The organism is Halorubrum wangae, assembly GCF_051194135.1.
Lineage (GTDB): Archaea > Halobacteriota > Halobacteria > Halobacteriales > Haloferacaceae > Halorubrum.
On sequence record NZ_JBLZNH010000001.1, the window covers coordinates 219,942 to 273,829 of the forward strand.

A 53,888-nucleotide genomic window follows, 5' to 3' on the forward strand; every position below is an offset into this window, starting at 1 on the left:
CGCCGATCTTCCGGTTGGAGACCCCGGCGGATCCGCCCGCGAGACCGCCGCCGATGATCCCCGAGATGATGATGTTGTTGAACGAGATTGGGATCCCGAGCCCGATGGCCAACTGCGCGATGATGAACCCCGGCACCAGGGCGGCGATCGACCGCCTGACCCCGAGCTGTGCGTACTCGCGGGAGGTCGCCTGGAGGAGTCGCGGCGCGCCCATCCACGCCCCGGCGAGGATGCCGGTCGCCCCGAGCACAAGCAGCACGATTCCCGGCAACCCGAGTTCGGTGGTATACAGATTCTCCAGCGGGCCGGTCGCGAGCCCGACCTGACTCCCTCCGCTGGAGAAGGCGACGACGCTCCCGAGGATCACCAGAAACGTCCGGATCCCCGTCTCGATTGACTCCTCGACCCGACGCCTGATGAACCAGAAACTCGCCGCCGCGGCGAGCGCCGTCACGACGACCACCACAGCGTTGACTCCTCCGACGACGGGAGCCGTGACGAAGCCGGCCGCGAAGCCGGCGACGGAGTTCTGGCTCGCACCGGGCGGCGACGGGATGACGCCGAGCCGGATGTTGGCGACGATGGCACCGACGGTCGCCGCGAGCAGCGGCACGCCCACCGTTTCGGGGATATCGTCGTGTCGTAGCATCGTCGCGGTGAGATACGCCAGTCCGCCGGAGGCGGGCGGGACCAGTACCCAGAACGTCGCGATACGGCGATACGTGTCGATAGCGGGGTCCCCGCCGAGCGAGAGTCCAACGCCGATCATGGCGCCGGTGGTCGCGAACGCCGCGGGCACCGGATAGCCGGAGTAAATGCCGAACGCCATGAATCCCGTCGCGGTCAGCAACCCCGCCGTCGCCGCCAGCGACGTGATGGCGACGCCGTCGATGAGTCCCGCGCCGACCGTTTCGGAGATGCTGCCGCCTTGCGTGAGCGCGCCGAACGCAGCGAGGATGCCGATGAGAAACGCCGCGCGCATCGTTGAGACCGCGTTGGCGCCGATGGCCGGAGCAAAGGGAGGAGAGTTGCTGTTCGCTCCGAGCGTCCAGGCCGTCCCCACACTGGTAACTGTCGCCACGCCGACGAGTACCCAGAAGACGGCATCGATCATGGATACTCCGTTCTTGAGGGTACTGGATAAACGTTCCCGCCGAGCCTCGCCCGACACGAACTATGCGAGCGAGATTCTATCCTATCCGTACACGGCGAGTTTCGTCGTGTATCGTGTGACTACTCATATGGGCTCGTCCAGTGGCTCAGTATACCTCGATGGTCGCTCGCAGACGTCTCCACGAGTTCGCCACTCCACAGCAGATCGGATTCGTTCTGGGGCCCGCGCTGTTCGCCGGAGTTCTTGTCCGTCCTCCGTTCGACATTTCCCCGTCCGCAAACGCGGCACTCGCGGGCACCCTCTGGATCGCCGTCTGGTGGGTGACAGAAGCGATTCCGATTCCAGCGACGAGTCTGCTCCCCGTCGTATTATTCCCTCTCACGGGCGTCGTCGACGTCCAGTCAGCCACGGCCCCGTACGCTGATCCCGTCGTGTTCCTCCTCTTGGGTGGCTTCCTCCTCGCGGTCGGGATCGAACGCTGGGGCCTCCACCGGCGAATGGCCCTCACCGTTGTGAGCCTCGTCGGAAGTCGAGGAGACAGGCTCCTCCTCGGGCTCATGGCTGCGACTGCCGGCCTTTCGATGTGGATCTCGAACTCGGCGGCCGCGATGCTGATGGTTCCGATTGGGACCGCGATCATCGTCTCTGTCGGCACCGCTACCGAGCACGAACGAGATCGGTCGGCAGACGATGCGGCGTCCAGTGTCACGGGAGTTCACTCGGAATCGGACGAGCGCCCGTCGAACGGATTTGCCCTCGCGCTGATGCTCGGGATCGCGTACAGCGCATCGATTGGCGGTGCGGCGACCCTGATCGGAAGCCCACCGAACGCCGTCTTCGCCGGGGTTGCAGAGTCACGGCTGAACGTTCAGATCAGCTTTCTCGACTGGCTCGTGTTCGCGGGACCGCTCTCCGTCGTGCTGCTGATCGTCACGTGGCTGTTGCTCGTGACGCTTCTCCGACCGGATATCTCCCTCGAAGGGAGTGCCGAGACCGCGATTCAGGCCCAACGCGATGCGCTCGGCCCGGTGTCCCGTGGCGAGCGACGGGTGTTGGCGGTGTTTCTTCTCGTCGCAATCGGGTGGATCTCTCGGCCGTTCGTCCTCCAGCCGCGATTTCCCGCGATCACCGACACTACCGTCGCCATCGTCGGAGGAGTACTCCTGTTCGTCGTTCCCGTCGATTACAAAAACCGCGAGTTCCTCCTCGACTGGCGTGACGCCACCCGCGTGCCGTGGGGCGTCCTCCTGCTCCTCGGATCGGGGTTTTCCTTGGCGAATGCCTTCCGAGAGAGCGGGCTGGACGCCGCCGTCGCGGAGCGTTTCGCCGGGATTGCAGGTGTTCCGGCAGTCGTTCTCGTCCTTGCAATCGCCGTGGTCGTCGTGTTTCTGACGGAGGTCACGTCGAACACGGCAACGGCCACGGTGTTCATGCCCATCGTGGTCTCTCTCGGACTGACCGCGGGAACGCCTCCGCTCACGCTGATGGCAGTCGTGTCGCTGAGTGCGTCGATGGCATTCATGCTCCCGGTCGCCACACCGCCGAACGCCATCGTCTTCGGGAGCGGGTACGTGACTATTCCGGAAATGTCGCGTATCGGTCTTTGGTTGAATCTGCTTGGAATCGTCGCAATCGTCGTCCTCACGTACGCGTGGCTGCCGATCGCCCTCGGGGCATAGTGTTCGCGCGTAACTCTGGGGGCGCGATCGAACCACACAGAGAGCGATTCACGGACGCAAGTCGCCGAAGCGGTCGATGATCAGGTTCTCGATCCCTCGACGCAGTCGCTGTGAGGCGGCCGTGTCCGAAATGTTCAACCGGGTCGAGATTCCCTCGAGCGAGGTTTCCCGCGGGACCGCGAAGTACCCGGTCTCCAGGGCGACTCGAAGCGCTTCGCGTTGCCGATCTGTGAGCTTCGACACGCGGTCGGTTCGACAGCCCGGACCAGTCTGGATCTGCCGAATCGTGACGGACTCTCCGGACCGCGGACACGTCCGATACCACTCCGAGACGCTCGCGGTGGACGGGAACCGAAGTGTCAGGTTCCACACCCCTCGGTCTCTGAATCCCGCGAGACAGATCGCCTCGCTCGCGGCGATAGCGCCGAACACGTCGGGGCGCTCGGGCGGCCACCGCGCGCGGACCAGGTGTTCGCCGTCAACCTCCCCGACCAGGTCGACGCCTGCCAGTTCAGTCGCTTCACCGACGTACCGCGAGTCGTCGGCGCCTGAGAGCCACAGGTACGGGGACAGTTCGGCGTCGAAGGGGACGCACCGCTCAAGTTCGATCCGGACCTCTTCCGGGAGCGACTCGAAGGCGAAGTGTTCGGCCGGCACCGTGATGTTCACGTGGACAGACATTACAGGCGAATTCGCTCGTTGATCTTTTGACAGGGCGTTACCCGGACTCGGCGGTGTGTTACCGGTATCTCATCGTCACCGTCCTCAACGCTCGCCGCTGCTGGCGAGTGCGACCACGCGGGCATCGGCGTCAGCGCGACGCACAATTTGCACAGTATATACATCGAAAAGATAGCACATAAATGTACGTATCTGCTATCTTATACTATTTGGAAGCCACATAAACGACTTCGGTGACCACGGTGATCGCTTATGCTCTACGATATCGAAAACCAAGTGTGGAGTCGTGAGGACAAGCTCACGAGTTCCACGGTGACCCCAAATGGTACGAAATTTCACATCCGAAGACAAAGGAAAGCCCGTGATGACCAAAGACGGTGAGACCGTCGGCACGGTCGTGAAAGCGACAAAGACGGAGCTTCACGTGGAACCCAACTCCGGGCTATCGAAGAGCATCCGACGACGGCTCGGCTGGGCAGAACAAGATCAAGACACGTTCTCCATCCAGAAGTCGAACGTCCAGGATATCGACGATGACGGGATCAGACTCAAAGAATAACGAGTTCAAAGAATAACGAGTCTGCGACGGCCTGGTGATTATTTTTCGTTCACGGCGGACAGCGGCGCTCGTCTCGGCTCCACGACGACGGCTTCGTCGTCCACGTCGACGATAGTACCGCGATCGAGCGGAAACGCCTCCTCACAGCACTCTGGGCCGCAAATCCACGAACTCCACCCCTCCATCAGCCCCGGCTTCGGTCGCACGTACGCGGTTCCGTCCTCCTCGACGACTGTGATCCAGCCGATGACCGAGCCGTCCGCGCTCATGATCTGTTTGCCCTCATCCTCGATTCCGACGGATCGGGGCATCGCTATCGCCTCACCGTAGGCAATCGGTTCGGATGCTGATAGGTCGGTCTCATGGTGCGCTCCTCAATCACCCTACGTATTCATGATTAATAGTTATGGACTGCCGATCGGGTCGGCTCCGCCCGTTGAACGCGCCGTATTACCGAGCTGTTCCGACAGCTCCTCGAGATGTTCGATCCCGACGACTGCGACGACATCGCCCGTCGAGCGCAGTTCCGTCAGCCGCACCGCCATGCTTTCCTCGCGCACCGCATCGATCAGGGACGTGGCCCGGGGCAACTCCACGACGCGGAGAAAGGATTGTCGCTCTGTGACGTGACTTTGCTCGTGTCTCGCCTGGGCCGACGGCGTGTCGAACGACGCGCTGTCGTACGCGATGTGCGTGTACAGCTTCGGAACGCACGACGTTAGTCGACCTATCGAGGCACCGAAACGGCACGCGAGCGCGTGTCCCACCCCTTTCAGGGAGTCGCCGACGATATCGGAGACGTCGCTCACCGAGACTCGGTCCGCGATCACTCGTCGCACGAGAAGTTTGATATACGCCGCGTTCGGACCGTCAATACCGACAATTCGAGCGTCCCCGGCCCTCTGTATCGCGGTACTCATTTCGCCGCCCAATCGAGGCGGGACGTACTCGTCGGCGGCGTACAATCGGAAGAGCGGGATCGCAAGCGGGGGCAGCTCAAGCGCGAGAACGTCCGGCGCGACGGCGTCGAGGAGATGTGCGACCCGAGCGACGCTCGACGGGTGATCATGTGCGACCCCGACCAGAAACACTGCGTTGCGGCCGTTTTCGCCCGGATGATACAGTATGAACTTCTCCAGCCGGGGATCCACCGCTTCGCCCTCACCCGCAACCTCGCCATCGTACCAATCAGACATGAGATCTGTTACCAACCATTCGATAGGGTGAACATTGACGCTATCGGTGTCGGCATGCTGTAATACGATCGTAACATATCCAATTTAAATATATTATTGAATATTTATGTATTAGATACCTCGATTCGGAGACGTGCGCCTCACCGTCCGCTCGTCGCTCGGTACTGGGAGCGCTCAGACGCCGTCGGGCGACGTGGCCGCGGACCGCGCTTCGAACCGTCTCGCCGACGTTGTCTCGCCACGTGTTTCGTCGGGGAGCAATCGAGACGATCCCCGTAATCGAGACGATGTCCGTCGATCAGCGGGCGCACGTCTCACGCAATCCGCCCACGAACGGACGCTGACCTATTATCCACCTAACAAAGAGGCAGTACCGCGACTACACCTCTGTATGACACGTGAACTCACTCGTACGCTACTGTGTTCTGATTCCACGTCTGGCGAGCGGGAAGGTGATCGGCTATGACGAGCCGAGAGAATGTCTTCGCGGAGTTAGAACGGTTCTTCGAACGGATGAGCCGGCAGTTCGACGACGCGTCTCACACGTGGGAGTCGCAGGGGCCGTTCGCCCCGTGGGCGTCGAGCGGCGAGTCGATGGCGCTCGACCTCGTCGATCGAGACGACGAGTTCGTCGTGACCGCCGACCTTCCGGGATTCAAACGCGAGGACATCGATATTCGAATTACGGATCACACGCTGCGGATCGAAGCCGAACACGACGAAGTCCTCGACGAAGAAGCGGAGCAATACCTCCGACACGAACGCCGGCACGAGTCGACCCAACGGTCACTACGGCTCCCGGAAGACGTCGACAAAACGGCGGTCACGGCGAAAATGAACAACGGCGTCCTGACGGTTACGCTCCCGAAACTCGACGTCGAAGAAGCCCGCACGATCGAAATCGAAGGAGAGTAGCCGGACCAGTGTACCGGTCTCTCGAATAGGCGAACTGAACTCGCCCGGACGGACCGCAGTTCCATGTTTAAAACTAGAACCGACGCCGGCCGACGGCTCGCAGACCTGATCGACGATCACGACCTCCGCGCGGACGTCGTCGTCGCAGTCCCGAGAGGGGGACTCCCCGTCGGACGGGTCGTCGCGGACAGCCTCGGCGTACCGCTCGGTATCGTGGTTGCTCGAAAGCTCGGAGCGCCACGAAACCCGGAGCTGGCCATCGGTGCCGTCGCGTCTGACGGCACCGTCTGGCTCAACGACCGGCTGATCACCGAACTCGCGGTCGAAGACGCGTGGCTGGCCGAACGGATCGATGCCGAGCGCCGAACGGCTGCGGAGACGGTCGAACGGTATCTCGGTGACCGCTCGCCGACGGACTACGAGGGCAAAACGGTCGTCGTTGTCGATGACGGCGTCGCGACGGGTGCGACCACGATTGCCTGTCTCAAACAGGTCACAGGTGCGGGTGCGGAGCGCGTTATCCTCGCCGTGCCGGTCGGCCCGCCCGACACGATCGAACGACTGCGGGGGGAAGCCGACGAGGTGATCTGCGTCGAAACGCCGCCGCACTTCCAGGCGGTCGGACAGTTCTACGAGTCGTTCGACCAGGTCTCGGACGAGCAGGCGAAAGGCTACCTGTCCCGCGACGGCGTGCGGGGCGAGTGAGCTCAGTCGCCCTCGTCGTCGTCGACTCGTCCGTGCCGTTTATCGATCTCGTCGAGCACGTCCAGCGTCTTCCGGATCGAGGCACGGATCGCGTCGCTTCGGTTGACGAACTTTCCGTCGTCACCGACGTGTTCGTCGAGATCGGCGAGCAGCTCCCCCGGAATCTCGACACTGACTTTCGGCATACGCTGATCTTCGCAACGGCGTCTCATCAGCGTACCGCCGACCGGGCCGACCTCGCCCGGCACGCCCGCGTGTCAATTCGGCGACCGGCACGGGGCGGCGCCCGATGCAGAGGCCGTATCTCACCCGCCGTTCAGCGAGAAGTCGGGTCGTTCCGCGTACTCGATCGGGTCCCGCGAACCGGCGTTCCGAAACGCCTCGAGTCGGAACGCGCACGCGTCGCACGTCCCGCACGCCGGTTCGTCGTCTCGGTAGCACGACCAGGTACTCTCGTACGGCACGCCCAGTTCCAGGCCGCGTTCGGCGATCTGTGTCTTCGACCACTCGACGAACGGCGCTTTCAGTTCGATGTCGGTCTCCGGCTTCGTGCCGACGTCGATCACCTGCTGAAACGCGTCGAAAAAGGCCGGACGGCAGTCAGGGTATCCGGAGAAGTCCTCCGAGTGCGCGCCGATGAACAGCGCGTCGGAGTCGGTCGCTTCCGCATACGAGGTCGCCATCGACAGCAGGTTCGCGTTCCGGAACGGGACGTACGACGTCGGAATTTCGTCGCTCTCGAGGTCGGCCTCGGCCACGTCCATCCCCTCGTCGGTCAGGCTCGACGCGCCGATCTGCGCGAGGTGCCCGGTTTCGACGTGGAGGAAGTCGGCCGCGCCCACCTCGTCGGCGAGGGCCCGCGCGCACTCGAACTCCTTGTCTTCGGTGCGCTGCCCGTACGACGTGTGCAGGAAGTACGGTTCGTACCCCTGCTCCATCGCCTCGTACACGGCCGTCGCACTGTCCATCCCGCCCGATACCAGAACCACCGCGCTGTGACTACTCATGTGTTGTCGCTCTCCTCGGATCGGTCGTCTCCTGTCTGTTGCGCCGAGCGCGGCGCCGCCACCGCGCCCGCGACACTCTCCCGTCTCCGCCAACCTGTCGGACCATCGCGGTCACGTCCCCGGCGCGTCGTTCCACAGGTCGACGTGGAGCCGCGGCGTGTACCGGAACCCGTGCTCCATCGCCAGCTCCGCGACGCGGCCGCGCGTCCCGTCGAGCTGCTCTCGCGTCATGCCTTCCGGCATCAACAACACGTCGTCGTTCGCGACCGTTGCGTCCGTCGCCGACCGCACTCGTGCAACCAGGTCGGTGATCTCCGGTAGGTCCGTCTCGTCGGTGACGACGAACTTGAGCTGCGTCTCGTACGCGTCGACCAGGCGGGACAGCGCGCCCATGTCGATCCGGTTCTGCTCGTGTTTCTCCTCCCACTCGCCGTCGCCTTTCGGGTCCCGATCCGGTGTCGGCGTGCTGCTCGCCAGCTTCGGGCTGATACTCGCCAGATCGATCGGCGCGTCCCTGTATATCGTCCCGTTCGTCTCCACCGTCGTGTGATACCCGGCGGCGGCCAGTCGTTCGAGGAGTTCGACCGACTCCTCGTGAATCAGGGGTTCTCCACCCGTGAGCACGACGTGATTCGCCTGCTCGTGGGAGCGAACCTCCTCGACGATCGAATCGACGTCGCGCCACGCGCCGGTCGGCTCCCACGACGTGTGGTACGAATCGCAGAACCAACACCGCAGGTTACACCCAGAGGTCCGCACGAACACGGAGGGAACGCCTGCGAGGATCCCTTCCCCCTGTAACGAGTAGAACACCTCGTTGATCGGGAGCCCCTCGCCGGCCGCGTCAGCGTCCGCCGAGGGCTCTTCGATATCGCTAGCGACCGGCATCAGTAACTCGCACAGAGCTCGCCGGTCTCGCGCACCGACACCGACACGTCCGACACGGTGTCCGGGAACGCGTCGAGCATTCGTTCTTCGAGCAGGACGCTCATCACCTCCGCCGTCGGTGGATGATCGAGGACGACGAGCGCGTCGCCGTCACCCGACGCCTCGAACGCGTCGACGAGCGGATCGCCCGCCTCGACGAGGAATCGGTGGTCCCACGCGTCGATGACGCTCGTGACGTCTCCTTTATCGACGACCCACCCCTCGTCAGTGAGTTCGCCGGTCACCTCGACCGTGATCCTGTAATTGTGGCCGTGCGGGCGCGAGCACTTCCCGTCGTGATGGAGGATTCGGTGGCCCGAACTGATCCGGATCGGTGACTCCTCCCCGATGCGGAGCGTTCGTTGCCCCGCGTCGCGGAGCACGTCCGACTCGGATTCGCCTCGCGATACACTTCGAGTCATACTTGAAGAATCCCCGAGGAATAGATAAGCGTTGAGTTTCGTTGCGACGCGGACGGCACCGTTGGCTCCCTCAGGCTCGCGAACGCGGCACCGAGGTATTCCGAATACGTGCGGTAACGTCGGTCCGCACTGCTCCGGCAGACAGACGCTGTGCGTACCAGTCTGCGGTGATCGTCTCTGTCCGCAAATCGCGCTGAGACGAGCGGAATCAGAGCTCTTCGCTAACGTGTTCCCACACCGTACACCAGTCCTCGACGGCGATGTACCCTTCCACCTTCGCACAGGCGCCCCACGTGTCACCGTTCTTATCGGGGATAAACTCGGCACAGTTCCCACACGACTGTCCGGGTGCTGCTGGTCCCTCGGCGATGGCTTCGACAGACTCCGTTAGGCTCACCTGCCGTTGGGTGAAGAGGTCGTCCGGGGTCCGCGCTTCATTCCCCTGGGAAGTCGCCGTACGATACTCGTCCGGGACCTCGGCCGTCGCCAGTTCGTCCGCGGTTAGTCCCTCTGGCACCTCCGGTTCGGGGAGGCTCTCGTAGACCGTACACCAGTCCGCGCCGTCGATGTAGCCTTCAACTTCCGCACAGGCCCCGAACGTGTCTCCGTTCTTGTCCGGAATGAAATCGGCACAGTTCGCACAGCAGTAGCCCGGTCGATGACCGGGCTGTTGCAGGGCGTCGTCGTACTCGGAAAACCCGACATCGGCTTTCGCGAAGAGGTTTCCCGTGTTTCGCTGTTCGCCCCCGAGCGACGTGGCCGACAAGTACACCGCCGGGACGGGGCCCCGCTCGAACTCCTCCTGTGTGACGCCCTCTGGGCGTCTTTCCTCGTCGTGCCCCTCACTGTCGCCGTCATCCTCTCCCTCGTCTTCGTCCTCGTCACCGGCGTCATCCCCACCGTCAGGTGACTCCGCGTCGGTACCGTCGTCTTCCGGCCCGCCAGTGCAGCCACTGAGCGCCGCAAGCCCACCTGTTGCGACCAAATAGCGGCGACGACTCCACATGTGGTAGTCGCTCTCTCGACGCAGCATCTGTCTCACCCTGTCAGAATTCTTCATTATTAATAATTAATAATACGGTGTTTAGTTATTGACATCGATCATCTCTCGGAGATTTCCGGTGTACCGGAGACTGTCTCCCTGCTGAGGAAGTGCCACCAGAGAGCGATGCCACAGTCGATGAACCGAGAGGAGACGGCGCCGACTGCTCCCGTGGTGAGTTCGTGGTGAGTTCGTGGCGGGTTCGTGGCGGGTTCGTGGCGATCGCGAGAACGGGATACACCAGTTCGCGTTCAGAGCCGGGAACCGCAAAAACCCGTGATAGATCGTGTTCTTTGGCCGAGTTTCCGGCGACGCGTTCCGGTCGTTTTAAGTTCGGTTCCGCCCTCTACCGGGTAAGATCGCTCTCGGTCCGTGTTCAGTTACCGAGAGGGGGTTTAGCCATGAGTGAACGACTACACACCCGGGGGAGTCGCTCCCGAACGGAGACGGACGAGGAAGAATCGGAACGAACCGACGAGACACTTAGCTGTCCCGAGTGCGACGGGAACGTCATCAACGACGAGGAGCACGGCGAGAGCGTCTGCGCCGACTGCGGACTCGTCGTCGAGGCCGACTCGGTCGACCGCGGGCCGGAGTGGCGCGCCTTCGACTCCCGAGAGAAGGACGAGAAGAGCCGCGTCGGTGCCCCGACTACCAACACGATGCACGACAAGGGGCTCTCGACGAACATCGACTGGCGCGACAAGGACGCGTACGGCCGGTCCCTCGGCGCGCGCCAGCGCCAGAAGATGCAGCGGCTCCGCAAATGGAACGAGCGGTTCCGCACCCGCGACTCCAAAGAGCGCAACCTGAAGCAGGCGCTCGGCGAAATCGACCGCATGGCCAGCGCGCAGGGCCTCCCGGACAACGTCCGCGAGACCGCCTCGGTCATCTACCGCCGCGCGCTCGACGAGGACCTGCTCCCCGGCCGCTCCATCGAGGGCGTCTCCACCTCCTGCGTGTACGCCGCCGCGCGGATGGCCGGCGTCCCCCGCTCGCTCGACGAGATCGCGGACGTCTCCCGCGTTGAGAAGGCCGAGATCGCCCGGACCTACCGCTACGTCGTCCGCGAGCTCAAGCTCGAAGTGAAGCCGGCCGACCCCGAGCAGTACGTTCCCCGGTTCGCCTCCGACCTTGAGCTCTCCGAGGAGTCCGAGATGCGCGCGAAGAGCCTCCTCCGCAACGCCAAGGAGAAGGGCGTTCACTCCGGCAAGTCGCCGGTCGGCCTCGCCGCGGCCGCCGTCTACGCCGCCGCGCTGCTCACGAACGAGAAGACGACGCAGGCCGCCGTCAGCGAGGTCGCCGACATCAGCGAGGTCACCATCCGGAATCGGTACCACGAGCTGTTAGAGGCCGAGGACGGCCTCGTCGCGTAGGCGCCTCGATCCCTTTTCCGTCCGACGATACCACTTCGGTTCGAATGCACGGCTGGGACGCACACAGCTAAGTCCCCGCCCCCGGAACCCCCGCGTATGTTCGAGGAGTTCGTCCTGACCGCGAGCACGGCCGACCTCTCGGAGGAGCCGCGCGCTCGCGAAGACGCCGACGCCGTGGAGTTCCGGATGGACCTCGCGAGCGACCCGCTCGCCCAACTCGACGCCTACGATGGCGAGCTTCCGCTGCTCGTCACGAACCGCGCGTCGTGGGAGGGCGGCGAGGCGGCCGACCTCGGGCGCTACGATGCGCTCTCGACCGCGCTCGAATACGACGCGGTCGCCGCAGTCGACATCGAACTCGCCGCGCTCCGCGGGACGGCTCCCGAGGGCGAACAGTCGCACGCGACCGCGCTCCGCGACTCGGCCCGCGAGGCGGGCGTGAGCGTGGTCGTCTCGGTCCACGACTTCGAGTCGACGCCGGAGACTGACGCCCTCGTCGACCTGCTGGCCGACGCGGCCGGCGAGGGCGACGTGGGAAAGCTGGCGACGACGGCGAGCGCACCTGCAGACGCGCTCGCGATGATCGAGGCGACCCACGAGGCGACCGCGGCCGGCTACCGCGTGGCGACGATGTGTATGGGCGAAGCCGGCCGCCACACCCGAGCGGTGACGCCCGTCTACGGCTCGAAGATCGGCTACGCGCCGGTCGACCCCGCGAACGCGACCGCGCCGGGACAGTACCCGCTGGCGACGCTCCGTCGGCTCGTCGACGGATTGCGCGAGGGCGAGTCGGACGAGTGAGCTATTTATAAGCGAACGTGCGGCGGTGGCGCGCGCCCGTGAGCGACCGTCAGGCCGCGAACGGCGCGCGCGAGGGAGTCGCGAACGGAGTGAGCGACGAGGCTGGGGAGGCGTGAGGCTGCGGTCGCGGTACGGTCGGGGTGGGACTCAAAGGGGCAGCCGCGAGGGTGTTGGCGGTGTTCTCCGTCGATCGATCTCCAACGGTATATAAACGAGCGGCTGGGGCGTTGGCGGTGTTCACCGCTGGTACTGCGAGTACCGGTCGTAAACTATCACCGAAACTGCTGACCGCTTCGGCATACACCAATTCCGAGAGCCAAACCGCTTTACGAGCGCCCCTGTAAGGGACTGCAATGGCGACGTGCGACGTGTGCGGGGAGTACGAGAATCTCCCGTACCAGTGTAAGCGATGCGGCCAGTCGTTCTGCGGCGAGCACCGGCTACCGGAGAATCACGACTGCCCGGGGCTCTCGCAGTGGAACGACCCGGGCGGAGTGTTCGACAGCGGCTACGACGACGTCGTCGACGTCGGCGGATCCGGCGGGTCGGGCGAGTCGTCCGCTGGCGTCGTGGGCCGCGCCAAGCGCCGCATCGATCGCGAGACGAGCACCGGCGGGCTCGTGAGCTACTTCCGCGGGAACGCGACGTACGCCCTGTTGGCGGCGATGTGGCTCACCTTCCTCGCGCAGTGGGTCGTAACGCTCACCCTCGGCGACGCCGCCCACAGTCAGATATTCGTCCTCCGGTCGGACGCGATCGGTAACGTCTGGACCTGGTTCACCTCCGTGCTCTCGCACTCCAGGGTCCAGCTCTTCCACATCATCGGCAACAGCATCGTGATCCTGTTCTTCGGGCCGCTCGTCGAGCGGGCGGTCGGCTCCCGCCGGTTCGTGGCGTTCTTCTTCGGGTCCGGGATCCTCGCCGGCCTCGGCCACGTCCTGTTCGCGATCGCGACGAACGCGCCGACGACCGGCGTGGTCGGAGCCAGCGGCGCCGGCTTCGCTATCCTCGGCGTACTCACGGTGTGGCGCCCGAACATGCAGGTGCTCCTCTTCTTCGTCATCCCGATGAAGATCAAGTACCTGACGTGGGGGATCGCGCTGATCTCGGCGGTGCTCGTGATCCAAAGCGGCACGGGCGGCGTCGGGGGCATCGCGCACCTCGCACACCTGATCGGCTTCGCGATCGGGCTCGCGTTCGGGAAGCGCAACGAGGGCCTCGCGCGGTCCGCGGGCGGGTTCGGCGGCATCGGGGGCGGCGGCGTCCGCGGCCCCGGAGGACCGGGCGGCCCGGGTGGACCGGGCGGTCCCGGCGGACGCTTTTAAATGTCACCGCCGATCAACCCGGACACCGTCGCGCGCCCAGCGTTTCTCCCCGATCCCGCGCTCTCGCGGGGGGAGATGGAGTCGCTCCAGCGCGAGCTGGCGGCGACGGCGACGTTCGCGGACGACCACGACCTCGATCCGAGCGCGGTGACGATCGACGATCCGACCGACCTCACCGCCGGCCTCCCGCCAGCGCAGCCGAACGCGGGCGAGACCGAGACGCGGATCGACCCGAAACTCTCGGTCGGTCCTAACCCGGACGCGCCCGTCGTCGTCGGCGTCGATCAGGCGTTCTTGACTCCCGACGACGGCGAGGACCGGGCGGTCTCCGCGGCGGTCGCGATCCGGGACGGGGTCGTGATCGAGTACGCAAGCGCGACGACCCCGCTGTCGATCCCGTACGTTCCGGGTCTCCTCGCGTTCCGCGAGGGGGAGCCGATGCTGGCTGCCCTCGACGCGCTGGACGCCGAACCGGACCTGCTCGTGTGCGACGGCTCCGGTCGGATCCACTTCAGGGAGGCAGGGATCGCGACGCACGTCGGCGTGCTGCTGGACGTCCCGAGCGTCGGCGTCGCCAAGAGCCTCCTGTGCGGCGAGCCCGCGTCGTCGACCGACGGACGGCCAGAGGGCTGGCGGACCCCGATCCGCGCCGACGACGCGGTGGAGACGGCCGCGTCGCGGTCGGACGCCGACGCACCCGTCATCGGCTACGCCTTCCAGTCCCGGCAGTACCCGAACAGCCGGCGCGTGAACCCGCTGTACGTGAGCCCCGGCCACCGGGTGTCGGCCGAGACGGCCGTCGATCTGATCGACGCGCTGTGCGCGGGCTACAAACTCCCCGAACCGACCAGGATCGCGGACGCCTCGGCCGATTTGGCGAAGCGCGAGCGCGAGTGACCGACACGACGAGCCTGGTCTGCTAGCGCGCCCGGTGATCCCCCGTATCGTGACGCGATTTGGCATGGACCGTCGATTTATATATGCTGGCCCGCAAACGCGACGGTATGGGAGAAGAGGAGATGGACGGACCGATGTCTGCCGAGGAGTTTCGCTCACTGCGCGACGGGCTGGTGCGTCAGAGCTCCGGCGGGGGCACGACCGTGTACAAAAACGCCGCCGGCGTCGGGTGCCCGAACCCGGACTGCGACCGCGGCGTGTTCCAGACGCTGTTCGTCAGCGACCACGGCTGGCAGCAGATCGGCGCCACCCGCGACGGGATCGACCTCTGCCTGTGTAACACCGAGACGAAGCGGCTCGTGTTCATTCACGACGACTGAAACCCCGCTTGCGAGGGACGTGAGCGACCGGCGCGGGTCGCCTCAGTCGTCGTCCGCGGCCGGCTTCGCCCCGGTGTCGGCCGCGCACCGGTTCGGACCTAGCTCTAACTCGATCGCCGCGGTCTCGCTCGGTGGCGACTTGACGCCACGGTTCGCCGCGATGACGTCCTCGTAGTTCGGCGGCTTCTCTGGCAGCGTCGCCGTGATCCGCTCCACGAACGCCTCGCGGTCGAGACCGAGCACGCCGAGCCCCCGGCGCGCCGCGCCGACCGTCGTCGTCACTGGCTCGCCGGGCGTGACGTCCCCGGTCGTCCCGTCGTTCGCGACCGTGAAGTGGCCGGGGCAGACGACGACCCCGTCGGGCTCCGCGAGCAGCGTTCCGTGGAGCGAGTCGTAGAGTCGCTCGGCACCGGTGGCCGCGCCGGCGGACTCGTGCTCTTCTCCGCCGGCCGCGAACTGGAGCTCCGTCCGACCGACGCTGTCGGTGAACAACGTGTCGCCGGTGAGAAGCGCCGACCGCCCGACGAGGTAGCTCGCGCCGTCGTCGGTGTGGCCGGGCGTCGCGAGCGCCTTCACGTCGACGCCGCCGACGTCGAGCGTCTCGTTGCGCGCGAGCGACTCGAACGCGTACGCCACGTCGCGCTCGGCGGCCGCCGCCGGGAGGTAATACGGGACGTCGAGTTCGTCGGCGAGGTCCCGGCCGCCGGAGAGGTGGTCGGCGTGGACGTGGGTGTCAAGGACCGCCGCGATGGACGCGTTGCGAGCGGCCGCCGCCTCCTGCCACTCGTCGCCGTGTCGGGAGACGTCGACGGCGACCGCGACGCGGACGGAGTCGTCGGAGTTCTCTCGCCCGGAGTCGCCCTCGGACGCCCGTCCGCCCACGACGAGATAGCCGAGACACCCCTTCGCGCGCCGCTGGATCTGGACGACCTCGAGCGCGTCGTCGCCGACGTCGGGAAGCGGGACTGCGGTCCGGTCGTAGACGCCCGACCAGCCGCGCATCCCGTCAGCGAGGACGGTGACGTCGTCGTAGCCCGCCGCCTCGAGCTCCTCGGCGAAGTCGAGCGAGGACTTCCCCTTCGCGCAGGTCGTCACGATCGCGTCGCTCGCGTCGAGCCCGGTCTCTGCCTCGAAGTCGTCGATGTCGAACTCGTGGGCCGGCTTGTAGAAGTAATGAACCGAGTCGGCGATCCGCCAGCTCTCGTAGCTCTCGTCCGGTCGGGTGTCGACGAGGGCGAACGACCGCTCGCCGCGTCGGCGTTCGTCTATCCGGTCGCGAAACGCGTCCGCGTCGATGACGGTTGGCATACGTGGTGATTGGCACCGAACGGCAAAACACTGTCCGGTGTCTCCGGGCGGCGTCCGCCCCGACTCGCGTTCGAGTCCGCCGGCGCCCGCGATGGACAGGTTTTACCTGAGCGCCCGGTCAGGTGGGGGCATGGTCGAGGCGTTCGCGGTCGCCAGCGGCAAGGGCGGCACGGGCAAGACGACGAGCACGCTCGCGCTGGGGATGGCGCTGGCCGATGAGCACGACGTCACCGTCGTCGACGCCGACACCGGGATGGCGAACCTCCTCTTTCACGCCGGTCTCGACGACGCGACGGTCACCCTCCACGACCTACTCGTCGAGGGGACCGCGACCGACGTCGCGGACGCGACGTACGACCGCTTCGGGCTCTCCGTGGTCCCCTGCGGCACCTCGCTCGCTGGTTTCGAGGCCGCGGAACCGGAGCGGCTCCGCGACGTGGTCGCCGACCTCGCGAGCGACACCGACGTGCTCCTGCTCGACTCGCCGGCCGCGCTCGGCTCGAAGTCGGCGGTGCTCCCGGTCGTCCTCGCGGACCGCGTCGTCGTCGTCGTTGAGCCGACCATCCCCGCGCTCTCGGACGGGCTGAAGGTGCAGGAGTACGCTCGGTCGTACGGCACGGAGACCGCCGGTGTCCTGTTCAACAAGGTTCGAGACGACGCGACCGACGTGGCCGAGCAGGCCGAGCGTCACTTCGGTGGCCCGGTGCTTGCGCGCGTTCCCGACAGCGACGTGGTCCGGGAGGCTCGTCGCGCCGGCGAGCCGCTCCTGGCGCACGCGCCGGAGAGCGAGGCGGCGGCCCGCTATCGACGGGCGGTGAGCCGGCTCGACGTGCGCGACGGCGACGGCGACGCGGTCGCGGACCGCTTCCGGAGTGCGGTCGTTCCCGACACGCCATGACGGGCGCTGCCGACGGGCGGACGGAGCCGGATTCCGCGAGCGACGCCCCGGCGCTCAGGATTCCCCGCGGAACGCTCCTTCGCTCGCGGGTCGTCTCCGACGTGACCACCACGCTCTCGCGGGCGCTAGAGCGCGGGCTTACCGGGTACGCGACGCTCGTCCCGCAGGAGACGCTGTTGCTGGAGGGGGACGCGCGCGGCGTTCTCACCTTCGCTGACGGGGTTCCCGTGCTCGCGTACAACACGGTGACCGACCGCGGCGGTCCCGACGCGCTCGCGGAGATAGCGGTGCCCGGTCCGTACCGCGTCGAACTGTACGCTGTCGACGACGACCGGCTCGCCGCGGCCCACGAGGAGGACGCGCTCCGCGTCGCGCCGGGCGCGGCGGCGACGGAACTCGCCGACGATCCGGCGCTGGCCGACCGCACCCGCGAGGCGGCACCGGACGAGCGCGTGACCGGCCCAGGGGCGGACGACACCGACGCCGTCGCGGCGTTTCTCGCGGACGACGACCGGATCGAAGCGATCCGCGAGCAGGCGCGAACGGAGGCGGCCGAGCGCGCCGACGAGTGGGGGCTCGACGAGGCGCTCGCGGACGGCGCCGACGTTGACACCGATCGGACGGTTGCAGGCGATGACGACGGCGGCACCGACGACGGTGGAGCGAATCGAGACGACCGCCGAGCGGGGCGCTGAACGGAGCGGTTTTGTCGCTCGCAGCCGTACTAATCCCATCACAGTCCTCCGACTCCTCGGGCTGACGACGCCGGCCGACTTCGCCGATTGGTACGCGGCGAGCCGAGCCTACACCCGACACGTCGCCGACGGCATGGGGTTCGACGGCGCCGACGCCCTCGACGGCGCGCGCGTCGCAGACCGGCTCCGGACCGGTCACGAGGCGCTGTCGCCGCCGGAAGCGCGGTCGGTGGCGGCGACGTTGCTCGCCGATGGTGCCTTCTCTGAACCGTACTGCGAGTGGCTCCCGACGTGGTACGAACTCGCGCTGATCGCGCCGGTGCGCTACGGCGACTGGCGCCTCCGTCGCGTCGCCGGGGAAATCGCCGAGGCCGCGGGCGTGACGGTGACCGCACCGCGATTCTCTCGCCCCCAGGACGTGACCGTCGACGGTCGCCCGGCGCTCGCCGGTGTCTCGGGATTCCGCGACCGCTTCTTGTTGGCCGACGCGCTGCTGCACGTGGAGTGGTTCGTTCACGCCGCGGCGGCCGACGGTATCGACGTACCCCCTGACCTCGTCGAACGGACCCGCGAAGAGTCGCTGTCGTACTACGGCGGCGACCGTGAGTCGCTCTCGTCGCCCGTCCGCCGGTTCCAACGGCTCCTGTTCGCCGACGACGTGTGGGTCCGGCGAGTGAACGACCGGTACGCCCTCGACAGTCGACTGTTCGATCTTTGGGAGCGCCTCCTCCGCGCGGAGCGAGAGCGTCTCTCCGAGGTTTGATCGGCCGACCGGGGGCTGTTACAACTCCTGTAACATGTTACAAGGGTATACTCGGCTGTCCGCAGATAAGTATAGACTGCGGACGGCCGTAACACAGCGTACGAACCGGCCGGCGGTTCGTCTCTCTCCGCACACTTCGGCCCTCTCTTCGCGCGACCGACGGCTCCGAAGCGGGCTTCAACTCGCGGCGCCGGGCTCGGCGACTGACGTGCGGTCGCAGACGCACTGTCACACGGACCCGTAACTCGCGACTGAGTAATCTTTTATTCAGCGTTGTATCGTCCGGAAGCTTCATACGTCGGCTCCCGGATCCTCCGAGTATACGAATGGCAGTACTTTGGCTGGAGGATGTCGACGCCGATGATGTCGGGATCGTCGGTGGGAAGGCGGCTTCGCTCGGTGAACTCATCGGTGCCGGACTTCCGGTACCTCCGGGGTTCGCCGTCACAGCCGGCACGTACCGCACGTTCATCGAGGAGGCGGAGATCGACGAGGAGCTGTTCTCGGCCGTCGACGTCGACCCCGAAGACTCCGCCGCGCTCCGCGCCGCCGAGGAGCGCGCGGAGGAACTCATCCTCGAGACCCCGCTTCCCGAGACGGTCCGCGAGGAGATACTGGAGCGGTATCGATCGATGGGCGACGAGGACGGCGAGGCGTTCGTCGCCGTCCGCTCATCGGCGACCGCGGAGGACCTCCCGGATTCCTCCTTTGCCGGCCAGCAGGAGACGTTCCTCAACGTCCGCGAGGAAGCGCTCCTGCAGCGGGTGAAAGAGTGCTGGGCCTCGCTGTTCACCCAACGAGCGATCTACTACCGACAGCAGCGGGGGTTCCCGCACGCAGATGTCGACATCGCGGTCGTCGTCCAGCGGATGGTCGACGCCGAGAAGTCCGGCGTGATGTTCACGAGCCACCCCTCCACCGGCGAGCCGCAGATAACCATCGAGGCCGCGTGGGGGCTCGGTGAGGCGGTCGTCTCCGGCACGGTTTCGCCCGACAACTACGTGTACGACCGCGGTCGCGGCGTCGTCGACAGCGTGACCGTCGCGGACAAGAAGGTTGAGATGGTGAAGGACGCCGAGACCGGCGAGACCGTTCAGCTCGATGTCGAGGAGGAGCGCCGCACTGCACGGGTGCTCTCCGACGAGGAAATCGAGGAACTGGTCACGCTCGGCGAGCGCGTCGAGGACCACTACGGGACGCCCCAAGACGTCGAGTGGGCGATCCACGAGGGCGAGATATACATGCTCCAGTCGCGCCCGATCACGACGATTCAGGAGGGCGAGAGCGTGGACGACGCGGATGCGGCCGGAACCGGCGGCGAAACCCCCCGGAAGTCCACCGCCGGAGATGCGTCATCGGGCCAGCCCGGTGCGGGTAGCGTCCCGAACGGTGGCGAAGAGGAGGACGTCCTCGTCGACGGACTCGGCGCGAGCCCCGGTATCGTCTCCGGTGCGGTTCGGATCGTCCACAAGCTCGACCACCTCGACCAGGTCCAGGAGGGCGACGTGATGGTCACGGAGATGACGATGCCGGACATGGTCCCGGCGATGAAACGCGCGGCCGGCATCGTCACCGACGAGGGCGGAATGACGAGCCACGCCGCGATCATCTCCCGCGAGCTCGGCGTCCCGGCCGTCGTCGGGACGGGGAACGGCACGCGGGTCCTCGAAGACGGCCAGCAGGTCACGCTCGACGGCGACAAGGGCACCGTCCGCGCCGGCATCGACGAGAATGCCGAGTCGGGCAAGGAGTTCGAGCCCGTTGAAGCGGCGCGCCCCGAGACGCCGGTGAAGCCGATGACGGCGACGGAGGTGAAGGTGAACGTCTCCATTCCCGAAGCCGGGGAACGCGCGGCGGCGACCGGCGCCGACGGAGTCGGGCTCCTCCGGATCGAGCACATGGTGCTCTCGCTCGGGAAGACGCCCGAGAAGTATATCGCCGACCACGGCGCCCGCGCGTATCAGGATGAACTGATCGAGGGCGTCCGCCGCGTCGCCGACGAGTTCTACCCGCGGCCGGTCCGCGTGCGGACCATCGACGCACCCACCGACGAGTTCCGCGAACTTGAGGGCGGTGACGGCGAGCCTGTCGAACACAACCCGATGCTCGGCTGGCGGGGCATTCGGCGGAGCCTCGACAAGCCCGACCCGTTCCGCCAGGAGCTCGCGGCGTTCGCGCGCCTCTTCGATATGGGGTACGACAACCTGGAGGTGATGTTCCCGCTTATCAACGACGCCGCCGACATCGAGGGCGTGAAGGGCCACATGCGCGAGGCCGGCATCGACCCCGAGACGCGTCGCTGGGGCGTGATGATCGAGACGCCTGCGAGCGCCCTGCAGATCGAGGAGCTGGCGGCCGCCGGTATCGACTTCGCCTCCTTCGGCACGAACGACCTCACGCAGTACACGCTCGCGGTCGACCGCAACAACGAGCACGTCGCCGACCGCTTCGACGAGCTCCACCCGGCCGTGCTCAAGCTGATCGGCGACACGATCGAGACGTGCCGCGAACTCGGCGTCGACACGAGCATCTGCGGGCAGGCTGGCTCGAAGACGGAGATGGTCGAATTCCTCGTCGACGAGGGCATCTCGTCTATTTCGGCCAACATCGACGCCGTCCGCGATGTGCAACACGAGGTGAAACGGACCGAACAGCGGCTCCTCTTGGATTCAGTCCGCTGACGGGGCTGAACCCCGCCGCGATTCGCTGGCAGCCGTCGTCACTCGTCCGACCGTGAGACCGGAAAACGGAACGGGTACGACGTCCGTGGTACCGATTCCATCACCCCGAAAGTGACGTGCACGTCGTCGTCCTGAAGAGCGGCCACTTCTCCTTTCACATGGCCGCCGAACTGCTCGACGTCGAACTGGGGACGGTCCCGGTCGACGACGAGTATCGGGTCCCGAATCGACCCGCTTGCGGTCGATACTCCCCACTTGGAGACGCGGTCATTCCTCGCCGGCCGCGTACGTCTTCAGCGCTGTGAGCCGGCCGTCCGCGATGTCGAAGACGTCGACGAACGCGAACACTTCCTCGCCGTCGGCGTCGAGCAGCCGTCCGCGGACGGCGACCCCCGGACCGCTCGGGTACACAGCGTCGACGGCGTGGGTCGTGTCCGTCATCGGTCGCTCGTCGCGCATGAACGCCACGAAGCGGTCCCGTCCCTCGAAGGTGCGGTCCGGTCGCTGCTGGACGAACTCCGGGTGGAGCAGTCCGCTGAGCCGCTCGTAGTCGCCGGCGTCGAGCGCGTCGTAGTAGGCGCGAGCGAGCGCCTCGCGGTCCGCGGCCGGCGAGGGCGTCACGACGCGAGCGCCTCGAACTCCTCGGCGGAGGTGCGGGTCCCCTTCGCGATCACGGCGTCGCCGGGCCGCAGGACGGTGTCGATGTCGTGGCCGATCAGCCACCCTTCGTCCGGACGGCGGATCGCGATCACGCTCGTCGAGACGTCGGTCGTCGGAAGCCCGTTCCGGACGCTCGTGCCCGCGAGGTCGCTCCCCTCTCGGATCACGGTCCGCGTGATAATCTCGTCCGATTCCTGCACCGCCATCTCGACGACCCGGTGAACGCCGAGGTCGTGCGTGACGCCCTCGGTGATCTTCACCGCGGCGTCGGATATCTCCTCGGTGGCGACCCCGAGGTGGATCAGCCCGCGGAGGGAGACGGGGTCGTCCGCTTCGCGCGCAGCCCTGAGGGTCCACACCTCGAATCTCGACTGGAGCGAGTCGACCTCGACCTCCAGGTTGTCCACCTCCTCCGCGAGCGCCTCGTTGTCGAACAGGATCGAGCCGTATGCCAGATCGACCGCGAGCTCGGAGAGGTCCTTCATCAGCACGATGGAGTCGACCGCGCGCTCCAAGTCGTCGATCGCGGGCTCGACCGGCTCCTCAGGCCGGAAAGGCTCGCCGGTCAGTTCGGGATACGCTTCGCCGACGCCCGTCTCCGGGCCGCGCAGGAGCGTCACGTCGTCGGCCTTGAGCCGCGTGTTCGGCCCCGGATTGAAGATCCAGTCGTCGTCGCGCCGGATCGCGATAACCCGGACGCCCGTCTTCGACTCTAAGTCGATGTCTTGGAGCGAGCGCCCCGCGTAGGCCGAGTCCGCCACGACGGTGCCGCGGACGAGCGTCTCGACGCCTTCCGCCAGCGCGCCGCGCATCGCGTCGGGGAGACCGATCTCCTCGCTGACGATCTTCGCGATGTCACCCGCGGCGTCGGATATCTTGTCGGCCGCGCCGATCACGCCGAGCACCGGCGCGAGCGTCTCGGCCTCGTCCGGACTCCGCGCCGCGAGCATGAGGCTCATCCGCGCGCGCAACTGGAGGACGTCCATCCGGTATTCAAGGGCGACGACTTCGTCCGCGATCGTCGGGCTCGCGTGGAGTACCGCCGAGTACGACAGGTCTATCAGCAGCTCGGCGGTGTCCTTCATCTCCACGAGCAGGTCCTTCACGCTCGTCGGCTCGTACCGGACCGAGAGCGGCGAGTCCCGACGATGGAATCGTCCCATGCGCTCATTCACTCCGTCTCCGAGTAAAAGGCTTGTCACGGGGTCGTCGCGCCGGTTTTCGTCCGGGTCAGGCGGCGTCGCCGGCGACGTAGGCCGTCGACGCCTCGCCCCCGCCGGATCCCTCCCCGTCGACGCGCTCGGCGAGGTCGACGAGCGCCAGCCACTCCAACAGCCGGGCCGCCCGAGCGCGCCACGTCGCCTCCCACTCCGGGTCGCGGGCGCGGTCGTGCCGCGGGACCGACTCGCGGGTCGCCTCGAACAGCCCGGCCGGCGTGAGCGGGTCCGTCGGCGTCGCCGCCCGCAGGGCCGCGAGCGTCTCGGGCACGAGCAGGACGCCCTCGCGGAGTCCCTCGCGGACCAGTTCGGGGGTCGGTTCGGCGTCGGTTCTGACGAACCCGCGGGACGTCTCCCGGACGAGTCCGAGCGCGCGGAGGAACGCGAGCCAGTCGTTCGCGGTCCGTCGGTCGGGGAGGTCACATCGGTCGCGGAGGCGGGCGCAGCAGTCGTCGGTGCTGCCGGGCACGAGCGGCACCGCTCGCTGGAGTTCGCGGAGGTCGTCTACGGCGGCCGGGGGAGCGGGAACGGGTTTGAGTCGCACGTGGTCCTCGTGGGTTGGGGTGGGTCCGTCTCAGCGGTAGTCGAACGATTCGGCGAGCAGCTCCTCGTCCGTCTCGCCCACGGTGTAAACGGGGCCGTCGACCACGTCGACGGTGACCTTCGCGGGGGCGAAGACGCGCTCGTCTATCTCGTAGAAGTCCCAGCCCGCGTCCTCGAACACCTCGACGAAGGGGGTACCGTACTCCTCGCGTGCGGTCGAGACGATCTGGTCGAAGCGGTCGTCGTCGCGCGCCACCTGCAGGTGGACCTCGCCGCCGTACGCCAGGGCGTCGTTCGTCCGGCCCATCGCGAGGTTCTCGTCACGGGTCACGGGTGCCATCGGCGCGGAGCCGGAGGCGTGGAGCACGTCGGTCGGCTCGTAGCCGAGTTCCAGCAGGCGGAAGACGGCGAGTTCCGCGGCGCGGGCCGCGGTGGCGACCGAGCCGGCGGTCGAGCCGGTGGCGTACGCCGGGAGGAAGACGCCCTCGGGGTCGACCTCCGCGAGGTCGGCGACGTGTTCGGCGACCTCCTCGGTCGGAAGCGCGGTCGACTCCACCGCGAGGGTGGCGAACTCCGAGGAGTCGTAGTAGCCGACGCGCTCGAACTCCGCCTCCTGTCCGACGAGCGCGCGGGCGGGGCCGGAGCCGAGACCTTCGTAGCCCGAGTCGAAGTCGAGTTCCCAGCCGGCCTTCTGCGAGCAGAGCAGCGCGATTGCGGGGTGGTCCGTCGACAGTTCGACGTACTGGCGCGGTGCGCCCGCGACCTCGCCCATGCTGGTGCGGAGGTTCGCGAGACCGGCCGTCTGAATCTCGGCGAGCAGGAGTCCGGCCTCGACGCCGCCGGCGGCGTCGATCCCGAAGTCGACGACCGTGGTACCGTTCTCCAGTTCGTAGCCGACGACGTCGAGCTCCCCGGCGAAGTCGAGCGCCTCGTCGACGAGCTCGATGGCGGTCCGATTGATGCTTTCCATACGAGGTCTTTCTCCCTCTCGCGTTAAGGGGTTTGTTTGTTGGGCTCGCCTCGTACAAGGAGACCGTCCGGTGTGGTTGCCTCACGAGCGATGCCGTCGGACCTGGCGGTCAGTCGTCGCTTCCGGCCGCGACCGGGACTATTCGAAAGACGTAGTCGTCGTACGCGCTGTCGATGTTCGACGGCCCCTCCGCGACCGTGTGGTCCGTACAGAGGAGCGCGGTCGCCTCCACCGCGCCCTTCCCGGTCTCCTCTTGGTACCGCTCCGTGACCTCGAACGCGGCGGGTTCGGTACAGCCGCGTCGGTAGCACTCCACCGGCGTGTCGTCTGGCGGTTCCGCCTCGTCGCCGCGCTCGCGCGCCTCCGAGATGTCGCGCTCGATCCGTCGGCGCGCTTCCTTCCGTGCCTGCTTCTCCCGCCCAGATTTCGTGTCCGGCATACATGGCCTGTTGCGCTTTGCAGTGATAATACTGCGGTCGATCGTGACATTCGGCTCGCGGCGGTGTTTGTCGACCTCAGCCTACCAGAACCCGCCGTCCGAGCCGTCGGCGTCACCGACACCACTCGGTCCGCGTGGCCCCCGCGGCCCGCTCGGTCGCGGGTCTGGATCGATCTCGACCAGTTCGGTCTCGGCGCGGGGGTCGACCTCCCGGCCGTCCTCGTACCGGACGAACGAGAGGTAGAACGGCTCGCCACAGCCGGGGTCGTCTCGACCGCTCTCGCCGCCCTCGCCTCCTTCGTCGCCCTCGACGGTGTCGGCGCCTCGACCACTGACGTCCGTCCCGCGAACGCCGTCGAGCGGGTCCCACCTGACGCCGCCGCTCTCGCCGCAGACGAACCTGACGCCGTCGACGTCGTCTCGCTCCTCGAACGGCTCCGCGGGCGAGACGTACGACCACCCTTCGAGGGGGTACGGCGTCACCGCCTTGTCCGCGAGGTAGCCGTCGCGCTCGAGTTCGACGAGCGTCCCGCAGTGCGGGCAGTAGTAGGTGACCGGGTAGCTCATGGCTCGTCTACGGGCGCCGCTTTTATACGCCCGTTGCCGACACCACCGGCGTCGGATCAACATATTCACTACAACCCGTCACGAACCGGGTCGTATGAGCTCGGACGACGTCACCCGGCGCGCGTTCATGCGGACCGCGGGCGGCGCGACCGTTGCCGCCGGGGCGGCCACGGCGACAGCGGGGACCGCGGCGGCACAGGAGGAACAGCCGGTCTGGCCCAGCGGGGCCAGCAGCGGAAACGTCGGATCCTATCAGGACGCCCGCGGTCAAGGCGAGGTGACCGTCTCCGTCGGCGCTGGCGACAGCGGACTCGCGTTCGATCCGACCCTCCTGTGGGTCGATCCGGGAACGACCATCACGTTTGAATGGACGGGGAACGGCGGCGCGCACAACGTCCAGACCGTCGAGGGCGGCGGTCCGGCGAGCCTCGACAGCGGCGACCCGGTCGGCGAGGAGGGATACACCTACGAGTACGAGGTGACGGAAGAAGACGCCGGCATCACCCACTACCACTGCGTCCCCCACACCGCAGTCGGGATGCACGGCGGCCTCGCCGTCGGCGGTGACATCGAGACGGAGTCGACCGGCGGGGGCGGGAGCTCGAACGCTGTCTTCGTCCCGCAGGGCGCCCGCGCGCTCGGCGTTGCGACGTTCATCGCGATGGTGAGCACCCTCGGGCTGGCGTTCGTCTTCATGAAGTACGGCGGCACGATCACCAACGACGAGTAGTCGGGTCGGGTGTGGCCGCGCGGGAGCGCCGGCGACGTCGCCGTCGGCTCCCTTTGTAACTGGTCACCTCGATTTGCGGCCTTGATTCATCCGGTCGGCTCCGCTGTTCACTCGCCGATGAGCTCTCGATACGTGCGAGCGTACCGGTCCAACACCGGGCCGTGGTCGTACTCCGCGAAGTCGGGTTCGACGGTCCGACGCGCGAGGTCGCCGACCGCGACGAACTCGTCTGCGAGCTCGGCCGGGCTCGTGACGAGGCGGCCGCGCTCGCGTCCCTCGACGAGCTCGTGAGCACTGGAATCTGCCTGATACTCGACGAGCGCGACGCAGCCGCACGCGAGCGCCCACAGCAGCTCCGTCGCAAACGTGTCCCAGGTCGCCGTCGCGGCGACCACGTGAGTGCCCTTAAAAATCTCGACGCGCTCGCGGCGCGGGAGGTCGCCGAGGAACGACACGCGGTCGTCGATCCGGAGGTCGCTCGCCGTCGACTCGATCCGCTCGCGCTCGGGGCCGTCGCCGATGACCGCGGCGGTCCAGTCGCGCCCGCGGAGCTCCGCGAGCCCGAGCAGAAACGTCTCGACGTTGGCGTGGCGGTCCAAGCGTCGGGCGTACACCGCGTCGAACCGGTCGTCGACGGCGGCCGACTCGACGAGGTCGAAGTCGACGCTCTCGGGGACGACCCGGACGTCGTCGCCGTCGGCACCGTGTTCGCGGACCCGCGTCTTGGTCGTCCGCGAGGGAGTGGTAACCCTGTCGGCGCCTTTGGCGAGAAGCCGGTAGCGCCGAGCGGCGTCCGCGGGGTGGTCCCGCCACCAGTCGACGACGACCGGCGTCCGCGAGAGCGTCCCCGCAACCGTGGCGCCGAGCCCCGGCGTCGGCGGGCTGTTGACCGCGTGGACGACGTCCGGACCGACGCGGCGGAGCGCGGCGGGGAGTCGCGCCGCGAACGCCGTCGGCGACGGGTCCACCGTCACCGACCGGTACTCGATGTCGTCCTCTCCGAACGTGTCGAGGTCACCGCCCCACCAGCGCGCGCAGAGCCACACGACGTCGTGGCCGCGGTCGGCCAGCCCGCGGGCGATCCGTCGCGTTCGCGTCCGGGCCGGCGTCTTGCCGTGGCCCGGTGTGAGAAGCGAGACGAACGCGACGCGCATACGCCGACCGGACGGCGGGGCCGAATAAAAAGACACGGCATCGCGGCGGGGAGCGAGCGGAGAGGCACTCACTCGGCGCGGAGACGGCGCGCCAGCCGGCTCGCGGCCCGTTCCGCCACCCGAAACGGTTTCCGACCGCGGCCGGAATCGGACCCCATGCATCGCTACGACATCGAACGGTACCTCAACGTGCGGAACGCCGGCGGGGCGGACCTCAGTCCCGACGGGCGGCTCTCCTTCCTGCTGAACACCACCGGGACCGGCCAGGTGTGGTCGCTAGACGAACCGCTCGGCTGGCCGGAACAGCACACGTTCTTCGAGGAGTCGGTCTCCTTCGTCGACTCCTCGCCGGAGCGTGCCGAGGCCGTCTTCGGCATGGACGAGGGCGGAAACGAGCGCGCCCAGCTATACCGACTCAACTACGAGTCCGGCGAAATCGCCGACCTCACCGAGCGGCCGGACGCCAAGCATCGGTGGGGCGGTTGGGACGGCGAGGGCGACCGCTTCGCGTTCGCCTCGAATCGGCGGGACGAGTCGGTGTTCGACGTCTACGTCCAGGGCCGCGACGAGACGGGCAACGAGGCCGAACTGGTGTACGAGGGCGACGGGTGGCTCTCCGTCGCGGGCTGGTCGCCGAGCGACGACCGCCTGATCATCCACGAGGCGTACTCCTCGTTCGACCACGACGTGTACACGCTCGACGTGGCGACCGGCGATCTGACCCACCACACGCCACACGAGGGGAACGTCAGATACGGCAGCCCGGAGTGGGGGCCGAACGGGGAGTCGCTGTATCTCGTCACCGACCGCGAGAGCGACACGCTCCGGTTGGAGCGGGTGCACCTCGAGACGGGCGACTTCTCGCTCGTCGCCTCCGGTGAAGACGAGTCCGACGACGATTCGGACGACGACCCGGCGAAGCCGGGAGAGGACGACGGCTGGAACGTCGACGGCGTCGCGATTCACGAGGAGTCCCGACGGGTCGTCTACTCGCGCAACGTCGACGGCTACACCGACATCACGGTCGGTGAACTCGTCGAGCCGGACCGCATCGACCCCTTCCCGGCCCCGGACCTCCCCGAGGGCGTCGCCGGCGGCGTGAGCTTCGGCCCCGACGGGGACCGCTTCGCGATCACCGCGACCGGGAGCACCCACAACGCGAACGCCTACGTCGTCGAGGCGACGACCGGCGAAACCGAGCGCTGGACCGCCGCTTCGACCGCCGGAATCCCCCGGGACACGTTCGTCGAGCCCGAACTCGTCCACTACCCCACGTTCGACGGCCTGGAGATCCCCGCGTTCTTCTCCGTGCCGGAGACGGAGCCTCCCGAGGACGGGTATCCCGTCGTCGTGGACATCCACGGCGGGCCGGAGTCGCAGCGCCGCCCCTCGTTCGCCTCGGTCACGCAGTTCCTGCTGAACAACGGCTACGCCGTGTTCGAGCCGAACGTCCGCGGCTCTTCCGGCTACGGGAAGGCCTACTCCGCGCTCGACGACGTGGAGAACCGGATGGACTCGGTCGCCGACATCCGGGCCGGCGTCGAGTGGCTCCACGACCACCCCGAGGTCGACCCCGACCGAATCGTCGCCCTGGGCGGCTCCTACGGCGGGTTCATGGTGCTCGCGGCGATGACCGAGTACCCCGACCTGTGGGCGGCCGGCGTCGACATCGTCGGCATCGCGAACTTCGTCACCTTCCTCGAGAACACCGGCGAGTGGCGACGCGAACTCCGCGAGGCGGAGTACGGCACCCTGGCGGACGACCGGGAGTTCCTCGAGTCCATCTCGCCGATCAACAACATCGAGGCCATCGCCTCGCCGCTGTTCGTCCTCCACGGCGCGAACGACCCGCGAGTGCCCGTCGGCGAGGCCGAACAGATAGTCGAGAAGGCGCGCGAGCAGGGCGTCCCCGTCCGAAAGCTGATCTTCGACGACGAGGGCCACGGCTTCGCGAAACTGGACAACCGCATCGAGGCGTACCGCGGGATCGTCGACTTCCTCGCCGAACACGTCTGAGGCGGCGTCCCGCGCTGCGTCCCCGAGCGAGTCGCCGACCCGCAGCAAATTTATCCCAACTGACAGCAAGTAGAACTCATGAGCATCGATGCCATCGCCGAGTCCACGGCGGACCCGATGAGCGACGAGCAGATGGGCGAACTCCTCGAATCGGAAGGGGTGGGGACCCTCGGTCTTCCGGGCGAGACGCTGCCGTACCTCCTCCCCATCTCGTTCGGGTACGACGGGGACGCGACGCTCTACTTCGTCTTCCTCCTGTTCGGGTCGGAGAGCCGGAAGGAGACGCTCGCAAACGAGGCGAAACGGGGTCGCTTCCTAGTGTACCGCGCCCGGTCGCTGTACGACTGGCAGAGCGTCTCGATGACCGGTCGGATCGAGGCCGTGGAGGAGGGGGAGTGGGACGAACTCCGCAGCGCCATGGAGAACGCGTGGCACCCGAACATCTTCTCGGCCGCGCATCCGACGCGTGGCGTCGAGGGGTATCGGTTCGAAATCGAAGAGTGGACCGGCATCCAACAGCGGGACTTCCGCGAAGAGTAAGGGGTCTCCACGCGCTGGATCGGCCCTTTCGGGGCGTGCCTCCGCGTGCCGAGCGCTTACCAGTCCGGGCCGAAGTCGGGGTCCACCCGGCGGTCGGTCCGGTCGATGGCGTCGATCGCCTCGACGTCCTCGTCGTCCAGTTCGAGGCCGAGGCTCGCCCAGTTGTCGGCGATGTGGGCCTCGCTCGTCGCCTTCGGAATGGCGGTGACGCCCTTCTCGCGGAGCCACGCGAGGCTCACCTGTGCCGCGCTGACGTCGTGTTTCTCGGCGATATCAGTTATTTCGGGCACGTCGAACACGTGCCCGCGGGCGAGCGGCGAGTAGGCGACGAGTTCGACGTCGTTCGCGTCGGCGTACTCACGGAGTTCTTCCTGCTGGAGAAGCGGGTGCATCTCCACCTGGTTCGCGAACGGTGCCTCGCCGAGGGCGTCGGTCGCGGCGTCGATGTGTTCGGGCTCGAAGTTCGAGACGCCGATGCGGTCGACCAGCCCGTCGTCGCGGAGCTCGGCGAACGCGGGCAGTGTCTCCGCGGGGTCGTACGCGCCGGCCGGCCAGTGGACGTACAGCAGGTCGACGTACTCGGTGCCGAGCTTCTCGAGGCTCTCGCGGGTGGACGCGACCACGTCCTCGGGTGCCAGCTGGTTGATCCACACCTTCGTCGCGAGGAACACGTCGTCGCGGTCGACGTCCGCGGTGGCGATCCCGTCGCCGACGGCGGCCTCGTTGCCGTATATCTGTGCGGTGTCGACGTGGCGGTAGCCTGTCTCCAACGCGGTCGTCACCGACGCGGCACACTGCGCGGGGTCTTCGTTCTCCCACGTACCGAGCCCGAGCACGGGCATTCCGCTGTGAGTCGGAACGTCGAAGGACTGCTGTCGCTGTGACATGGCCGATCGTACTCGCGTAACGGGAAAGTCGCTTGCGGTCGCGGCGGAACGGGACGGCGAGCGCGGTGTCGTCTCCGAGCGCGGCGTCTCTGCCGAGCCTCGGGCGCTTCGGCGCTACTCGTCGTCCAGCAACGCTCGCGAGGAGTTCGTCACGACCAGCAGGCTGGACGCGCCCATCGCGACCGCGGCGAAGAGTGGATTCAAGAGCCCGGTCACCGCGAGCGGGATGGCCACCGCGTTGTAGCAGAACGCCCAGCCGATGTTCCCCTTCACCCGGCGGCCGGCCGCCCGCGACAGCTCGAAGACGGTCGCGACCGAGCCGAGGTCGTCGTCGACGATAGCCACGTCGGCCGCGTCGGCCGCCATCGCCGTGCCGCCGCCGAGCGCGACCCCGAGGTCCGCGGCGGCGAGCGCCGGCGCGTCGTTGGTCCCGTCGCCGACCATCACCGTGAGGCCGCTCGCTTTCAGCCGCGTGATCGTCTGGGCCTTCCCCTCGGGCGGGACGCCGGCGAACACGGAGGTGACCGCGTCGTGCTCGCGGAAGACCGTCGCCGCGCGCTCGTCGTCGCCCGTCAGGACGACCACGTCGACGCCGGACTCGTCCAGCGCGGTCACCGTCTCCTCCCACCCCTCGCGCAGTTCGTCCCCGACCACGACGACGCCCTCGGCGGCCCCGTCGCGACCCACGGCGACGGGGACGCGCCCCACGTCGCGCGCCTCGGCGACCGCGTCCCGAATCGCGTCGGGGACGGTCCAGCCGCGCTCGTCGAACAGGGTGGGGTGCCCCACGACAAGCTCGTGACCGTCGACGACGCCCGAGACCCCGCGGGCGTGACTCTCGAAGTCGGTGACAGCGAGCGCGTCGTCCGCGGCTCCCTCGGCCTTCAGGTCGGACTCCTCGGAAGCCGCCGATTCGGTCGTCCCGCCGTCAGCGACCGCGGTGGGGGCGGGCGATGAGCCGGCGTCGCCCCGGGGATCCCCCCCTGCCCGCGCGGCGGCGATGGCACGACCGACCGGGTGCGCCGAGCGCTCCTCCAGGGCGGCGGCGAGTCGGAGGAGATCGTCGTCGACGTCGGCCGAGACGACCTCCATCTCGCCGGTCGTGAGCGTCCCCGTCTTGTCGAATACGACCGTCTTCGCGTCGCGGACCCGCTCGAACACCGTGTCGTCGAAGATCACGATGGAGCGTTCGAGCGCGTCGCGGATCCCCGCGGCGACTGCCAGCGGGGTCGCGAGCCCGAGCGCGCACGGACAGGAGACGATGAGCACCGTCAGCCCGACGAGCATCGCCTCCGTCACGCCGTTCCCGAGCGCGAGGTTGGCCGCGGCGGCGACGACGGCGAGCGCAAGGACGACCGGCACGAAGACGGTGGCGAGCCGGTCGGCGAGCTTCTGGACCCCGTGATTGCCGCTCTGGAGGTCCCAGACGAGCTCCGCCACGCGATCGAGGCTGGAGGTCGCGTCCGGCCCCACCGCGACCGTGAGCGACCCGTCCGCGACCACTGAGCCGCCGACCACGCCGTCGCCGGGCGTCTTCCTGACGGGCATCGACTCACCCGTGATGACCGACTCGTCGACCGCCGCGTCGCCCGCGACCGCCTCGCCGTCAACCGGGATGCGCTCGCCGGCCCGCACGAGCAGCAGATCGCCCGGTTCGAGCGCGTCGAGGGCGACCTCCTCCGTCTCGCCGGTCGCGGTCGGCTCCGGACCCGCCTTGGTCCCGCCGACGCTGGCCGCTCCGCCGTCGACGATCCGTCGGGCGCTGTCGACCTGCACCGCCGTGAGATCGGAGAGCAGCTCGGTCGCCCGCTTCTTGATCGAGTCCTCGTAGCTGTTGCCGACGGTGACGATCACGATGATCGCGATGGTCACGTCGTAGTAGATGGAGGGCGACTCGACGAAGATCACCGCCAGCGTGCTGTAGACGTAGGCGCTCACGGCCGCGATGGCGACGAGGAGGTCCATGTTCGGCGACCGCGTCTTCACGCTGACGTACGCTCCCCGCAGTATCGGCTTGCCGGTGAACAGCAGGACGATGGTCGTCAGGACCGCGATCACGATGAAGAAGTACGTCCCCGACGTCGACGACATCGCCTGGTTGAGGTACTCCAGCGTGCGCTCGTTGTAGAACGGGAACGCGAAGTACGTGGGGTAGATAATGACGATGTACTGCAGCATGACGGCCATCCCGACGAGCACGCCGGCCGCGACCCGCGCCGTCGCCATGTTGTCCGCCTGCCGCCGCGCGAAGGCGTCGTCGCGCGGGTACGCGCTGTACCCGAGCCCGCTGACCGCCTCCGAGAGGTCGTCGGTCGAGACCGAATCGGGGTCGTGGTCGATCCGGACGGTGTCCGTGACGTAACTGGCGCTCGCGGCGCTGACGCCCTCGGTCCGAGTCGCCACCGTCTCGATGAACGCCTCGCAGGTCGCGCAGTGCATCCCATCCACCTCGAGGAACGTCGCCTCGTGGCCCGCGGGAACCTCGTTTTGGGACTCGTCGCCCTCTCCGCCGTCGCCGCCGGCGTGACGCCGCTCTCGCACCGCTTCGGCGTCGACGTCGACGTCGCCGAGTGCCGCGTACACGTCCCGACAGCCGGGACAGCAGAACTCGTTGCCCGCGTCGTCGACCACGTCGACGCCGTCGGTCGAGAGCTCACAGAGGGTGCAGCCGGGGTCGCTCATTCTCACATCCCTCCCATCATGCCGGCGTCGAGCGGGTTCCAGAACGGGAGCCGCGGGTGCGGCACGTGGATCCCGATCGACATCAGCCCGTGCGCGAACAGCACGTAGCCGAGCGCCACGAAGACCACGCCGAGCAGCCGGTGGACCCGGCGCCGGTGAACGGCGTCGACGCTCTCTATTACGGTTCCGTAGAGGAACACCGCGGGCATCGTGCCGACGCCGAGCGCCGCGAGCGCGACCGCCCCGCTGACGGCCGAGCCGCTGGCGAACGCGTAGAGGTACGCCGGGTAGAGGATCGGGCAAGGGAGGAGTCCGTGGACCGCGCCGAGCCCCACGATACCGGGACCGTTCGCGAGCCGGTCGACGTGGCCGGTGAGCCAGCCGGTGACCCGTTCGAGTCCCGGGAGGTGGACGCCGCCGGTCGCGCCGCCGAGCGCGTATCGGACCCCAACGAGGATCACGGCCGCGCCCACGCCGAGGCCGACGACGCCGCGGACGAGCGTTGCGGCACCGGTCAGCGTCGCCGTCGTGACGAGGACGACCCCGCCGAGCGCGCCGAGCGCCGCGCCGATGACCGTGTAGCTGGTCGCTCGTCCGAGGTTGAACAGCGCGTGCTGGCGAACCTCGTACGTCGTGAGGTGACTCCCGCGCCGATCGGCGGTCGCGCCGGCGGTCGTGCCCCCGCCGTCGGTCCGGCCGTCCCCGTCGCGCATCCGGGAGGCGTACACCGTGACCAGCGGCCCGCACATGCCGATACAGTGGGCGCCGCCGAGCAGCCCGATGGCGAGGAACAGCAGGACGTCAGTTCCCAGCAGCGTCGAGACGTTCATGCGTGTCCGTTACCCCGAGTTGGCATCCCGGGCGGTAATGGGTTTCGTCGAGGGCGGCGTCGCGGCTGGAGTCGGCGTCGTCCCACGTCACTCCTCCACGAAGACGGTCGCGTACATCCCGCCCGTCTCGTGCGGGATGCAGACGTAGTCGTAGCGCCCGGCGACTTCGAAGGTGTGCGAGAACCGGTCTCCGGTCTCGAGGCCGCCGCCGAAGTCGGACTGCCAGGCCTCGCGGGCGGTCTCCTCGTCCTCGTAGCCGCCGGAGGCGAAGTAGTCGGCGGCGTCCGGAATCGCGCCCTCGTAGGCGGTCACCGTGTGTCTCCGCGAACTCGTGTTCTCCCAGACGACGGTGTCGCCGACGGACACAGTCAGTTCCGCGGGTCGGTACCCGGACGCGACCATCCCGACGTCGTAGCCGGGGTCCCCACCGACGCCGGCGCACCCGGCGAGAGACGCGGTCGCCCCGGTGCTCACTCCGGCCGCGCCGATCCGCCGGAGGAACCGTCTGCGGTGCATACCCGAATTCGGGGTTTCAGTCGTTTTAATATCGCGGTTCACCCCACCGCGTGAGAATCGGTTCCCCCTCCTCGCCGGCGACTCGAATCGACCTCGCGTCACGGGTCGTCGACCGCGTCGAACACCTGCCGCTGGGCCGCCACGAGTGCTCGACGAAACACGAGAGAACGCTACTGTACCGTCTCGTCGATGGCCGTGACGAACTCCTCGGCGCGTTGTGTTCCGACGAGAACTGCACGGCCGTTCGTCCGTTCGATCCAGACGCCTTGATTGCCACTGACGTTGTATGCGATTTTCCCGGGTGCCCATCGAATTCCCCAGCCGCCGAACTCACGAAGTGGCCGGTACCGTTTGGCCTCGTATCGTTCGATATCAGACCACAACACTCGACGGAACGACCAGTGGAGGGGCCACATTTTGACGTAGATGCCGTCGGTCCTCACTTCCGTCCGCAATCGAAGACTGTAGACGAATCCAGCGACCGCACCGACGACGACGAGTCCGCCCCACGAGATGGGCCCTAACACAAGCATGAGAAGCGTGATGCCACCGAGAAGTACCCAGATCCACGGCTGGCGAAACCGCTGTACTTCACGAAATACTGGGTCCGTCTCCATGAGTGAGTCGGTGGTCATTACGTCTGCTCGGATATGAGTTCTCCGGGCATCGAGAGACACTCGTCTCAGAGACCACCTGTCTTCCGCACGCAGTGCGTGTTCGGATCATTCGGATCAACGGAACTCAACGGAGCCGATGGCTTCGTTTCCGGAGTCACTCTCGAGCGCGATAGTTGCCGACACTGATGACTCTCTCTCCCATCCACACGAGCGGAAAACGAGCACGTGAGAGTCCCTCCCGGTGACACGAGTCGAATCGTGAGCGTCACGAAGAGCGGTCGGTTCGACCACGAACGCTCGCTTGATACGAGACTGGCCCATCACACGAAGTGATGAGCAACGCAGACCATCTCGAACAGTTCGCGGTCTCGGCTACAAGCGAGAGCGAGACGAAGACGGTTGTCGAGGCACGGGAGTTCGAATTCATCGTCGATGAGCCTCCGGCACTGGGCGGCTCGAACAGTGGTCCCAACCCCGTCGAGTACCTCATCGGCGCCTGGGCCGGCTGTCTCAATGTCGTCGTGCATACCGTTAGCGAAGAGCGTCAGATCGACCTCGACAGCGTCGACATCGAGATTCAAGGCGACCTCGATCCACGAAAGTTCCTCGGCGCCGCCGAAGACGTCCGAGCAGGTTACCAAGAAATCCAGGTGCAAATCGACGTTGAGTCGGATGCCGACGAGGAAACCTTAGAGGCGCTGAGAGCGGAGGTCGAGGAGCGGTGTCCTGTCGGGGACAACATTGGCAACCCGACGTCGACGAAGGTAGCCCTCGAATCAATCGAATAAGCCACTTGGCTCTGTCGACAGTCCTCGATACCGACCGTATTGGCGTGCTACATACAGAAGGCGGATATTCCGGGCACTGTGCTGACTCCGACGATCAGCTATGGAGGGTCGCGTATCCGGAACTCAGTTCGGGCGCTGCGGAATCTTGGGGATGAGCCAGGCGAGGAAGGCCCCCTGGCTTCGCGACTGGAGCCAGACGGTCCCTTCGCCGCTAAAGTGACAGACGAGTCCCTCGCCGCTGGTGAGAGTCGATTTGAGTCCACCGACGCGCTTGACAGTGAAATCGAGGCTGTCCTCGAAGGCGACGATGTGGCCCGTATCGATGACGAAGTCGTCGCGCTCGCTCAGATCCACGGCCTGGATGGCACCGTAACTCGAGATGAACAGCGGACCGCTCCCCTCCGCTTTCAGGAGGATCAGCCCCTCGCCGCCGAGGAACGACTTCGCACCGCCGAAATCCGAATCGATATCCAGGCTCGGATCACCGGCGATGTAGGAGCTAGACTGAACGTAGAGGGTCTCGTTGTCCAGTTCTCTGTGAACGATGTCGCCCGGGAGTACCGACGCGAACTGGATCTCGCCGGGGGCTCTCGCGTGGAAGGTGTTCTGGAAGAAACTCTCCCCACCGAGCGAGCGCGTGATGGATTTGAGGAATCCACCGGTGGCGTTCGTTTCCATGTCGATGCTGGTGTCGTGGCTGACCATCGCACCGGACTCCGCGCGGATGCTCTCTCCTTGGTCGAGTGTGACGGTCAAGAGTGAGAAGGACGGGTCGAAGGAGATTTCATGCTCCATATCACCTCGTTCGTGTCACTGATATTTAATTTATATTCGTACTTACGGTGAATGCTGAACTGAGAGACCCGTCTGCTGGGGGACTCGTGTGCCGAACGATTCAGCGAACGCTGGCCACGGTTCGAACCCGCTTTTTCGCGTTTCTCCGCCCGCTCGGTCGGCCGCCGGTCCGGCCGAGAGCAAAGCGCTAAACCCGCGGCCGCGGTGGAACGGGACATGAAGCAGGCCATCGTCGCCCGAACGGACATCGGCATGGGCGAAGGGAAACTCGCCGCGCAGGTCGCGCACGCGTCGCTGTCGGCGTACCAGGACGCCGGGCGGCGCGCCCGGAAGAAGTGGCAGGGCGAGGGACAGAAGAAGATCGTTTTAAAAGGAACGTCCGAGAGCCAGCTGTTCGAACTGGCCGACAAGGCCGAAAGGGAGGGGCTCCCGTACGCCATCGTTCGGGACGCGGGCCACACCCAGTTGGAGCCGGGGACCGTCACCGCGCTTGCGGTCGGGCCCGGCCGGGACGAGACCGTCGACCGTGTGACCGGCGACCTCTCACTCCTTTAAATGACCTCCGAACACGCCCTCCGCGAGGCGCACCCCACGGAGCGCGCGGTCGGCATCGAGTACTACGTCAGCGACGCCGACGGGATCGGCGGTCACCTCCGCGCGTCTCCCGACGACTTCCGCGTCCGCGAGTTGGAGGCGTTCGACGCGGAGCCGCTCGGGGCCGACCCGGGGAGCTACCCGGAGCTTGTCGTCCGCGTCACGCTGCGCGATTGGGACACAAACGACTTCGTGCGACGGATCTCCGACGCGCTACAGATCAGCCGTGAGCGCGTCTCGTGGGCCGGCACGAAGGACAAACGCGCCGTCACGACGCAGTTGTTCACGCTCCGCGAGATCGACCCTGAGGACCTCCCCACGATCCGCGGCGCCGAGATCGAACCGCTCGGGCGGGCGGGGCGGCGACTCTCGTTCGGCGACCTCGCCGGCAACGCCTTCGAGATCCGCGTCGCCGACGTGGTCGAGGAGGCCCCCGAGCGGGTCGCTGAGACGGTCCGCGATCTCCGGGCGTTCGCGGGCGGTGACGACGACGCCACCGACGCCACCGACGCCACCGACGCCACCGACGCTGACGAGGCTCCCATCGAGGCGACCGTCGGGGTTCCGAACTACTTCGGTCAGCAGCGCTTCGGCAGCCGGCGGCCCGTCACCCACGTCGTCGGGCTCGCAATCGCCCGGAACGACCCGCGCGAGGCGGTCCGGCTGTACGCGGGCAACCCCGCCGAGACGGAGCCGGACGACACTCGGGCCGCGCGCGACCGCGTCGACGCGGCGTTCGGAGTGAACACCGAGGGCGCTGACGGGGCGGACGTCGACGAACCCGAGCGCTCTGCCGCCGACGGCACCGGCGACGGCGATTGGGTCGACTGCCTGGACGCGATTCCCGGGAAGCTCAGGTTCGAGCGCTCGATGGTCCACCGACTCGCCGACCGCGACACCGACCCGGACGCTTCGGTCGACGACGAGGACTGGTGGCACGCGCTGGAGGCGGTGCCGTCCAACCTCCAGCGGCTGTTCGTCAACGCCGCGCAGTCGTTCCTCTTCAACCGGATCCTGAGCGAGCGACTCCGCCGGGGGCTCCCCTTCGACGCCCCCGTCGCCGGCGACGTTGTCTGTTTCGCCGACGGCGACGCTCCCGAAGAGCTGTACGCGCCGGACACGGACCGGCTCCAGTGGGTCGACGCCGACCGCGTCTCGGTCGTCTCGCGGCACTGCGAGCGCGGGCGGGCGTTCGTCACCGCCCCGCTCGTCGGCACCGAGACCGAACTCGGCGACGGCGAACCCGGCGAAATCGAGCGCGAAGTCCTCGCCGACGCCGGGATAGAGCCGGCCGACTTCGCGCTCCCCCGCGATTTCGACTCCGCGGGGACTCGGCGGGCGATTCTCCTGCGCACCGACCTCGACGCGTCGTTTGCGGACGGCGACCCCCGGTTATCGTTCGCGCTCCCGAGCGGGTCGTACGCGACCGTCCTGCTCCGGGAGTTCACGAAAAGCGGTCCGCTCGACCTGTGAGTGAAGCGTGACGCCCGCTTCGCGACCCGTCGACCACCGTTCGATCCACGTTTATGGTATAAATCGGTTGTTTGAACGGGTAGATCACCACGATACTGCGTTTCGTTCCGAGCCGTTTTTGTGCGGGAGCCGTCAATCGGGGCCATGACCCGGATCGTCGTCATCGACCTCCACGGCCAGTTCACGCACCTCGAGCGGCGGGCGCTCCGCGACATCGGCGTCGACACCGAAATCGTCTCCGCGGACACGCCGGCCGACGAGGTCGAGGCCGACGGCATCGTCCTCTCCGGCGGTCCCGACATGGACCGTGTCGGCAACGCCCCCGACTACCTCGAACTCGACATTCCCGTGCTCGGTATCTGCCTCGGCATGCAACTGATCGCGACCGAACTCGGCGGTGAGGTCGGCGGAGGCGACTACGGCGGGTACGCCGACGTGGACGTGGATATCGTCGACGACGAGGACCCACTCGTCGGGTCGCTCGCGCCCAAGACCCGCGTCTGGGCCTCTCACGCCGACGAAGTGACGGCGCTTCCGCCGGGGTTCACCCGATCTGCGACCTCCGACGTCTGTGACATCGAGGCGATGTCGAACCCCGACGCGGGGCTGTACGGCGTCCAGTGGCACCCGGAGGTCGCCCACACCGAGCGCGGTCAAGAGGTCTTCGAGAACTTCCTCGCAATCTGCGAGTCGGCGTAGCGCCCGTCTCGCGCTCCCGACCGCCGCTCACTCTTCTATCCGCGCTGTCAACACCGGTACCTCGCTGTGTCTCACGACCCGCTCGGCGACCGATCCGGCCGCGAGGAACCGACCGACGCCGGTCCGGCCGTGGGTCCCCATCACGACGAGGTCGGCGTCGTACTCCGCCACCGCGTCGATGATCTCTTCGTGCGGGCGACCGCGCCGTAAGTGCTTCTCGACGGGGAGCCCGCGCTCCGCGGCCGTGTCGGCGACGGCGTCGAGCGCGCGTTCGCCGCGCTCCTCCTCGCCTTCCACGACCATGTCCCACGCGTCGGCGCCCGCGATGGTTTCGTCGACGACGAACAGCGCGTGAAGCCGCGCGTCCGCGAGTTCGCCGATGTAACACGCGTGTTCGACCGCGGTGTCGCTTCCGGGGCTTCCGTCTATCGGGCAGAGAATCTCATCGTACATCACGAGGGCGTCTCGAAAGTCGCCTCAGAGCCGATACCGGCGGACGTGCTCGGTCCCGCAGCTCGGACACTCCCGACGGTACTCGACGGTCGCGCCCGAGGTGGCCGCCTCCCACTCGCACGCGTCGTCGACGAAGCCGCACGCCTCGCAGGTGTACGCGCGCTCATCCAACCGCGCGCGGAGCCGTTCGAATGCCGACCTGCCGCCGTGGCTCAGTGACATGCGGTAGCAGTTCACATGGGCGGGATTAATAGTTATCGGTGGTCGGAGTCTGATTTCTCGGCCGCAGAAAACGGGAAACGCCGGCCGCTTACTCCGCGAACAGCTCGTCGACCGCCTCGCCGGCGGCCTCGGCCGCCTCGCGGGCGACCGCGTCGGGGTCGGGGTCGTCCGGGGCGTTCAAGTAGACGTCGACGTCGAGCACGCCCTCCTCGAACGTCACCGTGACGTCGAGGTCGGTCACCGCCGACTGGTCGTAGTGGGCGAAGACGACTCCCTCCGCGGCCTCGGCCGCGGTGCGAACCACTTCTTCGTCCGTCGGTTCGTCGCTCATCGACCGCTTACGCGCCGCCCGCGCCCGGACCGCCCGGGCCCATCGGACCGCCGCCGGCGCCGCCCTGGAGCATCTGCTGGAGCTCGCCCTGCAGGTCGTCGAACTGCTCTTCCACGCGGTCCTCCTGCTTCTGGAGCTGCTCGACGCGGACCTCGAGCGAGTCGACCTTGTTCTCGAGGTCGTCGTAGGCGGACTCGTAGTCCGTCTCGACGAGGATCTCGCCGATCTCGCGGTACATTCCGGCGTCCTCGTCGATGTCTTCGAGGGCGTCGAGCGCGGTCTTCGACTCGTTGAGCGCGGACTGCGCCTGCTCCTTCTGCTCGGCGACCTGCTGTGCGGTCTCCTGCAGTTCCTGAAGCTCCTCGATCTTCTCTTGTGCCTCGGGCGGCATGTTCCCTTGCATAGGCGAAACGAGGCGACCCGGACAGAAAAACCCCCGTCTTCTCCCTCGTCGTCGGGAAAGCCCGACGGAGGGCGCATACGGGCAAAAATCGGCCGATACTCGAATCGGATCGCCGGCTGCCCGCGACCGAACGGGGCGACGGTTTGCGTCGCGACCGCTCGGGGGTCAGTCGCGCTCGTCGTCACCGGCTCCCGACGCGCTCCGCGACCTCGACGAGCCGGGACCAACTGTTGATCCCGGCGCGGAGGGCGACGAGGTCGTCGGCTTCGACTCGCACCCGTACGGCGTCGCCATCGCGTGAGACGGTCGCGGCCGAGCGCGCGTCGTCGATTTCGCCGACCTCGGGCGCGAGCGCGTCCGCGACGAGCCGTGCGCGCCGCTCCGAGTGGTAGGTGAACGAGAGGACCGTCTCGTGTGCGCGGGACGCCATCACGGTCGGTTGGGACCGAACGGCTACTCGACGTTCACTTCCTTCACGTCGCCGCCGCGCTCCTTCAGGAGGACGCGGTGGCCGCAGTACGGGCAGCGCACGCCGCCGTACTCGTCGAGGGTGACGTCGCGCTTACAGCGGGAGCACTTGTAGCTCATCGTCCTACTCCTCGTCGGCGAGCGCGGCGCGGATGGAGCGGCGGACGGTGCGGCCGCCCGGCGTCTCGGGTCGGTACGCGCCGCCGGTGAACGTCTCGCCCGTCTCCTCGTTCACCCAAATGCCGGTGCCCTTGCGCGTAACGTCGTCACCGTCGACGGTGGCGTTGCGCATCTCCTCTTCGATGTCCTGGACCCGCTTGCGGGAGACCCGGCCATAGCGAGCGCCGAATCGGCCCGCACTACCGGTGCTTCGTGCCTTGTCCTCAGCCATAGTGAGTGCGTCTACCGCCAGCGCGGGTAAAAAGGCTACGAGTCGGGAGCGCCACCCGGTGCGCCGACGCGTGATGACCACGCACGCCCCACGCCGCCGCCGAACCTCACGAACGTTCACTCGTTCCCGACTCAATCGTGTGCCTTTTTGCGCCCCTACGCCGAACTCGGCGGTATGCGCAACGCAAAGATCGTCTGTACGATCGGTCCCGCGTCGGACGACCGGGACACGATCCGCGCCCTTGCCGATGCGGGGATGTCCGTCGTCCGGCTGAACGCCAGCCACGGGACGACGGCCCACCGCGAGAAAGTGATCAAGCGGGCCCGCGCGGTCGACGACGAGATAGCCGGCCCGCTCGCGGTGATGGTCGACCTGAAGGGACCGGAGGTCCGCACCGCCGACATCGAGGGCTCCGTCTTGCTCGAGACCGACTCCGAGGTGACGTTCGTCGAGGGTGACGACGCCACTCCCGAGCGGGTGGGGCTCACCCACTCCATCGCGGCCGCGGGCCCCGGAGACACGATCCTCCTCGACGACGGCCGGATCGAGTGTCGCGTCGAGCGCGTGGACGGCGAGTCGGTCGTCGCCACCGTCGTCTCCGGCGGGAAACTCAGCTCGCGGAAGGGGGTCAACCTCCCCGGCGTCGCCATCGACGTCGACCTGATAACTCCCGAAGACGAGGACGAACTGGACCTCGCCGTCCGGGCGAACGCGGACTTCGTCGCGGCCTCCTTCGTCCGCAACGCGGACGACGTCTACGAGATCGCCGACGAACTGGAGGAGCGCGGCGGCGACGACATCCCCGTCGTCGCAAAGATCGAACGGGCCGGCGCCGTCGAGAACCTCGAGGGCATCGTGGACGCGGCCGACGGCGTGATGGTCGCGCGCGGTGACCTCGGCGTGGAGTGTCCGCTGGAGGACGTGCCCGTCATCCAGAAACGGATCATCCGGACCTGCATGAACGTGGGCGTCCCCGTCATCACCGCGACGGAGATGCTCGACTCGATGGTCCACTCGCGTCGCCCCACCCGTGCCGAGGCCTCGGACGTCGCCAACGCGGTCCTCGACGGCACCGACGCGGTGATGCTCTCCGGCGAGACCGCGATCGGCGACGACCCCGTCAACGTCGTGGAGACGATGGACCGGATCGTCCGAGAGATCGAGTCCAGTGACGAGTACGCGGAGACGCGCGAGCAGCGCGTCCCGGCCGCCGCAGCAGGCTCGCGCACCGAGGCGCTCGCGCGCTCGGCCCGCTACCTCGCCCGCGACATCGGCGCGTCCACCGTGGTCGCGGTGTCGGAGTCAGGGTTCACGGCCCGGAAGACGGCGATGTTCCGCCCCGGCGTCCCCGTGGTCGCGACGACGCCCGACGACCGGATTCGGCGACAGCTCGCCCTCTCGTGGGGCGTGCGCCCCGTACTGACGGAGTACGCCCACGACATGGAGTCGATCCTCGATAACGCGGTCGACGCCGCGCTCGACACGGGCGGCGCCTCCTCCGGCGACACCCTCGTCGTGCTCTCTGGGATGCTAACCGAGTTCGAGGGGACGAACACCACCAACACGCTGAAGGTCCACGTCGCGGCCGAGACGCTCGTGACCGGGAAAGCGACCGTCGCCGGGCACATCGCCGCGCCCGTTCACCGGACCGACGACGGCGACCTGAGTGCGGTCCCGGAGGGGTCTATCGTCGCGCTCGGCCCCGAATTCGCCGGCGAGTTCTCGGGCGACCTCGACGCGATCGCCGGGATCATCGACGCACGCGAAGGGATGACCGGCTACCCCGCCGTCGTCGCTCGCGAACTCGGTGTGCCGATGGTCTCCGGCGCGACGCTCCCCGAGAACGTCGCCGACGGGACCGTGATCACGCTCGACGGCGAGCGCGGTATCGTCTACGACGGCGACGTGATCGCGGCGGCGCGCGAGCGGTAGTCGGGCGCACGAATCGGCGGCGACTCCGGGTCGCCGCGCTCTCTTTCTCCACCCGCCAATCATTTACCGACGACATGCCTATCGAACACATGCGCAGCGAGGACGACGCCGACGGCAACACGCGGAGCCGGGCGAACAAGACCCGGACCACCGGCGACGAGGACGAACGCCAGTGGCGGTTCGCCGTCGACGACGTCGGACCGGGCGGCGTCACGGAGAATACCCACACGCCCGAGGACGAGCCGATCGAGCCCGGATCGATCGACCCCGTGAACGCCGCCTTCGTCGCGCTCGGCGTCGCAATCACGGTCGGCGTGCTGCTGTTCGGCTTTTAAACCACCGCCGGTTCGGCCGCCTCGCCGCCCGCCCCCCGCACCGCTGCCCGTACAACCACTTATACTGCCGCAGCCGTACGTCCCGACATGGATCTGCTCTCGGGGTTCGGAGCGCTCCTCCAATCCGGAGTTCTCGGACCGGACACGCTCCCCCTCCTGCTGTTGACGGCCGGCCTGCTGCTCTCGATGGCGGAGGCGCTCGCTCCGGGCGCGAACTTCATCGTCGTCGGCATCGCGCTGATCGGTGCCGGGCTCGGCGGCCTCCTGTTAGCGTCGCTCGGCCTCGCCGGTGTGACCCTCACCATCGTCATGGCGCTGCTGACGCTCGTCTTCGGCGCGGCCGCGTTCTACGGCTACCACGAGTTCGACCTCTACGGCGGGAAGGGGCAACAACAGACCAGCGACAGCAGTTCGCTGCGGGGAAAGACCGGCACCGTCACCGAGACGGTGACGACCGGCGGCGGTGAGGTGAAACTCTCCGGCGGCGGGTTCAACCCGTACTACTCCGCACGCTCGATGGAGGGCGCCATCGAGGAGGGCGAGGAGGTGATGGTCGTCGACCCCGGCGGCGGAAACGTCGTCACCGTGGAGTCGATGGGATACGTCGAGGACGACATCGACAGGGAGCTCGCGGCGGACCGCGCCCGGAAGGAGTCCGAAGGGGTCTCTCGCGAAGAAGCTCAGGAACGCGATGCCGAGGGCGAGACCGAACGCGGGTGACGCTCCGTTGTCCGTTCGTCGCCGGCGGCGTGGATGTCCGGGGCCCCGGTGAGGAGCCCGCCGTCGCATTCGGGAGTTTTTAAGCCGCGCGCGCTCCGTTTCCCGACATGATCCTGTCGGACGCGGACATCCTCGACCGGCTCGCGGACGGGGACCTCGTGGTCGAGCCGCTCGGTGACGTCGATCAGCAAGTCCAGCCCGCAAGTGTCGACCTGCGCCTCGGCGAGCGTTTCCTGGAGTTCCAGCGCACCAACATTCCCTGTATTCACCCGACCGAGGCCGACGAGGTCGGCGAGTACGTCACGGAGACGACCGTCGCGGAGGGCGACGAGTTCATCCTCCACCCCGGCGACTTCGTGCTCGGCACGACGACCGAGCGCGTCGAGATACCGGACGACCTCGTCGCGCACGTCGAAGGGCGCTCGTCGCTCGGGCGCCTCGCAATCGTCGTCCACGCCACCGCGGGGCTCTGCGACCCCGGATATAAGGGACAGATCACGCTCGAACTGTCGAACCTCGGCACTGCGCCCGTCGCGCTCACGCCGGGGATGCGCGTCTCACAGCTCACGTTCACCGAACTGAAATCCCCCGCAGACCGCCCGTACGGCGCGGAGCGCGGGTCGAAGTACCAAGACCAAGACGGGCCGCAGGCGTCCCGTATCGGCGACGATCCGGAGTTTGACGACGACCGCGGAAGCCACAATCCCTCGGCCGCCGACGCGGACGGAGCGGGAGAGGACCGCGCATGAGGTTCGTCGAGGAAGTCGTCGTCGACGAGTTCCTCCCGACGGTCCGTTCGATGCTCGCGGAGGACCTCCGCGACCGCGGCTTCACACAGCGGGAGGTCGCTGACGCCCTCGGAATCTCCCAGTCGGCCGTCTCGAAGTACGCCCACGGCGACGTGGCGCGCCACGAGCGGGTCGTCGGCGACGAGCGCGTCCGCGAACTGGTCGACCGCGTGGGAGAGGGGCTCGCCACCGGCGATCTGAGCCCCGTCGCCGCGCTCGTCGAGATCGAGGTGCTGATCCGGCAGTTGGAGGAGGGCGACCTTCTCGCGGAGCTCCACGAGGAGGCGATGCCCGCGCTCGCCGAGGCCGACGTGGAGTTCTCGGTTCACGACCCGGACAGCGGACTCCGCGAGCGCGAGCGCGTCCTCGGATCGGTGCGTCGCGGGCTCCGCACCCTGACGAACGCCTCCGGGTTCGCCGCGCTCATTCCGAACGTCGGCGCCAACGTCGCCGAGTGCCTCGACGGTGCCCGAACGATCGACGACGTCGCCGCGGTCCCCGGTCGCCTCGTCGACGTGAAGGGCCGCGCGATGGTCCCCGGCGAGCCCGAATTCGGCGTGAGCGAGCACGTCGCGACGGTCCTCCTCGCCGCCCGCGAGGCGGGGTCGCTCGCTCGCGGCGCGGTGAACGTCCGGTACGACCCCGCCATCGTCGAAACGCTCGCCGAGTCGCACCCGACCGTCGAGTTCGACGCCGAACGCCCGACGCGCGACGCAATCGCCGACGCGGTCGCCGATGCGGAGCCGACCGACACGCTCGTCCTCTACCAGACCGGCGCGGTCGGCATCGAGCCGATCGTGTACGTGCTCGCCCCGACGGCGTCGGAGGCGGCCGCGATCGTCCGCGATATCGTGTAGCGAGACGCGACACGTCACTCGTCGAGGTCGCTCACGAAGCCGCCCACACCCCCGCTATCCGTGCCTGGTATTCATTACCGTACCGCCCCAAGATCACGTATGAAAGGCACAGACGCGGTTCAGATGGCGGACGACGAGCGCGACGAGTTCCTCGGACGGTCGGGAACGGGCGTCCTCTCCCTGTCGACGGCCGGCGACGATCCCCCCCACTCGGTCCCGGTGTCGTACGGATACGACCCGGTCGAGGAGACGTTCTATTTCCGCCTCGCCGTGGGCGAAGGGAGCGGAAAGGCGAATCCAACCGATCGCGGCGTCACGTTCGTCACCTACGGGGAACGCGACGGGCGATGGAAGAGCGTGGTGGCGAGCGGTCGGTTGGTGTCGACCACCGACGACGCCCTCTCCACGGAGTCGCTCGCCGGGCTCGAACGCACTGACCAGATACCGATAGTCGACGTCTTCGGCCAGCCGACGAGCCAAATCCAGTTCGAGTTCTACCGGCTCGATCCGGACCGACTCACCAGCCGCGTCGAACGGCCGATGGGCCCCTGAGCGGTCCCTGCCGAGACCGTCGCCGGGCGGTCGCACGCCTCCCGTTCCAGCGGCCGGTATCGACTGTCCGCCGGCGTGGCTGACCCCTCTCGCTCGCACCCGAAAACCAGCGGGCTTTAGGTCCGTATCCACGACAACTCGATACACGCACCACATGAGCCACGAGGACTTCCCCACGGACGACCCGGCCGTGGTGACCTGTGGACTGCCGTACGCCAACGGCGACCTCCACATCGGTCACCTGCGCACCTACGTCGGCGGCGACGTGTACAGACGCGCGCTCGAGCGACTCGGCCAGGAGACCGCGTTCGTCTCCGGTTCGGACATGCACGGGACGCCCGTCGCGGTCAACGCCGAGCAGGAGGGCGTCTCCCCCGAGGCGTTCGCGCTGGACTGGCACGAGCGCTACGCCGAGACGTTCCCGAAGTTCAACGTCGAGTTCGACAACTACGGCCACACCCACGACGAGACGAACACCGCGGTCACCCAGGACCTCGTCGCTGACTTGGAAGACGCGGGCCACGTCTACGAGAAGGAGATCATGGTCGCGTACGACCCCGTCGACGACCAGTATCTCCCCGACCGCTACGTCGAGGGCACGTGTCCGTACTGCGGCGCGCACGCCCGCGGCGACGAGTGCGACGAAGGGTGTCAGCGCCACCTCGAACCCGGCGAGGTCGAGGACCCCGTGTCGACGATCACCGGCAACCCCGCCGAGTACCGCGAGCGCACCCACAAGTTCTTCGCGGTCTCCGCGTTCTCGGAGTACCTCTCCGGCTTCCTCGACCGACTGGAGGGCACCTCGAACGCCCGGAACCAGCCCCGCGAGTGGATCGAGCAGGGGCTTCAGGACTGGTGTATCACCCGAGACATGGACTGGGGGATCGACTACCCCGGCGAGAACCCGCAGGACCTCGTCTTGTACGTCTGGGTCGACGCGCCGATCGAGTACATCTCCTCGACGAAGCAGTACTCCGAGCGCGTCGGTGCCGACGCCTTCGACTGGGAGGCCGCGTGGAAGGAGGGCGCAAGCGACGACCACCCCGACGGCGGCGAAATCGTTCACGTGATCGGTCGCGACATCATCCAGCACCACACGATATTCTGGCCGGCGATGCTGGAGGCGACGGGCCACGCCGAACCGCGCGCGGTCATGGCGAGTGGCTTCGTCACGCTCGGTGGGAAGGGGTTCTCGACGAGCCGCGACCGCGCCGTCTGGGCCGACGAGTACCTCGATGAGGGGTTCCACCCGGACCCGCTGCGCTACTACCTCGCGACCAACGGCGGCTTCCAGCAGGACGTCGACTTCTCGTGGGAGAAGTTCCGCGACCGCGTCAACACCGAACTGGTGGGGACCGTCGGGAACTTCCTCTACCGCTCGCTCCTCTTCGCACATCGCAACTACGACGACGCGCCCATCGCGGACGCGACGAGCGACGAGGTCCGGGAGCGCATCGAGACGGCGATCACCGACGTCGAAGACGCGGTGAACGACTACTCCGTGCGCGCGCTCGGCGACGCCGTCACCGGGCTCGCCCGCTTCGGAAACGAGTACATCCAGCGAAACGAGCCGTGGAAACTCGTCGACGAGGAGCCCGACGAGGCCGCGCAGGTGATCCACGACTGCGTCGCGATCGCAAAGGCGATCGCGGTCCTCTTCGAGCCCATCGCCCCCGAGAAGTGCGAGCGCCTGTGGGGTCAGCTCGGCGAGGACGGCTCGGTCCACGAGGTCACCGTCGACGCCGCCCGCGAGGGGCCCACCGGGGACCTCGCGGAGCCGACCGAGCTGTTCGAGCAGATCGAAGACGAGCGCGTCGAGGGGCTGAACGAGAAGCTGGAGGAGCGGGTCGCCGAGGCGGAGGCGGCCGACGGAGACGACGAAGAGGGCGACGCAGCGGCCGACGAATCCGCGGACGACACCGACGACACCGACGACACCACCACCGACATGACCGATATCGAACCCATCAGCGACGACCGCATCAGCTTCGACGACTTCCAGGAACTGGACATCCGGATCGGTCGGATCGAGGACGCCGAGGGGATCGAGGGCGCCGACGACCTCCTGAAGCTCAGCGTCGACCTCGGCGTCGAGACCCGGACCATCGTCGCGGGGCTCAAACAGCTCCACGATGTCGACGACCTGCCCGGGACGAAGGTCGTCGTGCTCGCCAACATGGAGAAGGCGGAGCTGTTCGGCGTCGAGTCGAACGGGATGGTGCTCGCCGCGGGCGAGGAGGCCGACCTCCTCACCACCTACGCGGACGCCGGCCCGGGAACGAAGGTCAAGTGAGGCGGAAGTGACCGGGACGGAAGGTGAGATCGATGGCGTCCGCGATCGCGTGGGCGCCGTCATCAGCACCGGCGTTTCGGCGCTTCTCAAAGCGTTATCTGAGGCTCTGTTGAAATCCTATTGACTGCAACCAGTCAGAATGTGTTCCTTGTTGGGGCTTCCGACAGAGCCGGTTATTCCATAAAATTCGATCGATAATTCATAACTTAGATATGATTTATCATGTGCGGATATATGTATAATAAATTATAAGTGTTATGTGTCTTAGATGTTAAACGGTGGTAGTGTCACCCTCATCTTCCTCAATTACAGATTATGTTAGCAGGTCGTCGTCCGTTCTTCTCCTTGCCCCTTCACGCGAACCCCCCGACGACAGTGCTTGTACCGATCTGTTGACTCGCAATGCGCCTACAGAGACCAACGTATTGAGCGTCACTCTCTCGGCGTCTCCCGCAGAGCGACTGTCGGTCTGGCAGCGCGAAGCTGGCAGCGAACTTCCGGCACGGGCGACAATCGTCGACGCGAGACGAGATATGACGAAAGCCCAACTCCCAACCTCAGAAGCAGGGTCGATCTCCGTGCGTGGGGTTCGTGAGAATGCGGATCTCTACGACATCGGTCTCGCTATTGCCAGTCAACTCGGCGCGTGGGAGAACACCGACGAAACGACGGTCCTGTGTCTCCACTCAGTAACGGCGCTGCTTGCCGCCCACGACACCGAGCGAGTAATCAGTCTGATCACCTCCCTCAACGATCTCTGTGAGCGTCTCGGCGCGATCGCTCACCACCACGTCGATCCGGCTGAACACGACGAAGAGACAGTGACGACGCTTCGACCGCTGTACGATGCGGTGATCGAGCACACTCCGGACGATGGCTGGATCCCAACCGAGCACGAGAGAACGACGACGGCACCGACGTTCCGTTCGACGACGCCACCGCCGGGCGGAGCAGCGAAGACAGATCCGGATCGCCCCGAGACGGTGCCGATGCGGTACTCCTTCGATACAGTACTGGAACTGGTGTCGTCCCCACGCCGGCGCACACTGTTGTACAACCTGAAAAGCCAGCCGACCGGGGAGATTTCGCTTGATCAACTGGTTGAAAGAGTTCACAGTATCGATCGGTCACTGCCGATCCGCGATGCGCCGTCACGCGAGAAAGTTCGGATCGAGTTTGTCCATGTTCACATTCCGATGCTCCGAGAGGCCGGAATCATCCGGTACGACGCCGACTCAGAGATGATCCACTACACGGAGAATCAGGGGCTAGAGGCCTTTCTCCGATACATCGAAACGATCGAGTTAGGCTGACTGACGGTCTCAGAGCAGCCGCCAAGACGATAGCTGGACGAACCATCTTTCTCTGTACTGGCCGCGACCGGGGCGAATATGATAGCTGTTGAGTATTTTAACAGAGCCGTATCCGACCGGCGAGCGAATCGCGATCCGTCTCACGTCCCTCCTGCCCCGCTGGTTCGAGATTCTGTCCTTCGAGAAGCAACTCATCGCGTACGTGATCGCCGTCGATCCGATCGCCTTCGCGGCGGCTCTCCGCTTGCTCCCGCGATCGGCGTCGAGGCGCTGATAGACGGGCCGTACCGGCCCGTGGCCGCGATCTTCCCGCTGTCGCTGCTCGTGATGCGCGAGGCGAACCGGTAGTAAGCGGACAGAGCGGGCGTCGGCTCTGCGCCGTTTACGCGTCGAGCACTTCGATCAGGTTCCCCTCCGGGTCCCTGACGAACAGAATCGTCGTGCCGCTCTCGGTCGTCCGTGGTTCGCTCAGCGTCTCCACGTCGTCGTCGAGCCCTCGGTAGAACGCCGGCACGTCGTCGACGGAAAGGCCGAGATGGATCGCGCCCGGTCGGTTCAACACCGCGTCGTCGGTCTGTTCGCCCTCGGGATCGTACGCGACCAGTTCGACGACGGTCTCGTCGCCGTCGGCGACGAGGTGCGCGAAGTCGGCAGTCGCGTCCTCGACGGCGACGGCGTCCGCGAACGCCTCGCCGCCGACAGCGAACTCGGCCGAGACGCGCAGGTCAAACGTCTCGGTATAAAAGGCGACGGCGCGATCGAGGTCGGAGACGGTGACGCCGACGTGATGGGGAGTCGGATCTGACACGCGTCGACCGACGGCAGCCGATTTAAAAGTCGTGTCGGCCGGCGGGCGCGTCGACCGCGCCGCACCCTCTTCCGGCGACGCTCAGAGGAACGCGGCGAGGCCCACCGCGTCCGCGAGCGGGACGCCGGCGACGATTGAGCCGATCAGGTAGCCACCGATCGCGCCGCCGTTCAACAGCGGCAGTCCGGCGTGGGGGCGGCCTTCGATGACCCAACTCATCAGCACGAGAAGCCCGGCGAGGCTCCCGACCATCGCGAGCAGCGCGGGGAGATTGACGCCGACGAGCGGGACCGCGAGCCCGGCCGCGGGGGAGAACGTCGCCGCGCTCGCGATCAGGACGGTCGGGATCACGGCGTCGCCGAGCCCGATGAAAAACGCGTCGCGCTCCTCGATCGGGGTGGGATCGCCGACGTTGGTCTCCGAGTCGTCCGCCGCGTCACTCTCGTTGTCGTTCTCGACAGCGGTTCCGTCGTTCCCGTCGGACTCGCTCGTAGTGTCCTCGTCGCCGTCGAGAAGCGAGTACGACAGCGACAGCGGGATCACGAGGACCACGGGGATGTTCAGGTCCATCACCCCCTCGGCGAGTGACAGCATGTGTTCGGTGCCGTACACCGAGATGGCGTCGTAGACGGCGAGGAACACGAGGAGAACCAGCGCGGGGAGCAGCCCGAAGGAGATGCCGAACAGCCCGGCCGCACCGGCTCCCATCAACACCCCCGCGGTGTCGATCACGTACCACTCCGGGTAGACGAGCAGCCCGACGCCCACCGCGGCCGCCGGCACGGCCGCCGCCAGCGGCGACACCACCGCGGAGAAGACGTACCAGGAGAGCCACGCCGAGGTGCCGACGATGAGGAGCCGTATCGCGCCGTCGAAGTTGTACTTAAACGCCGCGAGCATCACGCCCGTCATGACGAGGATCGCGAGGACGTACACGACGCTGTTCGTCGGATCGTCCGGGTTCTCGACCGCTTGATAGCCACTCTCGGCGAACTCGGGGACCAGGGCTAGTGCGCCGAGTTGGACGGCGAGGAACAGGCCGACGACGAAGGCGACGCCGCGGTACTCGCGGGGGAACATTCGACCGACAGTTCGGAATCAGGGGGCTTCGTCCTTGCGCTTCGCCCCGCTCATCGAGAGGAGCGTCGCGTGCCGCAGAACGGGTTCGGGTACGATGTGGGAGCGGATTGGACCCGAACCGAGAGCCGACAGACGCTGAAAGCGAGTGCCCGGCCGAGCCGCCAGAAACCCGACTCGACGGCCGGTTTCGTCCACGGCGATTACGACCAGCCCGATGTACGGTAAGAAGCTACCGCTCGAATTATCGCAACCAGTACTTTACGGCCCCGGTAGGGTGCTCCGACCGCTCGATGCGACCGGTTCGTCGATGATGAGCGCACGTGAAGGAGAGCCGAGACGGTGCGACGGACCGGGGTGACGTCTGAGAACGGTGAGAGAACGCGGCAAAGGGAAGGGTGGACGAGGTGGACGGGAGGCGGGTGGGCGGCAGCCGGACAGCGGACCCCCAGGCTGTCGGCGTCGCCGCCCAAGCGGTCGGGACGGGCGCTTGTTGTTGTCGCCGAATCCAACGAGAAAAGCGTCGGACTTCGGCAATGACTCCTAATGGCTTCGTTGGTATAAACCAGACGGTCCGTGACGACGTCGCTCGGTCATGGGTGCCGCACGATCACGGGTGCCGCACGATCACGGGTGCCGCACGATCACAGAGGCCGTCGTCCCTCCGACGCGGCCGCCCCAACGACCGGTCAGCGCCGGTCTCGCAGCGCGGGGAACTCGTCGCGCACCGCCGCGACGCGCTCCGGATCGACCTCGGCCGTCACCGTCGTCGGCTCTTCCCCGGCGGACGCGAGCGTGGTTCCCCACGGGTCGTACACCGTCGTCCGTCCGCAGAGCGCGTCACCGTCGAACGCCCC

At 67.3% G+C, this 53,888-nt stretch carries 61 protein-coding genes (2 of these 61 cut by a window edge); 28 read left to right on the plus strand and 33 right to left on the minus strand.

Going from position 1 to position 53,888, the window contains the following annotated elements:
• Positions 1–1,114: the 5' portion of an inorganic phosphate transporter gene (locus ACNS84_RS01135; protein WP_435073016.1), read on the minus strand. The gene continues 92 nt to the left of window position 1, outside the view; the window shows 1,114 of its 1,206 coding nt (coding positions 1–1,114); the start codon lies at positions 1,112–1,114; its stop codon lies off the left edge, out of view.
• Positions 1,115–1,272: 158 nt separating this feature from the next.
• On the opposite strand from ACNS84_RS01135, the gene ACNS84_RS01140 reads away from it, so the two are divergent.
• Positions 1,273–2,793: an SLC13 family permease gene (locus ACNS84_RS01140; protein WP_435073017.1), complete on the plus strand. Its 1,521-nt coding sequence runs from the start codon at positions 1,273–1,275 to the stop codon at positions 2,791–2,793.
• 48 nt (positions 2,794–2,841) lie between these two features.
• On the opposite strand, the gene ACNS84_RS01145 is transcribed toward ACNS84_RS01140, so the two are convergent.
• Positions 2,842–3,474, minus strand: coding sequence for a helix-turn-helix domain-containing protein (locus ACNS84_RS01145; RefSeq protein ID WP_435073018.1), 633 nt, complete (start codon positions 3,472–3,474; stop codon positions 2,842–2,844).
• Between the two features lie 322 nt (positions 3,475–3,796).
• Here ACNS84_RS01145 and ACNS84_RS01150 point away from each other — a divergent pair, with 322 nt between their 5' ends.
• A complete protein-coding gene (locus ACNS84_RS01150; protein WP_496923244.1) occupies positions 3,797–4,033 on the plus strand; it encodes a DUF8593 domain-containing protein in 237 nt (78 codons plus the stop codon).
• A 38-nt stretch (positions 4,034–4,071) separates the two neighbouring features.
• On the opposite strand, the gene ACNS84_RS01155 is transcribed toward ACNS84_RS01150, so the two are convergent.
• Together ACNS84_RS01155 and ACNS84_RS01160 are read right to left on the minus strand one after the other, a co-directional pair.
• Positions 4,072–4,344, minus strand: a complete 273-nt coding sequence (locus tag ACNS84_RS01155; RefSeq protein WP_435073020.1) for a DUF8593 domain-containing protein — start codon at positions 4,342–4,344, stop codon at positions 4,072–4,074.
• Between the two features lie 93 nt (positions 4,345–4,437).
• Positions 4,438–5,229, minus strand: a complete 792-nt coding sequence (locus ACNS84_RS01160; protein WP_435073021.1) for a hypothetical protein — start codon at positions 5,227–5,229, stop codon at positions 4,438–4,440.
• A 462-nt stretch (positions 5,230–5,691) separates the two neighbouring features.
• Between ACNS84_RS01160 and ACNS84_RS01165 the strand changes: the two genes are divergently transcribed.
• Together ACNS84_RS01165 and ACNS84_RS01170 are read left to right on the plus strand one after the other, a co-directional pair.
• Positions 5,692–6,144 carry an Hsp20/alpha crystallin family protein gene (locus ACNS84_RS01165; protein ID WP_435073022.1) on the plus strand — a complete coding sequence of 151 codons (453 nt, stop codon included), beginning with the start codon at positions 5,692–5,694 and terminating at the stop codon, positions 6,142–6,144.
• 63 nt (positions 6,145–6,207) lie between these two features.
• On the plus strand, positions 6,208–6,849 hold the full coding sequence (locus ACNS84_RS01170) for a phosphoribosyltransferase (protein WP_435073023.1): 642 nt from the start codon (positions 6,208–6,210) through the stop codon (positions 6,847–6,849).
• Positions 6,850–6,851: 2 nt separating this feature from the next.
• Here ACNS84_RS01170 and ACNS84_RS01175 read toward each other — a convergent pair whose 3' ends face one another.
• The 5 genes from ACNS84_RS01175 to ACNS84_RS01195 all read right to left on the minus strand — a co-directional run bounded on the left by ACNS84_RS01175 (position 6,852) and on the right by ACNS84_RS01195 (position 10,265).
• Entirely contained in the window at positions 6,852–7,034 is a 183-nt protein-coding gene (locus ACNS84_RS01175; RefSeq protein ID WP_435073024.1) for a ribbon-helix-helix domain-containing protein, read from the minus strand.
• Between the two features lie 120 nt (positions 7,035–7,154).
• Positions 7,155–7,856: a 7-cyano-7-deazaguanine synthase QueC gene (queC, locus tag ACNS84_RS01180; RefSeq protein ID WP_435073025.1), complete on the minus strand. Its 702-nt coding sequence runs from the start codon at positions 7,854–7,856 to the stop codon at positions 7,155–7,157.
• Between the two features lie 111 nt (positions 7,857–7,967).
• A complete protein-coding gene (locus ACNS84_RS01185) occupies positions 7,968–8,744 on the minus strand; it encodes a 7-carboxy-7-deazaguanine synthase QueE (protein ID WP_435073026.1) in 777 nt (258 codons plus the stop codon).
• Positions 8,744–9,205, minus strand: coding sequence for a 6-pyruvoyl trahydropterin synthase family protein (locus ACNS84_RS01190; RefSeq protein ID WP_435073027.1), 462 nt, complete (start codon positions 9,203–9,205; stop codon positions 8,744–8,746). The genes ACNS84_RS01185 and ACNS84_RS01190 overlap by 1 nt, the downstream gene beginning before the upstream one ends.
• A gap of 208 nt (positions 9,206–9,413) precedes the next feature.
• Positions 9,414–10,265 (minus strand): high-potential iron-sulfur protein, encoded by an 852-nt coding sequence (locus ACNS84_RS01195; RefSeq protein ID WP_435073028.1) that lies wholly within the window; start codon positions 10,263–10,265, stop codon positions 9,414–9,416.
• A gap of 383 nt (positions 10,266–10,648) precedes the next feature.
• Here ACNS84_RS01195 and ACNS84_RS01200 point away from each other — a divergent pair, with 383 nt between their 5' ends.
• The 5 genes from ACNS84_RS01200 to ACNS84_RS01220 all read left to right on the plus strand — a co-directional run bounded on the left by ACNS84_RS01200 (position 10,649) and on the right by ACNS84_RS01220 (position 15,026).
• On the plus strand, positions 10,649–11,623 hold the full coding sequence (locus ACNS84_RS01200; RefSeq protein ID WP_144799462.1) for a transcription initiation factor IIB: 975 nt from the start codon (positions 10,649–10,651) through the stop codon (positions 11,621–11,623).
• A gap of 96 nt (positions 11,624–11,719) precedes the next feature.
• Positions 11,720–12,424, plus strand: a complete 705-nt coding sequence (locus tag ACNS84_RS01205) for a type I 3-dehydroquinate dehydratase (protein WP_435073029.1) — start codon at positions 11,720–11,722, stop codon at positions 12,422–12,424.
• Positions 12,425–12,777: 353 nt separating this feature from the next.
• Positions 12,778–13,749, plus strand: a complete 972-nt coding sequence (locus ACNS84_RS01210) for a rhomboid family intramembrane serine protease (RefSeq protein ID WP_435073030.1) — start codon at positions 12,778–12,780, stop codon at positions 13,747–13,749.
• On the plus strand, positions 13,750–14,646 hold the full coding sequence (locus ACNS84_RS01215; protein WP_435073031.1) for an endonuclease V: 897 nt from the start codon (positions 13,750–13,752) through the stop codon (positions 14,644–14,646).
• A gap of 107 nt (positions 14,647–14,753) precedes the next feature.
• The gene (locus tag ACNS84_RS01220) at positions 14,754–15,026 is read left to right on the plus strand and encodes a DUF7385 family protein (protein ID WP_435073032.1); all 273 of its coding nucleotides are present in this window, start codon (positions 14,754–14,756) and stop codon (positions 15,024–15,026) included.
• Positions 15,027–15,068: 42 nt separating this feature from the next.
• On the opposite strand, the gene ACNS84_RS01225 is transcribed toward ACNS84_RS01220, so the two are convergent.
• On the minus strand, positions 15,069–16,334 hold the full coding sequence (locus tag ACNS84_RS01225) for an MBL fold metallo-hydrolase (RefSeq protein ID WP_435073033.1): 1,266 nt from the start codon (positions 16,332–16,334) through the stop codon (positions 15,069–15,071).
• A 130-nt stretch (positions 16,335–16,464) separates the two neighbouring features.
• On the opposite strand from ACNS84_RS01225, the gene ACNS84_RS01230 reads away from it, so the two are divergent.
• From ACNS84_RS01230 to ppsA, 4 genes are all read left to right on the plus strand, one after another.
• A complete protein-coding gene (locus ACNS84_RS01230) occupies positions 16,465–17,232 on the plus strand; it encodes a nucleotide-binding protein (protein WP_435073034.1) in 768 nt (255 codons plus the stop codon).
• Positions 17,229–17,927: a DUF8054 family protein gene (locus ACNS84_RS01235; protein ID WP_435073035.1), complete on the plus strand. Its 699-nt coding sequence runs from the start codon at positions 17,229–17,231 to the stop codon at positions 17,925–17,927. The genes ACNS84_RS01230 and ACNS84_RS01235 overlap by 4 nt, the downstream gene beginning before the upstream one ends.
• Positions 17,928–17,964: 37 nt before the next feature.
• A complete protein-coding gene (locus tag ACNS84_RS01240) occupies positions 17,965–18,690 on the plus strand; it encodes a DUF8116 family protein (protein WP_496923247.1) in 726 nt (241 codons plus the stop codon).
• A gap of 326 nt (positions 18,691–19,016) precedes the next feature.
• Positions 19,017–21,371, plus strand: coding sequence for a phosphoenolpyruvate synthase (gene ppsA / locus ACNS84_RS01245; RefSeq protein ID WP_435073036.1), 2,355 nt, complete (start codon positions 19,017–19,019; stop codon positions 21,369–21,371).
• 267 nt (positions 21,372–21,638) lie between these two features.
• On the opposite strand, the gene ACNS84_RS01250 is transcribed toward ppsA, so the two are convergent.
• The 6 genes from ACNS84_RS01250 to ACNS84_RS01275 all read right to left on the minus strand — a co-directional run bounded on the left by ACNS84_RS01250 (position 21,639) and on the right by ACNS84_RS01275 (position 25,767).
• Positions 21,639–21,992 carry a nuclear transport factor 2 family protein gene (locus ACNS84_RS01250; RefSeq protein ID WP_435073037.1) on the minus strand — a complete coding sequence of 118 codons (354 nt, stop codon included), beginning with the start codon at positions 21,990–21,992 and terminating at the stop codon, positions 21,639–21,641.
• The gene (locus ACNS84_RS01255) at positions 21,989–23,194 is read right to left on the minus strand and encodes a potassium channel family protein (protein ID WP_435073038.1); all 1,206 of its coding nucleotides are present in this window, start codon (positions 23,192–23,194) and stop codon (positions 21,989–21,991) included. The genes ACNS84_RS01250 and ACNS84_RS01255 overlap by 4 nt, the downstream gene beginning before the upstream one ends.
• A 67-nt stretch (positions 23,195–23,261) precedes the next feature.
• A complete protein-coding gene (locus tag ACNS84_RS01260) occupies positions 23,262–23,792 on the minus strand; it encodes a double winged helix-containing putative transcriptional regulator (protein ID WP_435073039.1) in 531 nt (176 codons plus the stop codon).
• 30 nt (positions 23,793–23,822) lie between these two features.
• Complete coding sequence (gene mch, locus ACNS84_RS01265; RefSeq protein ID WP_435073040.1) at positions 23,823–24,761, minus strand: methenyltetrahydromethanopterin cyclohydrolase; 939 nt, start codon at positions 24,759–24,761, stop codon at positions 23,823–23,825.
• Between the two features lie 109 nt (positions 24,762–24,870).
• Complete coding sequence (locus ACNS84_RS01270; protein WP_435073041.1) at positions 24,871–25,200, minus strand: hypothetical protein; 330 nt, start codon at positions 25,198–25,200, stop codon at positions 24,871–24,873.
• A gap of 81 nt (positions 25,201–25,281) precedes the next feature.
• Complete coding sequence (locus ACNS84_RS01275; protein ID WP_435073042.1) at positions 25,282–25,767, minus strand: DUF7969 family protein; 486 nt, start codon at positions 25,765–25,767, stop codon at positions 25,282–25,284.
• A 94-nt stretch (positions 25,768–25,861) separates the two neighbouring features.
• Between ACNS84_RS01275 and ACNS84_RS01280 the strand changes: the two genes are divergently transcribed.
• The gene (locus ACNS84_RS01280; RefSeq protein WP_435073043.1) at positions 25,862–26,497 is read left to right on the plus strand and encodes a halocyanin domain-containing protein; all 636 of its coding nucleotides are present in this window, start codon (positions 25,862–25,864) and stop codon (positions 26,495–26,497) included.
• Between the two features lie 107 nt (positions 26,498–26,604).
• Here the strand turns inward: ACNS84_RS01280 and ACNS84_RS01285 are convergent, their stop codons facing one another.
• The gene (locus tag ACNS84_RS01285) at positions 26,605–27,651 is read right to left on the minus strand and encodes a glycosyltransferase (protein WP_435073044.1); all 1,047 of its coding nucleotides are present in this window, start codon (positions 27,649–27,651) and stop codon (positions 26,605–26,607) included.
• A 156-nt stretch (positions 27,652–27,807) separates the two neighbouring features.
• Here ACNS84_RS01285 and ACNS84_RS01290 point away from each other — a divergent pair, with 156 nt between their 5' ends.
• Positions 27,808–29,667 (plus strand): S9 family peptidase, encoded by a 1,860-nt coding sequence (locus tag ACNS84_RS01290; protein ID WP_435073045.1) that lies wholly within the window; start codon positions 27,808–27,810, stop codon positions 29,665–29,667.
• Between the two features lie 78 nt (positions 29,668–29,745).
• Positions 29,746–30,207, plus strand: a complete 462-nt coding sequence (locus ACNS84_RS01295) for a pyridoxamine 5'-phosphate oxidase family protein (protein WP_435073046.1) — start codon at positions 29,746–29,748, stop codon at positions 30,205–30,207.
• Positions 30,208–30,263: 56 nt separating this feature from the next.
• Here ACNS84_RS01295 and ACNS84_RS01300 read toward each other — a convergent pair whose 3' ends face one another.
• The 5 genes from ACNS84_RS01300 to ACNS84_RS01320 form a co-directional block, all read right to left on the minus strand.
• Positions 30,264–31,049: an aldo/keto reductase gene (locus tag ACNS84_RS01300; protein ID WP_435073773.1), complete on the minus strand. Its 786-nt coding sequence runs from the start codon at positions 31,047–31,049 to the stop codon at positions 30,264–30,266.
• 159 nt (positions 31,050–31,208) lie between these two features.
• Positions 31,209–33,776 carry a heavy metal translocating P-type ATPase gene (locus ACNS84_RS01305; RefSeq protein ID WP_435073047.1) on the minus strand — a complete coding sequence of 856 codons (2,568 nt, stop codon included), beginning with the start codon at positions 33,774–33,776 and terminating at the stop codon, positions 31,209–31,211.
• Between the two features lie 2 nt (positions 33,777–33,778).
• A complete protein-coding gene (locus ACNS84_RS01310) occupies positions 33,779–34,606 on the minus strand; it encodes a sulfite exporter TauE/SafE family protein (RefSeq protein WP_435073048.1) in 828 nt (275 codons plus the stop codon).
• An 87-nt stretch (positions 34,607–34,693) separates the two neighbouring features.
• The gene (locus tag ACNS84_RS01315) at positions 34,694–35,122 is read right to left on the minus strand and encodes a cupredoxin domain-containing protein (protein WP_435073049.1); all 429 of its coding nucleotides are present in this window, start codon (positions 35,120–35,122) and stop codon (positions 34,694–34,696) included.
• Positions 35,123–35,292: 170 nt separating this feature from the next.
• Complete coding sequence (locus ACNS84_RS01320) at positions 35,293–35,757, minus strand: DUF6141 family protein (RefSeq protein ID WP_435073050.1); 465 nt, start codon at positions 35,755–35,757, stop codon at positions 35,293–35,295.
• 314 nt (positions 35,758–36,071) lie between these two features.
• On the opposite strand from ACNS84_RS01320, the gene ACNS84_RS01325 reads away from it, so the two are divergent.
• Positions 36,072–36,527 carry an OsmC family protein gene (locus tag ACNS84_RS01325; RefSeq protein WP_435073051.1) on the plus strand — a complete coding sequence of 152 codons (456 nt, stop codon included), beginning with the start codon at positions 36,072–36,074 and terminating at the stop codon, positions 36,525–36,527.
• A gap of 123 nt (positions 36,528–36,650) precedes the next feature.
• On the opposite strand, the gene ACNS84_RS01330 is transcribed toward ACNS84_RS01325, so the two are convergent.
• Positions 36,651–37,322: a TIGR00266 family protein gene (locus ACNS84_RS01330; protein WP_435073052.1), complete on the minus strand. Its 672-nt coding sequence runs from the start codon at positions 37,320–37,322 to the stop codon at positions 36,651–36,653.
• Positions 37,323–37,538: 216 nt separating this feature from the next.
• Between ACNS84_RS01330 and pth2 the strand changes: the two genes are divergently transcribed.
• The 3 genes from pth2 (at position 37,539) to ACNS84_RS01345 (ending at position 40,088) form a co-directional block, all read left to right on the plus strand.
• On the plus strand, positions 37,539–37,877 hold the full coding sequence (gene pth2, locus ACNS84_RS01335; RefSeq protein WP_435073053.1) for a peptidyl-tRNA hydrolase Pth2: 339 nt from the start codon (positions 37,539–37,541) through the stop codon (positions 37,875–37,877).
• The gene (gene truD / locus ACNS84_RS01340; protein WP_435073054.1) at positions 37,878–39,389 is read left to right on the plus strand and encodes a tRNA pseudouridine(13) synthase TruD; all 1,512 of its coding nucleotides are present in this window, start codon (positions 37,878–37,880) and stop codon (positions 39,387–39,389) included.
• Between the two features lie 144 nt (positions 39,390–39,533).
• The gene (locus ACNS84_RS01345; RefSeq protein WP_435073055.1) at positions 39,534–40,088 is read left to right on the plus strand and encodes a GMP synthase subunit A; all 555 of its coding nucleotides are present in this window, start codon (positions 39,534–39,536) and stop codon (positions 40,086–40,088) included.
• Between the two features lie 27 nt (positions 40,089–40,115).
• On the opposite strand, the gene ACNS84_RS01350 is transcribed toward ACNS84_RS01345, so the two are convergent.
• The 7 genes from ACNS84_RS01350 to ACNS84_RS01380 form a co-directional block, all read right to left on the minus strand.
• The gene (locus ACNS84_RS01350; RefSeq protein ID WP_435073056.1) at positions 40,116–40,541 is read right to left on the minus strand and encodes a universal stress protein; all 426 of its coding nucleotides are present in this window, start codon (positions 40,539–40,541) and stop codon (positions 40,116–40,118) included.
• A gap of 24 nt (positions 40,542–40,565) precedes the next feature.
• Positions 40,566–40,763 (minus strand): HVO_0649 family zinc finger protein, encoded by a 198-nt coding sequence (locus ACNS84_RS01355; protein ID WP_435073057.1) that lies wholly within the window; start codon positions 40,761–40,763, stop codon positions 40,566–40,568.
• 88 nt (positions 40,764–40,851) lie between these two features.
• Positions 40,852–41,094: a DUF3194 domain-containing protein gene (locus ACNS84_RS01360; protein ID WP_435073058.1), complete on the minus strand. Its 243-nt coding sequence runs from the start codon at positions 41,092–41,094 to the stop codon at positions 40,852–40,854.
• A 7-nt stretch (positions 41,095–41,101) separates the two neighbouring features.
• Positions 41,102–41,485, minus strand: a complete 384-nt coding sequence (locus tag ACNS84_RS01365) for a prefoldin subunit beta (protein WP_435073774.1) — start codon at positions 41,483–41,485, stop codon at positions 41,102–41,104.
• 193 nt (positions 41,486–41,678) lie between these two features.
• Complete coding sequence (locus tag ACNS84_RS01370) at positions 41,679–41,927, minus strand: KEOPS complex subunit Pcc1 (RefSeq protein ID WP_435073059.1); 249 nt, start codon at positions 41,925–41,927, stop codon at positions 41,679–41,681.
• A gap of 23 nt (positions 41,928–41,950) precedes the next feature.
• Positions 41,951–42,085, minus strand: coding sequence for a DNA-directed RNA polymerase subunit P (locus tag ACNS84_RS01375; RefSeq protein ID WP_004049526.1), 135 nt, complete (start codon positions 42,083–42,085; stop codon positions 41,951–41,953).
• Positions 42,086–42,089: 4 nt separating this feature from the next.
• On the minus strand, positions 42,090–42,356 hold the full coding sequence (locus ACNS84_RS01380; RefSeq protein WP_086220860.1) for an eL43 family ribosomal protein: 267 nt from the start codon (positions 42,354–42,356) through the stop codon (positions 42,090–42,092).
• 174 nt (positions 42,357–42,530) lie between these two features.
• Here ACNS84_RS01380 and pyk point away from each other — a divergent pair, with 174 nt between their 5' ends.
• The 8 genes from pyk (at position 42,531) to ACNS84_RS01420 (ending at position 51,146) form a co-directional block, all read left to right on the plus strand.
• Positions 42,531–44,288 carry a pyruvate kinase gene (gene pyk, locus ACNS84_RS01385; RefSeq protein WP_435073060.1) on the plus strand — a complete coding sequence of 586 codons (1,758 nt, stop codon included), beginning with the start codon at positions 42,531–42,533 and terminating at the stop codon, positions 44,286–44,288.
• A gap of 89 nt (positions 44,289–44,377) precedes the next feature.
• The gene (locus tag ACNS84_RS01390; RefSeq protein WP_435073061.1) at positions 44,378–44,623 is read left to right on the plus strand and encodes a DUF7312 domain-containing protein; all 246 of its coding nucleotides are present in this window, start codon (positions 44,378–44,380) and stop codon (positions 44,621–44,623) included.
• Positions 44,624–44,710: 87 nt separating this feature from the next.
• Complete coding sequence (locus ACNS84_RS01395; protein ID WP_435073062.1) at positions 44,711–45,343, plus strand: NfeD C-terminal domain-containing protein; 633 nt, start codon at positions 44,711–44,713, stop codon at positions 45,341–45,343.
• 107 nt (positions 45,344–45,450) lie between these two features.
• On the plus strand, positions 45,451–46,092 hold the full coding sequence (gene dcd, locus ACNS84_RS01400) for a dCTP deaminase (protein ID WP_435073063.1): 642 nt from the start codon (positions 45,451–45,453) through the stop codon (positions 46,090–46,092).
• Positions 46,089–46,988 carry a thiamine-phosphate synthase family protein gene (locus tag ACNS84_RS01405; RefSeq protein WP_435073064.1) on the plus strand — a complete coding sequence of 300 codons (900 nt, stop codon included), beginning with the start codon at positions 46,089–46,091 and terminating at the stop codon, positions 46,986–46,988. Before dcd ends, ACNS84_RS01405 begins: the two co-directional genes overlap by 4 nt.
• Positions 46,989–47,087: 99 nt before the next feature.
• On the plus strand, positions 47,088–47,540 hold the full coding sequence (locus ACNS84_RS01410) for a pyridoxamine 5'-phosphate oxidase family protein (protein ID WP_435073065.1): 453 nt from the start codon (positions 47,088–47,090) through the stop codon (positions 47,538–47,540).
• A 154-nt stretch (positions 47,541–47,694) separates the two neighbouring features.
• On the plus strand, positions 47,695–49,833 hold the full coding sequence (gene metG, locus ACNS84_RS01415) for a methionine--tRNA ligase (RefSeq protein ID WP_435073066.1): 2,139 nt from the start codon (positions 47,695–47,697) through the stop codon (positions 49,831–49,833).
• A 284-nt stretch (positions 49,834–50,117) separates the two neighbouring features.
• Positions 50,118–51,146, plus strand: a complete 1,029-nt coding sequence (locus tag ACNS84_RS01420; RefSeq protein WP_435073067.1) for a DUF7504 family protein — start codon at positions 50,118–50,120, stop codon at positions 51,144–51,146.
• 382 nt (positions 51,147–51,528) lie between these two features.
• Here ACNS84_RS01420 and ACNS84_RS01425 read toward each other — a convergent pair whose 3' ends face one another.
• The 3 genes from ACNS84_RS01425 to ACNS84_RS01435 all read right to left on the minus strand — a co-directional run.
• A complete protein-coding gene (locus ACNS84_RS01425) occupies positions 51,529–51,954 on the minus strand; it encodes a VOC family protein (protein ID WP_435073068.1) in 426 nt (141 codons plus the stop codon).
• A gap of 81 nt (positions 51,955–52,035) precedes the next feature.
• Positions 52,036–53,034: a presenilin family intramembrane aspartyl protease PSH gene (locus ACNS84_RS01430; protein WP_435073069.1), complete on the minus strand. Its 999-nt coding sequence runs from the start codon at positions 53,032–53,034 to the stop codon at positions 52,036–52,038.
• Positions 53,035–53,720: 686 nt separating this feature from the next.
• Positions 53,721–53,888, minus strand: partial view of a nitrilase-related carbon-nitrogen hydrolase gene (locus tag ACNS84_RS01435; RefSeq protein WP_435073070.1) — the final stretch only. It continues 639 nt past the right edge of the window; 168 of the gene's 807 nt are visible here — the last part of the coding sequence; the start codon falls outside the window, past its right edge — the gene reads right to left on this strand; the stop codon is at positions 53,721–53,723.

Excerpts from the sequence above, each read along its gene's own strand:
- metG (WP_435073066.1), top strand. The coding sequence starts at position 47,695 with ATGAGCCACGAGGACTTCCCCACGGACGACCCGGCCGTGGTGACCTGT.
- ppsA (WP_435073036.1), top strand. The coding sequence starts at position 19,017 with ATGGCAGTACTTTGGCTGGAGGATGTCGACGCCGATGATGTCGGGATC.
- ACNS84_RS01210 (WP_435073030.1), top strand. The coding sequence starts at position 12,778 with ATGGCGACGTGCGACGTGTGCGGGGAGTACGAGAATCTCCCGTACCAG.
- ACNS84_RS01155 (WP_435073020.1), bottom strand. The coding sequence starts at position 4,344 with ATGCCCCGATCCGTCGGAATCGAGGATGAGGGCAAACAGATCATGAGC.
- ACNS84_RS01200 (WP_144799462.1), top strand. The coding sequence starts at position 10,649 with ATGAGTGAACGACTACACACCCGGGGGAGTCGCTCCCGAACGGAGACG.
- ACNS84_RS01360 (WP_435073058.1), bottom strand. The coding sequence starts at position 41,094 with ATGAGCGACGAACCGACGGACGAAGAAGTGGTTCGCACCGCGGCCGAG.
- ACNS84_RS01215 (WP_435073031.1), top strand. The coding sequence starts at position 13,750 with ATGTCACCGCCGATCAACCCGGACACCGTCGCGCGCCCAGCGTTTCTC.
- ACNS84_RS01355 (WP_435073057.1), bottom strand. The coding sequence starts at position 40,763 with ATGTCACTGAGCCACGGCGGCAGGTCGGCATTCGAACGGCTCCGCGCG.
- ACNS84_RS01375 (WP_004049526.1), bottom strand. The coding sequence starts at position 42,085 with ATGAGCTACAAGTGCTCCCGCTGTAAGCGCGACGTCACCCTCGACGAG.
- ACNS84_RS01165 (WP_435073022.1), top strand. The coding sequence starts at position 5,692 with ATGACGAGCCGAGAGAATGTCTTCGCGGAGTTAGAACGGTTCTTCGAA.
- ACNS84_RS01195 (WP_435073028.1), bottom strand. The coding sequence starts at position 10,265 with ATGAAGAATTCTGACAGGGTGAGACAGATGCTGCGTCGAGAGAGCGAC.
- ACNS84_RS01370 (WP_435073059.1), bottom strand. The coding sequence starts at position 41,927 with ATGGCGTCCCGCGCACACGAGACGGTCCTCTCGTTCACCTACCACTCG.
- ACNS84_RS01255 (WP_435073038.1), bottom strand. The coding sequence starts at position 23,194 with ATGGGACGATTCCATCGTCGGGACTCGCCGCTCTCGGTCCGGTACGAG.
- ACNS84_RS01185 (WP_435073026.1), bottom strand. The coding sequence starts at position 8,744 with ATGCCGGTCGCTAGCGATATCGAAGAGCCCTCGGCGGACGCTGACGCG.
- ACNS84_RS01285 (WP_435073044.1), bottom strand. The coding sequence starts at position 27,651 with ATGCGCGTCGCGTTCGTCTCGCTTCTCACACCGGGCCACGGCAAGACG.
- queC (WP_435073025.1), bottom strand. The coding sequence starts at position 7,856 with ATGAGTAGTCACAGCGCGGTGGTTCTGGTATCGGGCGGGATGGACAGT.
- ACNS84_RS01220 (WP_435073032.1), top strand. The coding sequence starts at position 14,754 with ATGGGAGAAGAGGAGATGGACGGACCGATGTCTGCCGAGGAGTTTCGC.
- ACNS84_RS01225 (WP_435073033.1), bottom strand. The coding sequence starts at position 16,334 with ATGCCAACCGTCATCGACGCGGACGCGTTTCGCGACCGGATAGACGAA.
- ACNS84_RS01395 (WP_435073062.1), top strand. The coding sequence starts at position 44,711 with ATGGATCTGCTCTCGGGGTTCGGAGCGCTCCTCCAATCCGGAGTTCTC.
- mch (WP_435073040.1), bottom strand. The coding sequence starts at position 24,761 with ATGGAAAGCATCAATCGGACCGCCATCGAGCTCGTCGACGAGGCGCTC.
- ACNS84_RS01230 (WP_435073034.1), top strand. The coding sequence starts at position 16,465 with ATGGTCGAGGCGTTCGCGGTCGCCAGCGGCAAGGGCGGCACGGGCAAG.
- ACNS84_RS01190 (WP_435073027.1), bottom strand. The coding sequence starts at position 9,205 with ATGACTCGAAGTGTATCGCGAGGCGAATCCGAGTCGGACGTGCTCCGC.
- ACNS84_RS01430 (WP_435073069.1), bottom strand. The coding sequence starts at position 53,034 with ATGTTCCCCCGCGAGTACCGCGGCGTCGCCTTCGTCGTCGGCCTGTTC.
- ACNS84_RS01315 (WP_435073049.1), bottom strand. The coding sequence starts at position 35,122 with ATGCACCGCAGACGGTTCCTCCGGCGGATCGGCGCGGCCGGAGTGAGC.
- ACNS84_RS01235 (WP_435073035.1), top strand. The coding sequence starts at position 17,229 with ATGACGGGCGCTGCCGACGGGCGGACGGAGCCGGATTCCGCGAGCGAC.
- ACNS84_RS01160 (WP_435073021.1), bottom strand. The coding sequence starts at position 5,229 with ATGTCTGATTGGTACGATGGCGAGGTTGCGGGTGAGGGCGAAGCGGTG.
- ACNS84_RS01320 (WP_435073050.1), bottom strand. The coding sequence starts at position 35,757 with ATGACCACCGACTCACTCATGGAGACGGACCCAGTATTTCGTGAAGTA.
- ACNS84_RS01345 (WP_435073055.1), top strand. The coding sequence starts at position 39,534 with ATGACCCGGATCGTCGTCATCGACCTCCACGGCCAGTTCACGCACCTC.
- ACNS84_RS01205 (WP_435073029.1), top strand. The coding sequence starts at position 11,720 with ATGTTCGAGGAGTTCGTCCTGACCGCGAGCACGGCCGACCTCTCGGAG.
- ACNS84_RS01270 (WP_435073041.1), bottom strand. The coding sequence starts at position 25,200 with ATGCCGGACACGAAATCTGGGCGGGAGAAGCAGGCACGGAAGGAAGCG.
- ACNS84_RS01365 (WP_435073774.1), bottom strand. The coding sequence starts at position 41,485 with ATGCCGCCCGAGGCACAAGAGAAGATCGAGGAGCTTCAGGAACTGCAG.
- ACNS84_RS01410 (WP_435073065.1), top strand. The coding sequence starts at position 47,088 with ATGAAAGGCACAGACGCGGTTCAGATGGCGGACGACGAGCGCGACGAG.
- ACNS84_RS01405 (WP_435073064.1), top strand. The coding sequence starts at position 46,089 with ATGAGGTTCGTCGAGGAAGTCGTCGTCGACGAGTTCCTCCCGACGGTC.
- ACNS84_RS01380 (WP_086220860.1), bottom strand. The coding sequence starts at position 42,356 with ATGGCTGAGGACAAGGCACGAAGCACCGGTAGTGCGGGCCGATTCGGC.
- ACNS84_RS01175 (WP_435073024.1), bottom strand. The coding sequence starts at position 7,034 with ATGCCGAAAGTCAGTGTCGAGATTCCGGGGGAGCTGCTCGCCGATCTC.
- ACNS84_RS01310 (WP_435073048.1), bottom strand. The coding sequence starts at position 34,606 with ATGAACGTCTCGACGCTGCTGGGAACTGACGTCCTGCTGTTCCTCGCC.
- ACNS84_RS01350 (WP_435073056.1), bottom strand. The coding sequence starts at position 40,541 with ATGTACGATGAGATTCTCTGCCCGATAGACGGAAGCCCCGGAAGCGAC.
- ACNS84_RS01140 (WP_435073017.1), top strand. The coding sequence starts at position 1,273 with ATGGTCGCTCGCAGACGTCTCCACGAGTTCGCCACTCCACAGCAGATC.
- ACNS84_RS01145 (WP_435073018.1), bottom strand. The coding sequence starts at position 3,474 with ATGTCTGTCCACGTGAACATCACGGTGCCGGCCGAACACTTCGCCTTC.
- truD (WP_435073054.1), top strand. The coding sequence starts at position 37,878 with ATGACCTCCGAACACGCCCTCCGCGAGGCGCACCCCACGGAGCGCGCG.
- ACNS84_RS01170 (WP_435073023.1), top strand. The coding sequence starts at position 6,208 with ATGTTTAAAACTAGAACCGACGCCGGCCGACGGCTCGCAGACCTGATC.
- pyk (WP_435073060.1), top strand. The coding sequence starts at position 42,531 with ATGCGCAACGCAAAGATCGTCTGTACGATCGGTCCCGCGTCGGACGAC.
- ACNS84_RS01295 (WP_435073046.1), top strand. The coding sequence starts at position 29,746 with ATGAGCATCGATGCCATCGCCGAGTCCACGGCGGACCCGATGAGCGAC.
- ACNS84_RS01275 (WP_435073042.1), bottom strand. The coding sequence starts at position 25,767 with ATGAGCTACCCGGTCACCTACTACTGCCCGCACTGCGGGACGCTCGTC.
- ACNS84_RS01150 (WP_496923244.1), top strand. The coding sequence starts at position 3,797 with ATGGTACGAAATTTCACATCCGAAGACAAAGGAAAGCCCGTGATGACC.
- ACNS84_RS01305 (WP_435073047.1), bottom strand. The coding sequence starts at position 33,776 with ATGAGCGACCCCGGCTGCACCCTCTGTGAGCTCTCGACCGACGGCGTC.
- ACNS84_RS01325 (WP_435073051.1), top strand. The coding sequence starts at position 36,072 with ATGAGCAACGCAGACCATCTCGAACAGTTCGCGGTCTCGGCTACAAGC.
- dcd (WP_435073063.1), top strand. The coding sequence starts at position 45,451 with ATGATCCTGTCGGACGCGGACATCCTCGACCGGCTCGCGGACGGGGAC.
- pth2 (WP_435073053.1), top strand. The coding sequence starts at position 37,539 with ATGAAGCAGGCCATCGTCGCCCGAACGGACATCGGCATGGGCGAAGGG.
- ACNS84_RS01390 (WP_435073061.1), top strand. The coding sequence starts at position 44,378 with ATGCGCAGCGAGGACGACGCCGACGGCAACACGCGGAGCCGGGCGAAC.
- ACNS84_RS01290 (WP_435073045.1), top strand. The coding sequence starts at position 27,808 with ATGCATCGCTACGACATCGAACGGTACCTCAACGTGCGGAACGCCGGC.
- ACNS84_RS01330 (WP_435073052.1), bottom strand. The coding sequence starts at position 37,322 with ATGGAGCATGAAATCTCCTTCGACCCGTCCTTCTCACTCTTGACCGTC.
- ACNS84_RS01280 (WP_435073043.1), top strand. The coding sequence starts at position 25,862 with ATGAGCTCGGACGACGTCACCCGGCGCGCGTTCATGCGGACCGCGGGC.
- ACNS84_RS01300 (WP_435073773.1), bottom strand. The coding sequence starts at position 31,049 with ATGCCCGTGCTCGGGCTCGGTACGTGGGAGAACGAAGACCCCGCGCAG.